Source organism: Agrobacterium sp. ST15.13.013, from assembly GCF_027956525.1.
Taxonomy (GTDB): Bacteria; Pseudomonadota; Alphaproteobacteria; order Rhizobiales; family Rhizobiaceae; genus Agrobacterium; species Agrobacterium salinitolerans.
The window spans coordinates 113,689-170,042 of sequence record NZ_JAQKGP010000011.1 but is presented as its reverse complement, the minus strand read 5'-3'; the positions used below and the strand labels follow the sequence as shown (position 1 = coordinate 170,042).

Here is a 56,354-nt window from a genome sequence, read left to right as displayed (position 1 = left end):
CAGCGATACCGAGATAGCCGATACCGGTCTTGACGGAATTGCGCACCCCGGCATCCACCTGGCCGCGCGCCATGACGTTGTTGTCCAGCCACCTCTGGAACCAGCGGGTAATGGTGTAACCGATGGCGAAGACGAGGATGCCGCCAAATATGCCGATCAGCGAAATAGAGGCATTGCCGACGGTGATGCCGGTCAACAGACGATAAGCCCAGCTTTCGATATCGCCCGGCTGGAAGCCCCAGGAAAACAGGATGAGCGGCACGCCGAAGGCCAGTGCCACGATATAGATGCCGAGCCCGGCGGCAAGGCCGGCCTGATCGAGCGCGACCACGCCCAGACCGAAACGCCGCGCGAGATAACGACCGGCAAGAGATTCTGCGAAAGCGCCCTGTCGCGAAATCGCCTTGCCCGAGAGAATGCCGATATACATTGTCGCCAGCACCGCGCCGGTGGCGACGATCTGCGTGGCAAGGAAGCGCGCAAGCCCGACATAACCGGTGAGGCAGGCGCCGATGAGAACGAGGCCGCCCACTCGCAGCAGGATGACGAGCCAGCGCGGCAGGCGCTGGTTGCCGGTCTCATAATCCTGCCCCTCGCCGATCACCGGCCGCAGGAACGACACGGTGAGCAGGATGAGGCCGATGATGATCGAGGCGACGAAGCTCTTGGCGACGGTCACGATCAGCGGCGAATAAAGCGTCTCGCTGATCGTGCCGAACAGGTAATCGAGACCATTGACGAGCGCCATCAGCAACACCGCCGAGGACAGCGTATGCGCGCCCTTGTTGGATACCTTCACAAGGCGCCATTCCGGCTGTGTCGGCGCAAAGATCGCATAGCTCAGTCGTGAGACGAAATAAACAAAACCGGTGATCGCCATCGCCCCGAACAGGATAGGCGCGATGTCCGACCGCAGCACGTTGAAATTATCGAGGAAGAAGGCCGAGGTGACGAGAAACAGGAACAGCGACAGCGACTGCACCATGGTTGACCAGAAGGCGACCGAAAGCCGTCTCAGATAGGAAGGCTCGCCCGTAAAGGCCCGCCGGTCCATACGGCTGCCGAAAAAGCGGTAACCCACCACCAGAAACAGCAGCCCCGCCATGATCGACAGCATCACCGCCCCGAACATCGGCAGGCGCTTGTAATTCCAGACGAAGCCTGCCCAGCTGCTGAAGGCGTTGTTGAGGTTGGTCAATTCGGTCAGAAAGGCGGAGGACGCGTCGCCCAGCGTCTGCGCCGAAACTTCCGTGCGCTTGAACAGCGTGGCGGCGAAAAGCGCGCGGCGAACGGCGGTGATGTTGTTGGCGATCTGTGCGGCATTGGTGGCCGTGCTCTCCACCTCGCCGGCAATCGCATTCACCTCTGCCCGTTCCGCCGTCAGCCGGTTTCGCTCCTCCGTCACCATGCTGGCTTCCGGCGGCTGGTCGTCCGCAGGCGCCGCACCCAGCGCATCCAGCCGGGTCTTGATCTGGTCGAGACGGGTGCGCAGCTTGGTGTTGGCGGCGGCGGCATCGGCGGCAATGGTGTCGGCGCGGCCCTTCAGGTCCACTAGCTGCGCATCGTCGCGGCCGCCGGCTTCCACCTGTTGGGCGATAGCAGCGACATCGCCCTTCCATTTCTCCAGCTCCGCCCTCGCCTGTTCGACGGTCGAAGCCTGGATAGCCACCGGCGCGGGCGATGTTGTTTCCCCTTGCGCTGCCGCCGGCATTGCCGACAAGAGACCGCCGGCAAGAAAAAGCACCACGGCCAGTATCGTCGCCATGGCACTCCTCTGCCGCCGATCCGGCGCCAAGCCGTCGAAAACCCTGCCGTCCATCAATCCGCCGAACATCAACCGCACATCCACGCCTTTCGTTTTTTTGCACCGCATCAGGCTTTTTAGCGCCTGCCGCGCGGAAAACCACCCGCGTTGAGGGAGGTTTTCAGGAGTTTGCCTTGCTTTTCACCACGAAAATCATCACCTTCGATGGTGCAGCAACATGGGAGGAAATCATGGAATCTGCTGGCATTGGCTGGATCGCAGCCATCATCATCGGTGGTGTCGCCGGGTGGCTCGCCGAACAATTCATGAAAAGCAATATGGGTGTTTTCATGAACATCCTTCTTGGAATCGTCGGCGCGATCGTCGCCAACGCCATTCTTTCGGTATTTGGAATCGTTCTGCAAGGTTGGCTCGGTTATCTCATCGCCGGCTTCATTGGCGCCTGCATCCTCATCCTTGTCGGCCGGGCTTTCAGACGCGGGTAAAGAAAAGAAAAAATCCGTAAAACCGCGGATTTCCAGGATTTTCCAGCGCGACTGAAATTTTTTCGTCACAAAAATCGAAGAAATTTCATTTCCGCGCTGGACAAGCCCAAACTTCCCCTTTATACGCCCCCTCACACCGCCACACGGTGCCGGTCGGGTGATTAGCTCAGTTGGTAGAGCAGCTGACTCTTAATCAGCGGGTCGTAGGTTCGAGCCCTACATCACCCACCAAATTCTCTTATTAAAGAACTGAATAATAAGAGAATTTTGCATGCCGTCACTATTTATGTCCGACAATTGTTTCTAATTTATATTCCGTTCTGTTCTCTTCTGTATATTAACAACAGCTGCCCGACGACAAAGCACCAGAATGGACCGCCTCAGTATTTTGTCTGGAACGTTTCAGCCTGCTGCATCGTGAGACGTTCCAAGTGTAACTAACGACTCGACAGTAAACCCAAGTCATGCGCAAATAAGACTATCCATACACACTCTCTTGGATGGGGCTGATGAGAAGGGTTACCTGTGCCGCGTTGTTTCTCTGTCTCGGGACCGTTCCAGTGTGGGCGGAAACATCGTCCCAAGAGACAATACTATGGAAAGATCTACCGGGATGGTCGGTGCGCATGGACCCTTCTATGGGTAATGCATGCTACGTCTCGAGTGTCTATCAAGACGGAACAGTTGTTCGCCTAGGGTTCAATTTCCTCAACGACGTTCGCCAGCTTTATTTTTCTTTGGGCAACGCCAAGTGGAAATCCCTTGAGGCCGGTAAAGAGTATCCTGTTCGAATTCAATTCGACAACAACACTCCTTGGGATGCAACGGCTTCGGCCATAAACATGAACTCCGTGAATCATCTCCACATCAACACGAAAGACGCTGACTTCGCTCAAGAGTTCAGCAAGAAACTTGGTTTGCGTGCATACTACGCGGGGAAACAAATCGTAGCACTCCGGCTCAAAGGAACCTCGAGGGCGATTGAGGAGATGCTGAACTGTCAGGACACCGTAACGAAGTATCTGAACTCGAAAAGCGCCCCGCCAAAGAACGCCGATCCGTTCGCAACCACTCCTTCCGTTAAAACTTCTGAAGATCCATTCGAGTTGTAAAACGCAAACATCAAACCCATCACCGGTTCCTATGCCTTCGCACGCCGCCCGCGTGTTGGCGGTTCGCACTGTCGCCCCGACGAAAAGCATGCCCCGGGATTTCAGTAGCTCTAAAAGCTGGAAACAGGCCCTCCACCGGCAACCTTTCCCCAAAGCTGTCTCAATCGTCCTTATGATCGGGATCATGAGATTGCTCATCAACATATTGCTTTTTATTCTCGGCGCGGTCGGGAGCGGGATATGTGCGTTTTTATTATCGGCAGCGCTCGCCGATTCTGGATTTCTCGGCTCCTGTTTTGAGGGAAATTGCGCTTATGCGGCGCTTTTCATGGTGCTGCCCGTCACATGGTTCGTGCTTTTTGCGCTGTATGTGATGGCGCTGCTGATCTGGCGGCGAAAGCCTTTCCGGAACGGAAGGCTCTGAAAACGGGACGGCGACGTCATCGCCGCCGCGCACGCGTTGACAGCGCTTACGACTTGCCGCTAACGTCCTGCCGCTGGGGGATTCGCTGCCAGTGATATGCGGGGCTCATGAGCAGACCCGATATCACCGGCCTCTGAATGTACATGTTCCGATTTGCGTCTCGCGTATGATGAGCATGACGGAAAACAGGGAGACCAAAAGATGCGGGCCTCGATCAATTCCCCGTCGCTTTCGATCGACACAATGGACTATCAGGCCGAGTGCCAGTTCGCGCTGGAGCCGTCCATTCAAAAGCTGATGGAAAAAGCCGAACATGCCGGCTGGAACCGCCAGCAGGCCGCCCTTGCCATCGTCGCGCTCGCCAGCGAGCATCTCACCGATCTATTGTCCGCCGGCGACATTCCCGCGCCGGATCAACGTCCCCTCTCCTGATCTGCCTGAAGCCGGGCGGATCAGCGCCGGCGTCATCGAAACATCATCGCAAAAATCAACACAGCAGGTCCGGAGTGTCCCTGTCGACACTGCCGGAACAAGGTTTGTGCTGTGAAGGTCGACGTTTGGGGCAAAAGCCGATGCCTCGCGCACCCGACACTGCCTGTCGCGCGCCTGTCCGCTCGTTATGCCAGGCGCCTAACCGCCTGCCGGCAACCCTGCCATAGTGTTGACACAAGCCACCAATAATGAGAACATAAAGTGAACATTATGGAGGTCAGCGATGAACACAGCAGACGCAGCCATAGAAAATGCCCTCTCCGTTGTCGCCCGCTCCCGCGATATGCGCGAACGCGCGCTCGAGCGGCGGCGTGAGCTGCAACGGCGAACGGAAGTCATCGTCACCCGGCCGCTTTACGTCCTCAAAAAGAACGAAGGGCCGAAACAGCTGTCGCTGAAACTCGACAGCTAGTCGCCGATGCAAATAACCGGCAGGCGCAATGCCGTGAAAGCGGCGACCCGTCTTCGTCCAAAAAGCAAAAATCCCGTGCGCATCACCTCATGCACGGGATTTTAAGAATGAAGAGGTTATTATTTTTGTCTATTGCATGCGCTGCATTGCGGCTTCCGGTTCGCCGGTCGTCGCAACCGTTACAGGAAGGCGGTCGGTCTTTTTCAGGATGACGACTGGCTTTTCCACCGGATCTGTCGGCGGAACGATGCTTGCGGTTTTGAATTCGCGATCTACGGCAGGAACGGAAGCGTTGATCTGTTGATGACCTGCACATTCCGCAAGCGCTGCACTGGCCGAAAAACCAAAGACAGCGGCGATAATGAGAACTGATTTCATGTCATTCTCCCTTCGCTCTTGTGGCAATCTCCAGTCTATGTGGAGACGGGCCCGATTGAAAATCACACTTTAGAGACATCTAAAGCTCATCATCATGTCGGCAGTCGTCATTTTCGGTGTGCGGGCAAGTCGAGGGGCGATTGCATCGTCCTATTTTTCCCGTACATCCAGTGGATTTTGGCAAAGCGGTCTGCGAAATATCATCGCCACGTAACTTCCCTTCAGGGAAATGAGACTGGGCGTATAAGTCGAAACCTTCTCCGCATTGGCGGCCTTGATGGTTCTTCCCTCAGAGGGTTTCTGCTGCATGGCGCGCCTCCTTCCATCAGCGATAACGAAAATACGCCGATCTTGTTCCGATCACGGTTCCGTTGGTATGTACGAGAATGAAAGCACCGCCCTGGATGCCGCAGCACCCGGCGCTTGAAAAATCCACCCAAAAGCTCTATATCGTCAGGCGCGGGGACGACCTCGGCCATATCGGCGACAGCATGCGGGACGGCCCGGTCATATACCGGAGAATGAAATGCGTTCCCTGCAAGATCGTATCCGCCACGCGCTCAGCTTTGAAATTATCGGCCTCATGCTCGTCATTCCCCTGGGCGCGCTGCTTTTCGGCATGCCCATGGAAGATATCGGCATCGTCGGCCTCGTCAGCGCCACGCTCGCCACGATCTGGAACTATGTCTATAATCTGGGCTTCGACCACGCCATGCAGCGCCTGAAGGGCACGACGCTGAAAACGCCGGCCATTCGGGTTGCCCACGCGGTGCTTTTCGAACTCGGCCTGCTGATCGTGCTGATGCCCTTCATCGCCTGGTATCTGAATATCAGCCTTGCCCACGCGCTGGTGATGGATATCTCCTTTGCGCTGTTTTACGTGGTCTATGCTTTTGTCTTCAACTGGAGCTACGACCGGGTTTTCCCACTGCCGGAATGGAAGTCGCAGCAGGACGCCGCCTGAGAGGCGGCGGCCACAGCCGACATAGGCGGTTCAGCGCAGTGACGCCTTGAAGAAGCTCACGAGATCAGCATTGAACCCGCGATGGAACTCCACCCGGTCGAAGCCTGCTGCGTCGCTGCAAATCTGGGGCGCGGCTTTTTCCATCTCCGCCGGGCAAGGTGCGATGAAGGAAAAATGCGCCGCCCCCTTCACCATCCGATAATCCGGTTTCACCGGCAGATCGTCACGCAGTCTCGCAACATCCTGTGGCGCGACACCATCCCCGCCGCGCTCCGAACTCCAGAGTTGGACGGGGATCGTGATATTCTTCAGCTCACTCGCGCCGGGAAAGGCATTCAAGGGGTCCGCGGCAACCACAGCCTTTATCCGCGCATTCTGACCGCCATGCTGCGGTAATGTCGTCTTCTGCCGCATCTGCGTGCAAATCGGCGCCTGCGGGTCGGGACAGGGCAGTCCGGCATTGGCAAAATCAGGCATGCCGCCGGCAAGCACCAGCGCGGTATAACCGCCGCGCGAAAATCCAAAAACGCCGATCCGGCCGGCATCGATGGAACCGGCTCCGCTAAAACCTTTCAGCAGATGATCGAGCAACCGGGCAATATCCGCCGGACGGTCCGTCAGCGCGGAAAGTTCGCCGGCCTTCTTCATGTCAAGCGCATTGTCTCCGGGGTGACTGATCGCCGCAACAATGAAGCCGGCATCCGCCAGCGCCGCCGCCGTATCCCGATGGCTGAAATAGGTACCGCCAAAGCCATGGGAGATGACGACGAGCGGATATTTGCCATCAGGAACAGGGCAATCGCGCACAGCGGACAAGATAAAGAGACCGATCCTGACCTCTTCCGGCGCAGTCGCGCAGGGCGACCACACTGCAGCCTTCATGGCAGCTTTGCCATTCGCCGATGGAACATCGATCAGCCGGAGACCGGCCGCCATGGCGGCACCCGTTCCAGACAGGGCGGAAAACACAAGGCAAAGCAGCAGCAGAAATCGCATCACCAACTCACGGATCGGGCTCACGGATCGGGACCATTATGCATAGGCCGATCAGGTGACCGGCGCTACGCGAACATAAAGCGGTTTCCTGTGGCAGCAATCACGCTGAACGCTTAAAGCGACCTCAGCGTCCAGGCCACGATCTCCCGCGTGGCGGCAGCGAAGGCCTGATCCAGCGCCTTCACGAAATTCGCATTGCCGGAACCGCTGACGCGGGCGCTGGAACGGAATACTTCCTGCGCCCTCACCGTACCGTTGCGATCATTGAGCAGCTTCACCGAAATTTCGATATTCGCCACGTTGCGAGCCGTATCGATTTCAAAGGCGCGAATATCGCTCACGACCTGATAGTCGATTGCCAGCCCCTGCCCCGGCCGGCCAACGCCGCCGAGTTTGCCGGTATCTTCGAAGGCTTCCACGAGCTTGGATTGCACCATGCGCGGCAGGCGGTCGCTCCATTGCGAATTGCCGAGATATTGCACCTCGGAACCGGAAAGCCGCACCACGATGTTCTCGCTATCGAGCGCCTTCAAGGCGGTCGGGTCGGCGATCAGCAATTGCCGGCTTTTCAGCGATGGTCCCTGCGTTACCGCCGCCGGCGATACGGAAAGGTCGAAAGTATCGTTTTTCGGCGCACCCGCACAGCCCGCCATCATCGCGGCAAGCAGCGGAGCGAGAAGAAGGGCGCGGCGCTTTTGGCCGTTCATCGATAGTCTCATTGGCCCATACCCCTCTTAGCGCCTTGTTCTGCCATCATATTGTTTCACGGTTTCGCCGCCGAAAATCAACCGCTGCGGATCGCGGTCGATATTGGTGATGGCATTGTTGAGATTGTCCACCGTCACCCGCGTGCTGCCGATCAACGCCTGGAAATCCTTCAGGCCCGAACTGGAGAAGCGCGTCAGATTGTCGGCAATCGGCCCGATGCGGGCATTGAGATTGTCCGCCACCGCCTTGAAGGAGGTAAGCGTCTCACGCGCCTTGGCAAACAGAGAATTGGCATCATCAGTGCCGAGCATGCCGTCCACCTTGGCGAGAATGCCATCGACGCGGCTGGAGGCGAGGTTCAGCTTGCGGCCCATCTCGGTGAAATCGGAAACCGCCTGGTCGATGTCGGCGCGACGTGCACCCACATCATCGGCGATCCGCTTGAAATTCGCCACGGCATCGCGCGCATCGGCGGTGGCTGCGGAAACATCGCCCACCACGGTGCTGACCTTGGCGGGATCGACCGATGCCAAAAGCTCATCCGCGCGCTTCACAACCGTCTGCACTTCCGTGCTCGCCGCCTCGAAATTGCGTGCCGTGCTCTGCACCGTCTCCATGATGCCCTGAATATCGCTGGAAGCGGATGCCACATCCTTCGTCACCTTGTCGACATTCGACAGGATGGAATCGATCTTGCCAGCGTCGACCGCCTTCACCAGATCCTCGACCGCGGTGAGCGTACCGTCGAGCCGCACCGAAACGGATTGCACCGTGGTGGACAGCGAACTGAGGCTCGAAATGAAATTCTTGATCCCGTCGGAATTGGCCGCCAGCGCATCGGAGAATTTCTCGGCATTGCGCACGGTCTGCGTCAACGGCCCGCGCGCATCCTGCACGAAACCCTGCAATTCGCCGATGGCGCCATCTGCGCGCTTCAGGATTTTATCGGCGGTGGCAAGCAGGTTGGTGACGCTGGAAAGGTCGGCCGTCAACTCGGCCGGAACACCGCTTTCAACGGCTTTCTGCAGAATACGCTCGCCATCCTTGTTGCCGCCGGAAAGCTCGATATAGGCGGCACCGGTCAAGCCCTGAATTTCAAGCACCGCGCGTGTCGACGGAAACACCGGCGCATCCGCCTGCACTTCGGTAAAGGCGATGGAGTAAGCCGGATCGTCGCGGTCAATCGCAAGCCCGCGCACCGTACCAACGGGAATACCGTTAAACCGCACCGGAGAGCCAACCGAAAGGCCGTTGGCGGAGCCGGGAATACGCACGATCAATTGCGCCGTCGGGCCGCCGCGGCCAAACTCGGCCATCCAGTAAACGAAGCCGAATGCGGCGGCGATCACGATCAGCGTGAAAATTCCGACTATGGTGTAGTTCGCCTTGGTTTCCATGCTTCTTGTTACTCCACCGGATTTTCGTGTCTGCCGTCCGGAAGAACGACAGAGCGCGCCCGTTTGCCGCGGAAATAGGACTGCACCCACGGGTCTTCGCAGGCGAACATGTCCTGCAATGTCCCTTCCACCAGCACTTTCTTCTGTCCCAGCACCGCAATGCGGTCGCAGACGGAGAAGAGGCTGTCGAGGTCGTGCGTCACCATATAGACGGTCAGGCCAAGCGAATCGCGCAAGCGCGCAATCAGCATATCAAATTCCGCCGCCCCGATGGGATCGAGGCCGGATGTCGGCTCATCGAGGAAGACGAGATCGGGATCGAGCGACAGCGCCCGGGCAAGGGCTGCGCGCTTGATCATGCCGCCTGATAGTTCGGATGGGTATTTGTCGCCGGCATCGGGCTTCAACCCCACCATCTCGATCTTGAGATAGGCCAGCTCGTCCATCAGCTTTTTCGGCAGGTCCAGATATTCCCGCATCGGCAGCTGGATGTTCTCCTTCACCGTCAGGCCGGAAAACAGTGCGCCCTGCTGGAACAGCACGCCAAGGCGCTGATCGAGCATCATGCGGTCGTCTTCGCTCGCCTTGTCGTAGTCGGTGCCGAGAATGCGGATGGCACCTGCCTGGCGGGGCAGAAGCCGCAGGATAGCGCGCATCAGGACGGATTTGCCCGCGCCGGATGGCCCGATGAAGCCGAGGATTTCGCCGCGATAGACATCGAGATTGAGATCTTCGAGCACGTTGCGGCCATTGAACCCGACAGTCACACCCTCGACGGAAAGCACCGCCTCGCGGCCGTCCTTTTCGGTTTTTGTCTCTTGCGGTTTCTGGTCCAGTGTTTCCAACGCGCCCTCCTTAAAAATCGATGGCTGCGTAGAAGATGGCGAAAAGACCATCCACCAGAATGACGACGAAGATCGATTTGACCACCGACGAGGTGACGTGCTTGCCAAGCGATTCCGCCGAACCGCCCACCTTCATGCCCTCCACCGCCGCGACGATGCCGATGATGAGCGCCATGAACGGCGCCTTGATCATGCCGGCCGCAATGGTCGACTCCTCGACCGCGCCATGCAGGCGAGACAGGAACACCTCAAACGTAATGCCCGAATAAGCAAAGGCCACGATGGCGGCGCCAAACAGGGCGGCGAAATTGGCAAGAATGGTCAAAAGCGGCAGCGCGATGGTGAGCGCCACCAGCCGCGGAAACACCAAAACGCCCACGGGGTTGAGGCCGATCACCTTCAGCGCGTCGATTTCCTCGCGCATCTTCATCGAGCCGATTTCCGCCGTGATCGCGCTGCCGGAACGGCCAGCGATCATGATCGCGGTCAGAAGCACACCGATTTCGCGCAATTGCAGAATGCCGACGAGATCGACAACGAAGACTTCCGCGCCGAAATAACGAAGCTGGAACGCGCCCTGCTGGGCGATGATCGCGCCGATCAGGAACGACATCAGCATGATGATCGGCACGGCGCGCACGCCCATATGGTCGATCTGGTTGACGATGGCCGCCGGCGAAACGCCGCGCCCGCGCCCGAGCTTCATCTGCGCGCCGCGCACGGCGGAGCCGAGAATATACATGCCCGCCAGAAAATCCGCGCCGTTCTGCACGACGGCCTTGCCGACAGGCGCAAAAATACGTTCGGCAAGCCCCGCTTTCGCAGCGGCCGCGCCCTCCATTTCCACTTTTTCGGGCAATTGGGAAATGACCTCTTCGATACGGTCATTGCCCGTCACGGTGACGGTGGCGCCATTTGCCTCCAGGTCCCTGCGCAGGCGCTGAATGATCCATGCGCCGGTCGTATCGATGGCCTCGACGGAAGAAAGATCGATTTCCACCGGGCCGGTGGATTTGCTCTTTTCGATCTTTTCAAGACTGGAGAAAACACCGGAGAGATTGCTGTTGCGCCAGGAACCGCTCAGGGCAAAACGCGAACCGCCGCCGGAGACGTTATCGTCTTCGGTGATTGCGGCCGGGTTCGCCTGTTGCCGTGTGTCCTGTTCTTGCATAATGCTCCGAGCGAGTGCAGTCGTCACGAGATTCTTAATGGTTTCATAACGGTTTGACCTTCGGCAAGCCACAGTGACGGCCGACAATTCGCGATAAATTTGGCGTCATGTGTCTTTTGACGCCTGTTAGGAAGTGAAAAAACATGCCCCGTTACCTTCAAGCCACAACAGAACGTTTCCCCGTGGCTGGCAGCTTCACCATTTCACGCGGCACCCGCACGCATGCGGATGTCGTAACGTGTACCATCCGCGATGGTTCCTTTACCGGCAGAGGTGAATGTGTGCCCTATCCGCGTTATGGCGAAAGCATCGAGGGCGTCATCGCCGATATCGAGGCGATGGCGGAACAGATCGCCGGCGGCGTGACACGACAGGAACTACAGCAGGCGATGCAACCCGGCGCCGCCCGCAATGCGGTCGATTGCGCGCTATGGGACCTCGAGGCCAAGATCAGCGGCAAAACTGTTGCCGCGCGCATCCTTGGACAGGCGGCAAAGCCGCTCGTCACCGCCTATACCATCTCGCTTGCCGACCCCGAGACCATGGCCGCGAAAACGGCGGAAAACGCAGGCCGCCCGCTGCTGAAGATCAAGACCGGCACGGCAGATGACGAGGCGCGTCTAAGGGCCGTGCGCGCCGCCGCACCCGAAGCGCGCATCATCATCGACGCCAATGAGGGCTGGAATGACTATAATATCGAATATTATCTGCGGCTTGCGGCAGAGCTGAAGATATCGCTTATCGAGCAGCCGCTACCCGCCGGCAAGGATGACATCCTCGCCCGCATCGACCATCCGGTGCTGATCTGCGCCGATGAAAGCGTGCATTCCACCAGGGACCTCGCCGGCCTTCGCGACCGTTACGATGCAATCAACATCAAGCTCGACAAGACCGGCGGCCTGACTGAAGCGCTTGTCATGAAAGCGGAAGCGGAACGGCTCGGCTTCACCATCATGGTGGGCTGCATGCTCGGCACCTCGCTCGGCATGGCGCCGGCCGTGCTGGCGGCGCAGGGTGCGGCCTTCGCCGATCTCGATGGGCCGCTATTGTTGGCGCACGATCGTGATCCCGGGTTGGTTTATGAGGGTTCGCTGGTTTATCCGGCGCGGCCGGAACTGTGGGGGTGAGCCCCTAAAATTAAAACCAGATGAGGTGCGACGCCACCGCGTATTTCTTCTCCCCGCCGGGGAGAAGGTGGCCCGAAGGGTCGGATGAGGGGAAACGTAGCCGAATTTCGGAGAGCTTGCCCCTCATCCCGCTGCCGCGACCTTCTCCCCGGCGGGGAGAAGAAACAAGCGGCATCCACTCGTCCCACACGAGCGCGCATTGATCGCAAGGAAACACCGAAGGCTAGGTATCCCTTTAGCTCGCAGGCCCAATCAGGCCGCATGCTTGCCAATCAGCCCGGGAATATCCACCGGCTCCATCTCGTCCGATGCCTGACCGGCGGTGGCGTCACTGGTCTGCATCCAGGTGATCAGCTCGAAGCTGCCATCGGCATTTTCGGCAATCGCCGTGCAGCTTTCCACCCAGTCGCCGGTGTTGATGTAGCGGATGCCGTCCATGTCTTCCATGACAGCATGGTGGATGTGGCCACAGATCACACCATCGACATTGTTGCGCCGCGCCTCTTCGGCGACCACGCGCTGGAATTCTCCGATGAAGTTGACGGCGTGTTTCACCTGCAGCTTGGCCCAGGCCGAAAACGACCAGTAAGGCAGGCCGATGCGGCGGCGCACGGCGGCAATCGCGATGTTGAGCGCAATTGCCGCGTCATAGGCCCAGTCGCCGAGATAAGCGAGCAGGCGGGCGTTGCGCACCACCACGTCGAACTCGTCGCCATGGATGACGAGGTATTTCTTGCCGTCGCCCGCCTCGTGGATCATGCGCTCGGCCACTTCGATGCCGCCGAAATGCATGCCCGGGAACTCCCGCAGGAATTCGTCGTGGTTGCCGGGAATATAGACGATGCGGGTGCCCTTGCGGGCCTTGCGCAGAAGCTTCTGCACCACGTCGTTGCAGCCCTGCGGCCAGTACCAGCTGCGGCGCAGGCGCCAGCCGTCGACGATGTCGCCGACGAGAATGATCGTTTCGGCTTCGTGGTATTTCAGGAAGTCGAGCAGATAATCCGTCTTGGCCGCCTTGGAGCCGAGATGAACATCCGAAATGAAAAGCGTTCTGAACTGTCTGGTTTCGATTTGACCGGCCACGGATTTCATCCCCCTGTTCGGTTGCGTCCCTGCGGCTTTCTTACCTCTCAGAACCAGACTCGTGTTTCAGCAACATGACAGCGGCGGTTTTTTGTATGGAATATGACGGATAGCTTCACGAAAACGCGAATAAGCCATGCCCGCATTTGCATAAGGAGGCGGTAAATAACGGCTGTACCACGGGGAAGTTTGTTGTATTCAGGGGGCCGGAATTGAACCAGACATGACGGTGGAAGAATGACCTCTCACGATAAGAACAACACGCCCGCCAACACGGCAAAGGCCGACATTGAGGAACAGGCGCTCTTTTTCCACCGCTACCCGCGCCCCGGCAAGCTGGAAATCCAGGCCACCAAGCCGCTCGGCAACCAGCGCGATCTGGCGCTCGCCTATTCGCCGGGTGTGGCCGCCCCGTGCCTCGCCATCCACGAGAACCCCGAAATGGCGGCGGACTATACGGCCCGCGCCAATCTCGTTGCCGTCATTTCCAACGGCACGGCGGTGCTCGGTCTTGGCAATATCGGCCCGCTCGCTTCCAAGCCTGTGATGGAAGGCAAGGCCGTTCTCTTCAAGAAATTCGCCGGCATCGACGTGTTCGATATCGAGATCGACGCACCCGGCATCAACGACATGGTCTCCACCATCGCAGCGCTGGAGCCCACCTTCGGCGGCATCAACCTTGAGGACATCAAGGCGCCGGAATGTTTCGAAGTGGAGCGCCAGCTGCGCGAGAAGATGAACATTCCGGTCTTCCACGACGATCAGCACGGCACTGCGATCATCGTCGCCGCCGCCGTCACCAACGCTCTGGAACTGGCCGGAAAATCTCTGTCCAGCGTCAAGATCGTTGCCTCGGGCGCCGGTGCGGCAGCACTTGCCTGCCTCAACCTGCTCGTCGCCATGGGCGCGAAGAAGGAAAACATCTGGGTCCACGACATTGAAGGCCTCGTTTATGACGGCCGCAATACGTTGATGGACGAGTGGAAGGAAGTTTACGCCCAGAAGACCGACAAGCGCGTGCTGGCCGAAACCATCGACGGCGCGGATGTCTTCCTCGGCCTTTCCGCCGCCGGCGTGCTGAAGCCGGAACTGCTCGAGCGCATGGCGGCAAACCCGCTGATCCTGGCGCTTGCCAACCCCAATCCGGAAATCATGCCGGAAGCGGCGCGTGCTGCCCGTCCGGATGCGATGATCTGCACCGGCCGTTCGGATTTCCCGAACCAGGTCAATAACGTTCTCTGCTTCCCCTATATCTTCCGCGGCGCGCTGGATTGCGGCGCAACCACGATCAATGAAGAAATGAAGATGGCCGCAGTGCAGGCCATCGCGGAACTCGCGCGTGAGGAAGTCTCCGAAGTGGCCGCCAAGGCCTATAGCGGCGAAACGCCGATCTTCGGCCCAACCTACCTCATCCCCTCGCCGTTCGATCCGCGCCTCATCCTGCGCATCGCCCCTGCGGTCGCCCGTGCCGCCGCCGCAAGCGGTGTCGCCGCCCGGCCGATCACCGATTTCGAAGCCTATCTCGACCAGCTGAACCGTTTCGTCTGGCGCTCCGGCTTCATCATGAAGCCGGTCTTCAATGCCGCGAAAGCCGCCGAAAAGAAGCGCATCATCTTTGCCGAAGGCGAAGACGAGCGCGTGCTGCGCGCCGCCCAGGTGCTCCTGGAAGAAGGCACCGGCGTCCCGATCCTCATCGGCCGTCCGCAGATCATCGAAACGCGCCTGAAGCGCTTCGGCCTGCGCATCCGCCCGCATACGGATTTCGCCGTGGTCAACCCGGAAGACGATCCGCGCTACCGTGAATACGTGGATGATTATTTCGCCCTCGTCGGCCGCGTCGGCATCAACCCGGAAGCGGCGCGCACCATCGTGCGCACCAACACGACCGTCATTGGTGCGCTTTCCGTCAAGCGCGGCGAAGCCGATGCGCTGATCTGCGGCCTCGAAGGCCGTTACGACCGCCATCTGCGCGACGTGAACCAGATCATCGGCAAGCAGGAAGGCGTGCGTTCCTTCGCGGGCTTGAGCTTGCTCATCACCCAGCAGGGTGCGCTCTTCCTCACCGATACTTTCGTGAACTATGACCCGACCTCCGAGGAAGTGGCGGAAATGGCCATTCTCGCGGCCAAGGAAATCCGCCGCTTCGGCATCACGCCGAAAATAGCACTCGCCAGCCACTCCAATTTCGGCTCGCGTGATTCCGAAAGCGCCCGCAAGATGCGCCGCGCCCTGAAGATCGTGCAGGAAGCCGCACCGGAACTGGAAGTGGACGGCGAAATGCAGGGCGGCTCGGCGCTGTCGGAAGCACTGCGCAAACGCGCCATGCCCAACAGCGTGCTGACGGGTGAAGCGAACCTTCTGGTCTTCCCGAACCTCGATGCCGCCAACATCACGCTCGGTGTCACCCGTACGCTGACGGAAGGCCTGCATGTCGGCCCGATCCTGCTTGGCACGGCCCTGCCCGCCCATATCCTGTCGCCCAGCGTCACCTCGCGCGGCGTCGTCAACATGGCGGCCTTCGCCGTGGTGCAGGCCTCGCACCCTTCGCTCTAACACCCCGCTAAATGATCCAGAAAGCCGCGCGCATTGACGTGCGGCTTTTTAGTTGAGAGTATATAAAATAATACAGGTATTTAGACTTAATATTTTACTTTATTATTTGCGAGCGAAGATATGCTTGATCACATTGAGATATATGTTTCGGATATCGAAAAATCTTTTCAGTTCTGGTCAAGCATTATGCAAAAGATTGGCTACGATGTAGCCTCCCGTTGGGAAAGCGGCTTCACCATTGCCAATGACAAGGATGCCTACCTGACCTTCGTAAAGGTGGAGGAAAAGCATCGGGAACGCGGTTATCATCGTTGCGGCGTTGGGCTCAATCATCTCGCGTTTCAGGTCGCATCTCGCGGCGTAGTAGACGAGCTCAAGATGCATTGCGCCCAAAATCATGTGTCGATTCTCTATGACGACCGATACCCCTATGCGAATGGCGATGAAAATTATTACGCGCTCTTCGTTGAAGACCCTGACCGGATCAAGGTCGAATTCGTTTCCGCCGAATAGCTGGAAAAGCGACGCTTGTCGGCATTAACGCATTTTTGAACAAGCTGTTGCCGCAATGCGGCAACAGCTTATGTTATCTTCCTGAAACACGGATTTCCTGAAGCATAACACCCCTGCCACCGGCCGGGGACACCAAACGGATCGCACAATTGACCCGGCGCAGCCGCATCATCGGCCTCCTGCTTCCCCTTGTTCTCATGGCTCCTGCCGCCGCTTCTGCGGATCAGGTCTGCGATACGCTTTATGGGCAGTTGCGCGAGCCGCCGCGCGTCATCGGCAATACGGCCGAGGTGCGGCGTTACGCCAATGCGCTTGCCCGCCAGAACATCGTCATCCGCAAGATCAGGAACGACCTGCGCGGCTATGGCTGCTCATCCGGCAGCGTCATTGTCTATGGCAATCCCAATGCCGGTCTCTGCGCCGAGATTGGCGATGCGCTGGCGGAAGCTGAAGCCGAGCGTGACGCGATCATCCGCGACCGCGACGACGCCATGGCGGCCGCGCGTGACAACGACGGCGACATCAGGCGTCAGCGCATCCTCGCCGCCCTCGATGCCAATGGCTGCAACACCGTACCGCAAACGGAAACGCAATTGCCGCCGCCTCGGGATGTGACGCGTTATCCCGACGCCTTCCGACACAATGGCGACGAGCCGGGACAAGCGGGGCTTTCGCCCTATCCCAACGCCGCCGCCGAGGGCGGACTTCGCACCCTCTGCGTGCGCACCTGCGACGGCTCGTTTTTCCCCATCGCCTCCAACGCCTCACCGCTCGATTTCCGCACCCAAGCGGAGCAGTGCGAGAAAATGTGTCCGGGGACGGAGACCGAACTCTATTTCCACTCCATGACGGATCAGGAAACATCAGACATGGTTTCCGCTGAAACCGGCAAACCCTACAAGGATTTGCCCACGGCCTTCGCCTACCGCAATTCGTCAGTGAAAGCACCCGGCTGCGCCTGCAATATGGCCGCCTATCACGAGGAGATGCAAAAACAGGAAGAGGCCGCCCGGCCGCAAGCCGAAAAGCCCTATTCCGGCATCACCACCATCCCATCATCCCAAAGTGACAAGTCGCAGAACTCCACCGAACGGCAACAGGCCGCAAAACCGCCTGAGCAGCCCGTTCCCGAACGCGACTACGATCCGAACGACACCAGGGTGCGCGTCATCGGCCCCAAATTCCTGCCGGACCAGACAGGCCGGATCGATCTGAAGAACCCGGCGCTGAAGGGCATTCAGCCGCAGCAGTGAAATCTCTTGCGCGCGCGTAATGGGGCGAGCGCGCGACCCTTGTTTCTTCTCCCCGCCGGGGAGAAGTCCGCGGCAGCGGGATGAGGGGGCGACGTCGGCGATATTCGGAGAGCTGGCCCCCTCATCCGACCCTTCGGGCCACCTTCTCCCCATCCGGGTAGAAGAAACGATAGGCGACGCTATGCGCATCTCATCCCTTACCGCCCACCCCAGCGATTGCGAAACACCAGCTCCTCCAGCGGCACGCGCTGCCGCCAACCCTTCACCGCCAGTTCCGGCTCGGTATAGAGCGTGTCGACCCGGCCGAGACACAGCCATGCGACGATTTCGATATGCTCGGGTATATCAAGAATGGCGCGAATATCGCTGTCATGGAAAATGCTGACCCAGCCGACACCGATGCCTTCGGCACGGGCGGCAAGCCAGAGGTTCTGGATGGCGCAGACAGTGGAATAAACGTCCGTGCGCGGATTGTGGGTGCGGCCCAGCACCACCTTGCCGCCGCGTGTCGGATCGCAGGTGACGCAGATGCTGAGCGGGGCCTTGCGGATGCCCTCAAGCTTCAGGCTGCGATAAAGCGCCTGCTTTTCGCCCGTAAACATCGCCGCCGCCTCATCATTGGCGCGGCTGAAGGCCACAAAGGCCGCCTGGCGCACGGCGCCATCGGTGACGAGGGTGAAATTCCATGGCTGCATGAAACCGACCGAAGGTGCGGAATGCGCCGCCTTCAAAAGGCGCTCAACGAGATCATCCGGCAGCGGGTCCGGCAGGAACTGGTCGCGCACATCACGGCGCGTCTCGATGGCGCGGTAGATCGCCTCGCGCTCCTCCCGGGAAAACGGGCGGGCGGGCGAAAGCGCGTGATCGAATGGATTGACGTCGGGCGACGTGGTGACAGGCGGTTCGGTCGGCATCGTTTATCCCCAACAATGCGGGCGCGCCGATGCAGAAACCATACCGGTTCCGCCGCGACGACGCGCTTTTTCAGCAACCTGCCGCCGTCCGCGCGGTTCGGTCTATCGTGTCAGGCCGGTCTTCTGACTAGGCTTCATCCGCCCCTTTCGCCTTCCCGAATAACTTCAGTGGCATGAGAAAAAGAGCATCCGCCTCACAGCGTTGGGCACGTTCCGGTCTTTCACCGGATTCCCGATTCTCCCGCCGCAAGGGCGGGCACCTGACGGGGTAGCTCATGGCCCAAAGAAGTTGCGAAAGCAAGCAACTTGAAAACAGGACGACGGCCGAGGCCCGTCGATCAAAGATGTTCAACGAGTAAGCGGGTTGCTCTCCATAGTTTTCCAGCGCAACTCGATATCGGGCTACGATGGCATTCTACCCGGGAAAGTTAGCCAGATTCCGCACCCTAAGCATCAATTACAAGACCGTTGCAAGCAAAGGCAGGAGGGCGGCGCCGATCGCGCCTGGCGCTTCCGTGACACCCGCAACCGTCAGCTTGGGCGTCCGTCGTGCCACGCCATGCCTTGGTGTGGCGTTGAAAACCGTTCGTTCGATCAGCATGCGGCCAAGAATCTGAGGCAGTTCGCCTCCCAGCACGATCAACTCCGGATCGAAAACCGAGGACAGGGCATTGATGGCGCGATTATGCGCGGGCGTAACCCTCTCGATCCAGTCGAGAACGCCCGGCCAGTCCGCGGATACGTTGCGGATCAATTCCGTCAAGGTCAAATCTGGCCGCCCTAGCCCCCGCAAATGCTCAAGAAGGAGATGCAGCGCCGGGCGCGAACGGCTTTCCTCAACAGTGTATAATCCCGAAAGTTCGCCCGCATTGCCGCAACTTCCATGAAACGGGGATCCGCCAACAACCAGCGCGCCGCCATAGCCATAATTGTGGGCGATATAGGCGAAGTCCTGCACAGTACGGCCTGCGCCGAAAACCGCTTCGGCAAGCGCGGCGGTTTTAGAACTATTCTCAGCCCAGACAGGTAGATTGAGCCGTGTTCCGAGGGCCGTGGCAACATCAATCATGGACCACCGCAACAGCGGCTGCGGTGTATTGAAGGTGCTGTCGGACGACATACGATAGCCAGCAACTCCAAGCCCTACCCCCATCACTGCATCGGTGGCCAAACCATGCCTGGCCAGCATTTCACGCAGACCAACCGAAATCAGTTCCATATCTTCGGCAAGCGCTGTTCCCTGCTCTGGCAACTCCTGCAGATCCAGTATCTCCCCAAAACCCATGAGGCACAGCCCGATCGAACCGACATTGACGGCGACGCCAACCGTCAGGCACCAGTCGCGATTGGGCGAAAGGCGTGGGCTGCGCGGACCGGATGCAAGGCTGTCGGATTCGGAAAAAACGATCATGCCCCGATCGCGAAGCTTTTCGACCAATCGATGTAATGACTGCTGAGTCAGCTCCAGCGGAGTCGTCAGCGCCGAACGGGCAATTCCCGGATTTTTCCAGATCAGCCGCAGAAGGTCACGCTCGTTTCGCGAAGCAACCTCCCGCAGACGGCCCTCCCGCAGAAAACGGGCGGAGATGTGATTGATTGGATCATAGGACATGCGAGGCGTCACAAAAGCTTAACACACAAACTGTACACACAAAGAGTAATTCATTCTGCGATCGTATCATGAACGCGCTATCACTTTAAACAGAGAGGACATTGCAATGAAAGCCCTTCTCGCTGCAGCATTTGTTTTTGGAACGCTGGCGTCTCCAGCTGCTGCCGCCAATATTGAATTTTGGTACGGTAATACCGGAACCGGCGAAACGGCAATCCAGAAGGCGTGCGAAGCCTTCAATAGCAGCCAATCCGACCATACCATCAAATGTATCGGCCAAGGCTCCTACGAAGCTGGAATGCAGAAGGCAATTGCCGCCGTGCGCGCCAAGCAGCATCCCGTCCTGATCCAATTCTTCGATGCCGGCACGCTAGACCTGATGCTCTCTGGCACAGTTGAGCCAATCGCAAAACTTCTGCCAAATGTCGACTGGAACGGCTATATCAAGGGTGCGCGCTCCTATTACGAAACCTCGAAAGGGGAACTGTACGCACAACCTTACAATGCCTCGACGCTAGTCCTGTATGGCAACAAGGAATTGATGGCCAAGGCAGGCATTCGAACGCTGCCGGAAACATATGAGGCATTGCTGGAGGCCGCCCGCAAATTGAAGGCCGCCGGCGTTGAGTGCCCTTATGCCACTGACGGCCATCCCTGGCGTGTTCTTGAACAGTTCTCCGCCCGCCATGGAATTCCCATCGCCAGCAAAGGAAATGGATATGGCGGCCTTGATGCTGAATACGTGTTCAACAAAGGTCTCACGGCAACCCATCTTTCCAATCTCGCAGACTGGCGCAAGCAAGGTCTGTTGAAGCTCGACGTCGATACAAAGGCGGGTAAGTTTGCTGATGCCTTCAATGCCGGCGAATGCGCCATGGTGGAAAATTCCACGGGGGGATACGGCTCTGCTTTCAAGGCACTTGGTGATAAGCTTGTCGTCGAGATGACACCGATGTATGCGGGTCATAAACGCTATAATACGCTTGTCGGCGGAGCGTCGCTCTACGTCATGAATGGCCGCGATCCGCAGGAGGTCGAGGCGGCCAAGGCGTTCCTTAACTTTGTGCGCAAGCCGGAGCAGCAGATAGAACTGACCCGCATCACCGGCTATGTTCCCGTCACAAAGGATGTGGTGCAGGTAATGAAAGAAAAGGGCCTGCTGACGGATTCAGCTTTTGGCTCCGCCGAACTGGGCGTCAACTCGATGGACCAGCCTTCAAGCGAAAACAGCCGTGGTATCCGTCTGGGCTTCTACGTTCAATTCCGCGATGTCTTCAAGGAAGAAATGCAGAAGGTTTTCGCGGGCCAGCAGACCGTTCAGGTCGCGCTCGACAACGCCAAGACCCGCGGTGATCAGCTGCTGCGCCGCTTCGAGCAGACCTATAAGGGCGTTAAGCTGCCCTGATCGGTCCGGCATTGCGGGGGGCTGCCCCAACGGCGGCGGCCCTTTCTGTTTCCCAAAAACTTGCGCGAGGCGAAGCATGCCCCCTTCATTCGCCAGCCGATGGATGCCTTTTTGGTTGTCACTGCCAATGCTGCTGATCGTCGTGCTGTTTTTCTACATCCCGATTTATCTCTCCTTCTGGTGGTCCTTCACGCTGGAGCGCCCCTTCGGCGGCGGTTCTGAATTCGTCGGCTGGCAGAATTATGCCCGCGTTCTGAGCGACCCGATTTTCTGGGATGCAAGCTGGCGGACGCTGGTGTTCATGGTCTTCGGTTCCAGCCTAGCGATTATCGTGCCGCTCGTTCTGGCGCTGGCCGCCGACCGCAATGTGCGGCTATCGACTGCGGCCCGCAACGTGCTGATCTGGCCGAAGGGCGTGGCCGGCGCGTCGATCGGCGTCGTCTTCGCTTTTCTCTTCAATCCCATCGTCGGGCTGATGTGGCCGCTCAACGCCTTGATCCCCGGTCTCTGGCAGCCCGGCATTTCCGGCACGGACGCCTTCATCGCGCTGCTGATCGCCCATGTGTGGGGCGGTATTCCTTTCAACTTCCTCATCCTGCTGGCAGGATTGCAGGCCGTTCCGCGCTCCATGCACCAGGCCGCAGCAATCGACGGCGCCGGTCCCTGGCGGCGCATCATTGATGTGCAATTGCCGATGCTGGCACCCCAGCTTTTTTTGACCTTCGTGCTGGAATTCACCGAATCCGTCGTTTCGGCCTTCGGCCTGATCGACACCATGACCGAAGGCGGCCCAGGAGGAGCCACCCGCCTGCTGGTCTACAAAATCTATCAGGACGGGTTCAAGGGCTACGACCTGTCCGGCGCTGCGACGCAATCGGCCATTTTAATGGTTTTCGTCCTGTCGCTGGCGGCGTTCCAGTTCCTCTATCTCGAAAAGAAGGTGCGTTATGAACGGTGATATCATTGAGGCGACGCGCGGTATCGACCGCGCCGCCAATATCGTGCTGGCGGCGGGACTGATATTCATTCTCGCTCCGCTCGTCTTTACCCTCATCACCGCCAGCCAGAGCTATGAAAGCTTCCTGCGCAACGGTATTTCCCCGGTGCCCGGCACCCATCTTTTGGAAAACATCCAAAAGCTGTTCGCAACGACCCGCATCCCCGGCCAATTGGCCAACAACTTCATCGTGGCGCTGGCGGTGGCGAGCCTGAAATGCCTGCTGGCCTTTCTGGCGGCGTTCGGGCTGGTGTTTTTCAAGGTGCGCTACGCCCCGGTCATTTTCGCGGCCGTCCTGTCCACGCTCATGCTGCCGCTCGACCTGCGGATCGTCACGACCTATCAGATCGTTTCGAACATCGCGATGCCGGTCAACGCCCTCATCGATATCACCGGCCTGAACGGGGCGATTACCGCCGTCTTCGGCCGGCCTGTGGAATTGAAGCTCAATCTGCTCGACACCTATGCGGGCATGATCTTGCCTTCGCTGGCGACCGGCACCGGCGTGTTCATGATGCGCCAGTTCTTCCGCACGCTGCCCGGCGATCTCGTCAAGGCGGCGCAGATGGATGGTGCCGGCTGGTTTCGTTTCATGATCGATATCGCCCTGCCCCTGTCGCGCACCACCCTGATCGCCCTGTTCATCCTGATGTTTCTCGGCGGATGGACCATGTATCTGTGGCCGCTGCTCGCCTCCTCGACGCCCGACATGCAGACTGCCGTCGTCGGTCTCGCCAAGCTGACGCCCGATGCCGGCGGCGAGGTGCCGGACTATCCGCTCCTCATGGCCGGCGCGCTCGTCGTATCCATCCTGCCCCTTTTGATGATCGCGTTCCTGCAGCGTTTCATCGTGCGCGGCTTTACCCTTACGGAGAAGTAACATGGCTTCCGAATTGAAACTGAACGCCACCGATATCCAGTTGCAGGCACTGCGGAAATCCTACGGGGACAATCTGGTTATCCCGCACATCGACGCGATGTTTGGCGCCAGGGAATTCACAGTGATCCTTGGCCCTTCCGGCTGCGGAAAATCGACCCTGCTCAACCTTCTTGCAGGGTTGGAGCGCGCGACTTCAGGCCGCATCCTGATGGATGGACGCGCGGTGCAGGATCTGGCACCCAAAGATCGCGGCATTGCGATGGTGTTCCAGAACTACGCGCTTTATCCGCACATGACAGTCGCCGAAAATATCGGCTATGCACTCAAGGTTGCTGGCGTCTCGAAGCCGGAACGTGCTTTGCGCGTTGCCGAGGCCGCGCGGGTCGTAGCGCTTGGCGACTTTCTCGAACGCCGCCCGGGCCAGCTTTCCGGCGGACAACGCCAGCGTGTCGCGATAGCAAGAGCTATCGTGCGTGAGCCTGCTGTGCTGCTCTTCGATGAACCCCTATCCAATCTGGACGCACAATTGCGCCACGGCACCCGCATGGAGTTGGCCCAGCTCCACAAGCGCATCGGCGCAACCAGCATATTCGTCACTCACGACCAGATCGAGGCGATGACCCTGGCGGATCGCATTATGATCCTCAACGAAGGCAAGATCGAACAGTATGATACGCCGAATGCTATCTATCGGCGTCCGGAAACCGCCTTCGTAGCGGGCTTCATCGGCGCGCCCCCTATGAACCTCCTTAATGCGACGATAGAGAACGGCGAATTGCTGCTTGACCGCGTCGGCCCCATCGCCCGCGTCGACGGCCGCGGCCCTGTCATGCTTGGCATCCGGCCCGAAGCCGTCCGCATCGCTGATTGCGGCATTGCCGTTGCCGTCGAATATGCCGAAGATCTCGGCGGCAATTACGTTCTGGTGACCAAATTGCCCGATGGCCAACGGTTACAAATTTCGGCCCCGCTGGATTACCGCCCGGTGGATGGTGAAACCCTGCATGTCACGCTCCCGGAAACAGCGCTCCACCTGTTCGATACCGCTTCCAGAAAACGCATCACGGTTTCCATCGCCTCGCTTCAACTGACGACGGCATGATTACCCTAACAAAATTACGGCGCAAATACGCTGCTGCACCCGGTCATCGTTTGCAATGCGACGTATTGCGACAGCCTTGCGCGTCACTCCATCCGGTTTGGCGCTGTTTTCGACGTCAAGTCTCCTCACCACTCAAGCATTTCGGCTTTCCTCCAAATCGCGGCAAGGCTCCGTCCTCAGTTCTGCGCATTTCCGCAGGGAAAACCGCTTCATGCTTTTTCTCTAGATACTCAACCACCATCGGAGAACTCCCATGCCTGGTGTTGCCCGCCGTTGCCTTTTGTCCTCCTTCGCAAAGACTGTGACCATGGCTGTCGCCAGCCACACCGTCTTCACGCTGGCCGCTCAGGCCTCTGTCAAGGCAAATGGCGGCGGGGGAAAATTCTTCGCGGACGGACGGGTGCGCCCTTTTCCCGGGAATACTATCATCTGCCATCTGCCGCAGCAGGGCCAGGAGAATGGCGCATTCAAAGCTTTGCTCGACATCTATCGGTCTGCACCTGGATTGGGCTTTCTGCGCAACACAACTCTCCTCCCGCCTTCGAGCTATCATATGACGGTTTTCGAAGGCGCGACCGAAAACAGCCGCAACAAACCGGGCAAATGGCCGGCGGATCTGTCTCCTGCGGCAAGTATGGCCGAGTGCGGACAATATCTCGCAAACCAGTTGAACGGCTTTAGGCTCGGCTTCGACCTTCCAATCCGAATGAGGGTCGATATGGACGCCCCGATCCCGAATGGCGGTGCCCTCACCATTCCCCTCAAGTCGATCGACGACGAGGAGGAGCAGAAGGTTCGCTATTTGCGGGCGAGACTGTCCGCGGCGACGGGCATTCTGATACCATCGCCCGACACCTATAAATTCCATATATCCTTGGCCTACTGGATCACACATCCCTCGATGGACGAAGAGGCCGATTATTCCGCGACCCACCTGAAGTGGCGCGAGGCAATTCAAAAAACGGTCCCAGTCATCAATCTCGGCGCACCGGAATATTGCCTGTTCGAGGACATGTTCGCCTTCGACCGGCAATTCTATATCGGTGATTAAAAGTATCTGCTTGCGGTTGATAGCCCTTTTTCGGGGTGCTTCAGAGCGGCGCCGCAGCAAAGCCGCCGTATTGACCTATAACAGCGCGAGTGCATTCGATCTCCTGGCAGGCTACACGCTTCAGAAAAACTCGCGCCCGCCGATTTTCTGCCCCCCCATCTTAACGCCGAGTTTCGTTACGCAATGGGCGTAGAAATCAATGTCGCCACTGAGTATTTCTGTGACTTTCGGCACGACATCATCCGGATAGACCTCCTTGAAGGCGCGAATGACATCGCTGTTGAGTTGGGTCAGATCAAAGGCGATCAGCTGAAAGTACTTCTCGCCAACTCCGTCGATTGTAACCTCGAAGACGTCACCGATTTTCGTCACTACGCGTGCCATTATCTAATCCCGACTTGGCGTGGCCGCGAGACAATCCAGCTCCAGCGGGCGCGGATGTCTTCGCCCGACGATCTACAGCAATTTTCGCGCTACGCGCCCCTCTATGAGTGAGTTTAGAGACTCGATATCTGACACCACACTCTCATCTCCAATGAATTCGGAATATTCAATATGCCCATCTTCGAAGACGGATATTTCTGTTCTTATGCCCACAATTGTCACGTTGACATCGATCACATCGGAACGATTACGAGCAAGCGTATAATGAACTTTCTTACGATCAAGATAAGCGAGGAGCGCGTATATCGAGTGGCATCTATTAGATTTCTGGAACCTCTTGTCGAAATTAAACGCTCCACTATCAGCACCAAGATTCAATTATCAGTATTTCGTTGTCCCGCCAGTATTTCATCAATTCCGACGTTTTCTAGCCTTGCTCGTGCTTCTATACAATCTATCCTTACTTCAGGATTCTCCTCTATCGCGCGTCCATACCAGTATTTTGCCTCGTGGAGCCTTCCCAACAACTCATAACACTGGCCTAACTTTTTCCCTAAGTAACCTCCATCTAACGATTGATCTCCATCAGACATAAATATGTATATTTTTATCGCGTCATCTATATTACCCGATTTCATGAGATTATTAGCAACATCTTCCAGAATATTGAAGTCATAGTTCACTTGTAGACACTCCATACCAAAAATATTTCAGCGAAGATTTATGTGTTTATTGCCCCAGGAGCCTTCCAGGTTAATGTGTGGCTGCTGGCCCTTCAGATACTGTCCAGGATATAAATCAAATCTCAAAATCATACCATTTGGAAATATGAACTGCGTAGCACCTTTTGGGGTTTGGACCAAGCGCGGAGCACCTCCTCCTAGAGAGGATAGATCGTCAGCCATTCCAGCAACTTGAATCTCTTTGCTTTGGACCGCACTTACGCGCAGCCCGCTGCTAAGCGACTTTACTTGATTGACAGCGTCCTTCAACCGGTTCGCGGCCGCCTCAAACTCCTGCGGTTTGACGGCTGGGGAAACGGAATATTCAATCTTGGCGAAGGGGTCTATTCTAGTTGCGCGGGGATGCTCATCTTGTGGAGACTCCGGTTATCGCGGACGGCTGGCGATCACCGAACTGATGACAATGGGGAAGGAAGCACGAGCGGCCGTTCTGGCCCGCGCGCCAGAAATCGAGCTGGAGCGGATCGCCAGACAATCCGGAATGAACACCCTTTATGAAAGCGGACTCATCAGGGTGTGGTCCGGATTGACCACCCTTGACGATGTATTCAGCACGACAAGGGGCGCGACATGACAGCGACGGCGCCGCATTATCGTTATCGCGCTTTCACCAGCAGCGGAAACATTGTTGAGGGCGAAATATCAGCCAGAACACCCGAGGAAGCCGAGGAAATCCTGTGGTCCAGAGGGCTGGCGCCCCTATCGACGAAGCTCGTCAGCTTCGAAGACAATACCCCATGGTGGCGGCGGGAAATTTCCTTGTCCAGAACTCCATCCCGAGAGGCTGTGGCCGCCTTCACACGGGAACTCGCCATTCTAAGCGAGGCGGGTTTACCAATCGATACGACCCTTAAGCTGATCGAAAGCGAAACCGCCTCACGACAGATGAAGGCAATCATTCGCCATAGCGGGGCAGCAGTCATTGGCGGGACGGCATTGTCTGAAGCACTTCGCCAATACCCTTCTGCATTCGGATCCGATTATCTAAGTATTCTCCGTGCCGGAGAACGCAGCGGCAATATCACCCACGCGCTGAACGACATCGCAAATCTTCTTGACCGACGCATCGCCATTCGCAACGATGTGCGATCGGCACTGGCATATCCCAGCGTTCTCATCGTCATGGCCCTGGCCTCCATCGCCGTCATCATGGCTGTTTTAGTCCCTGCCGTTGCACCAATCTTGAGCCAGAATGGTAAAGAGCCACCCGCTTTCATCGCCGCATTCACCTGGGCGCAGCGACACTGCGCGGTACTTCTTGCAATGATCGCCGGCGTGTCGGGCTGCATCGGCCTTCTTGTGTTTTTCGCGTGGAAGAATAATGACATCCGACTTGGAATAGACGGCGCAGTTCTCGGCGCGCCGCTGCTGGGACCTCTTGTCCTCATGCACAATACGGAGCGGTTTGCGCGTACTCTTGGATCCCTCCTTACCGCGGGCGTACCCATTTTTCAGGCACTCTCAAGTGCGAACGCGTGAGTAAATATTCTTCCATCGCCGCTTCACAGGGCGGTTTTACCCTGCTGGAAGTGCTCGTGGCTCTGAGCATTGCCGCGATGATAGCGGTATTTGCGATTGGCGGACTAAAATTGATCCTATGGGCAAGTACGGTTTCCCACGTCACTGACGGATCTACCGAAAATGAAGCAAATGTCGTCCAATTGCGGTCTTTAATATCAAAAACCTGGGCCGCTACTTCCATCTCATCTGACTCGGGCTTAGCCGCGCTCCACTTTAACGGACGAGAGCAAGGAATTGATTTTGTGACGCTAAGCGAGGGATATGCGATGGAAGGAGGGCTTATCCGGTCCAAGCTTTCGCTCGATTGCAAAAATAAAAAGGCTGAAGACCGGTGCTCGCTGAAGCTGGCGACGTCCATATTCCGGTCGAACCCGGCAAAAACTCTGGCGGAAAACGAGGTGGAGGTCTTGCCTCATGTCAAGCAGCTAAAAATAAGATATCTCGATATTGATCATTACACCACGCCGCCGATGCTGAAATGGACATCCGAATGGCGAGGACGAAGCAGGCTACCTGCCGAGATCGAAATTCTTGTCACACAGGAATATGCGGGCAAAGAACGGGTCATTTTGATGACGGCGCCGCTTCGCAACGCCGGCTTTTAACCCAATGCAGGAGACTTCGTCCGTGTCAACACTGGCAACCCTGTCGTCCCTTGCGGTCCTTCTACTTCTCACTTTGCCGATCGCAATCATAGACTGGCAAAAAATGATCATACCGGACCGGCTGAATCTATTGCTCGCCATAAGCGGGTGGCTATTTTCCTGCCTCCTGCCCGTCCCCGGAATAACAGATTCAATCTCGGGTCTTCTGGCGGGGGGCGCACTCTCGTGGAGCTTGCGACATATTTTTTTCCAAATCCGTAAAATTGAAGGTCTTGGGTTAGGTGATGTAAAATTTATGGCAGCGGCGGGCGGTTGGACGGGCAGCTTTAGTCTTCCGCCCATGCTTTTACTGGCATCGTGCACCGCCCTGCTTTATTACGCGTTCACATTATGGAGACAGGCTCCAGATTTACATCATCGGCGTCTTCCGTTCGCGCCATTTCTGTGTATCGCCCTGGTGCTCGTCGCAGGCGCTCAGATAATCTCGGGCAATGACATTTACGCCATAGCCATACTGAGCGCGTTTCGTCCCAATCTTTAACTGGAGGGCGAAATGCGGGAGAAAAAAAGTTGACGGTTAGACCCGCGCCGTCATCATGCCACCGGGAAATACCTGACATACGCAAACTCATCGCCATCAGGCGACCAGTTGGGCGAGTTCATCGTGCCCTGCCCGCCGAACAGCTCAAACAGCGTTTCGGCATTGCCGCCATCCATATCCATCAGCCGCACCCGCACATCGAGATCGCGCGGATGATCGAAGACGTCGGCGTCATAAGAAACGAACACCACCTTGTCACCGCAAGGAGACGGGTGCGGGAACCAGTCGCCATAAGCGCTGTCGGTGATGCGCTCGACGGCGGAGCCGTCCACACGCACCCGCCAGATCTGCATGAGCCCGGTACGGCTGGAATTGAAATAAATCCATTCGCCGTCGGGCGAATAATCCGGCCCGTCATTGCGGCCCTCACCATGGGTGAGACGTGTTTCGACACCGCTGTCTATGTCCATGGAATAGATATCGAAAACCTGATCGCGAATGCCGCAATAGGCAAAACCTTTCCCATCCGGCGACCAGCCGTGCCAGTAGGAAGGCAGGTTCTTCGTCATCAGCCGCGGCGCGCCGCCCGCCGAAGGCAGCAGATAGATGGCGCTCTTGCCGAATTCTACCTTGTCGGAAATGGCGTAAAGCGAGCCGTCAGGGGAAATGCCGTGGTCGTTGTTGCAGAGCGTGGCAAAGCCGGTATCGACCTTTTCCGGCGGCGCATCACCGGCAAGAGACAGGCGATAAAGCAGCCCTTCGCTGTTCAGCAGCAGATAGTGTCCATCCGGCGACCAGTTCGGCGCTTCGAAGAGATCAGGCGTCTGCCACACCACCCGCATCTGCCGGGTGCGGATGTTGAAGATTTCGATGGAGCTGCGCATTCTGCCTCCCGGGCGTGTCCGTGTTCTCATTCAAAACGCTTGGTGACGCAGACATTCCGTTTGCATCCACCATGGCCTTGATTATGATCCTAGGGCGGCAGGCACCGTCCTGCAAATTCAAACCGGAAAAAACGCCAGCGCCCCGGCACCGTCCGTGGCCCTCCCCGTTTCTCCCAGATCCGAGGTTCCGCGATGAATTCCATCGCCGATCACGGCATCCGCTTCGGCCGGATCGCCGCAATGCTCCCTGTCAAAAACATCGAAAAGGCCCATGATTTTTATGTCGGCGTGCTCGGTTTCGAAAAGACCTTCGAAAACGGCAACCCTGTCGGCTTCATGATCCTCAAACAGGGCAATGCCGAGCTGCACCTGACATTGCAGCCCACCCACAAAGCGGCACCCTTCAATGTTGCGCATATGATGGTGAGCGATGTGGACGCGCTGCATACGCTCTGCAAGAGCCAGGGCTTGCGCATTATCAAGGGCCTGCAGGACAAGGATTATGGGCTCCGGGCCTTTGTCTTTGAAGATCCTGACGGCAACCGCATCGATGTGGGGCAGGTTATATGAAGTGATCGGGCGGCGCGGGGTTTTCCTCGCGCCGTCTGTTCAAATACGTAGGCTTATTCTGGACCGAGCGCATGCCACTTGTTTCTTCTCCCTGCCGGGGAGAAGTCCGCGGCAGCGGGATGAGGGGGCAAGGGCGGTGAGGCACGGCAACGTTCCCCCCTCATCCGACCCTTCGGGCCACCTTCACAAGCGGCACCGCCGAACCTACCCGCATCGCCCCTTCGACTACCGATCCCGAAACCGGTTGGTAATCGGATAACGCCGGTCACGCCCAAAATTCTTCTTGGTAATCTTCACACCCGGGGCCGATTGCCGGCGCTTGTATTCGGCGAGGTAAAGCAGATGCTCCACCCGGTGCACGGTCGCAATATCATGCCCGCGCGCCAGGATTTCCTCGACCGACATTTCCTTCTCCACAAGGCATTCCAGAATGTCATCCAGCACCGGATAGGGCGGCAGCGAATCCTGGTCGGTCTGGTTGGGGCGCAATTCGGCCGAGGGTGCCTTGGAAAGGATATTGGCGGGGATCACCTCGCCGGAAGGGCCGAGAGCGCCCGGCGGCACATGGGCATTGCGCCAGCTGGAAATGGCGTAGACCTGCATCTTGTAGAGGTCCTTGATGGGGTTGAAACCGCCATTCATGTCGCCGTAAAGCGTGGCGTAACCCACCGACATCTCAGACTTGTTGCCCGTCGTCACCACCATCGAGCCGAACTTGTTCGAAACGGCCATCAAAATGGTGCCGCGTGTGCGGCTCTGCAGGTTTTCTTCGGTAATGCCCTCTTCCGTACCCTCAAAGAGTTCGGAAAGCGCCGACAGGAAACCCTCGACCGGCTCGACGATCGGCACGATATCATAACGGCAGCCGAGCGCTTTCGCACAATCGGCGGCGTCCTTCAGCGATTCTTCCGAGGTATAACGGTAAGGCAGCATGATGCAGCGCACCCGCTCCTCGCCCAGCGCATCGACGGCAAGGGCGGCGCAGATCGCCGAATCGATGCCGCCGGAAAGGCCGAGAACCACGCTCTTGAAGCCGTTCTTGTTGACGTAGTCACGGAAACCCAGCATGCAGGCGCGGTAATCCGCCTCCTCGCCTTCAGGGATTTTCGAGAATGGACCGCTCTCGCAGCGCCAGCCGTCAGCAGTACGCTTCCAGTCGGTGACCGCAAGCGTGGCCTCGAACTGGCTCATCTGGAAGGCAAGCGTCTTGTCGGCATTAAAGGCGAAACTCGCACCGTCGAACACCAGCTCGTCCTGCCCGCCCAACTGGTTGGCGAAGACGAGAGGCAGACCGCTTTCGATAACCTGCCGCAGCGCCACCTGATGGCGCACATCCAGTTTGCCGCGATAATAGGGCGAACCGTTCGGCACCAGCAGGATTTCCGCCCCGCTTTCGGCGAGTGTTTCACAGACACCCATATCGTTCCAGATTTCCTCGCAGATCGGAATGCCGATCCGCACGCCACGGAAATTATAAGGCCCGGAAATCGACCCTTCAGAGAAAACCCGCTTCTCGTCGAACTCGCCGTAATTCGGCAGGTCGATCTTGTCGCGCAGCGCAACGATTTTGCCGCCATCCAGCAGCGCCACGGAATTGTGCCGGCCCGTCTCACCCTGTCGCGGAAAGCCGATGACCACGCCCGGCCCGCCATCGGCGGTCTCCGCCGCCAGCTCTTCCACCGCTTTCAGGCATGCTTTCAGGAAAGCCGGCTTCAGCACCAAGTCTTCCGGCGGATAGCCGGAAATGAACAGCTCCGTCAGGAGCAGAAGATCGGCGCCCTGCGTCGCCGCATCGGCCCTTGCCTCGCGCGCCTTGGCGAGATTGCCCGCCACGTCGCCAACGGTGGGATTGAACTGCCCGACGGCAATCCGGAGATGGTTCTCTATATCGTGTCTGTCGCTCATGGCTTTTCAATACCGCGCCCGTGGCCGCTCCGCAACGCGGCAATTGCATGGCGGCGCCCGTTACGCTTCGGCCGCGCGCCTTCACGCTAAGGTTATCGCCGCACCGGCCAGACTCTTCAAAGTTCATGTCGCGTTCATCGCGCTTATGTGACAGTTACATGACACTTTTGCGACACCCGATTCACCTCCCCGGATCGGTCGTGCCGCCTGCAATACCGGAGTATGGGTTTGAAACATTCGGCGCCAAAAACGACGGCTTCCGAAAAGGCTGGTTTCGTCTTTTCGCCTGCATGGACAAGGAGCCTTTCCAAGCTTTCGGGCACGGCCTATACGCTTGCTAATCTGACGGTCGCGTCCGTCGTGCTGGTCGTGGCGCTGGAGTGGATCGCGCGGGGCTCGCTCACCGATGTCGGCGCTTTCCTCACCTCCTCCGCCCGCCCCGGAATGACCACCATTGCCGCCGTGCTCGCCCTCCTCGTGGCACTGGATGCACTTCTTGGCAGGCGTTACCTGTCGCTGATCGCGCTTGCGCCGCTCTGCGCGCTGACGGGGCTGATTTCGGCGCAGAAGCAGACCTATCTCTCCGATCCTCTTTATCCATCCGACCTCTTATTCGGCCGCCAGATCCTCGAGCTTCTGCCGACCATGCTGAGGGCTCAGCCGATGACGGCAGCCCTCGTCGCCCTCGGCATCTTTGCCATGATTGCGGCACTTACGGGCCTCTGGCTGCTGGCGCGCCGCCACTCACCGGGCCTGAGCTGGCGCGAACGCGCCGCTGGTCTCGCGCTGGCGCTGCCGCTTCTCGCCGGTCTTGCCTCGCTTATGGACTATTCGCATTATTCCTGGGTGCGCGATCGCCTCAACATCATTCCCATGATGTGGGATCAGCAGGAAAATTACCGCCATAACGGCTTCCTGATGGCCTTCGCCTTCAATATTCCGATGGCCAATGTCGCAGCGCCGCAGGGGTACGGCGAAAATGCCATCGCCGACCTGACATCCAAGCCCGCCGCCTTCGCCGCCAACAAGGGCGATTACCCCGATGTCATCATGCTGATGAGCGAATCGCTGTGGGATCCGAAGCGGCTGGAAAATGTGAAGCTCTCCGACGATCCCATGCCGACGATCCGCGCCAAACGGTCCGGCAATGTCTTTTCCCCGGAGTTCGGCGGCATGACGGCGAATGTGGAATTCGAGGCGCTGACCGGCTTCTCCAACGCCTTCCTGCCCTATGGCAGCATTCCCTATCAGCAATATATCCGCCGCCCGGTGCCCTCGCTCGCCAGCTTCTTCCGTGGCGAAGGTTATTCCGCCATCGCCATGCATCCCTTCCAGGAATGGTTCTGGAACCGCAAGCAGGTCTATGCGAATTTCGGCTTCGAGGAATTCCGCTCCGAAGAGACGCTGCCGGCCATGGAAAAACGCGGCAACTTTGCCTCCGACGATGCGCTGATGGACGAGATCATGGCGACGGCCGAAAAGGCGCAGAACCCGCTCTTCCTCTTCGCCGTCACCCTTCAGGGACATGGTCCCTATGAGGCGACCCGTTACGCAAAAAACACGATTGGCGTCGAAGGCGACCTCTCCGCCTCGGCCTCGCAGGCGCTCGCCACCTATTCTCAAGGGGTGGCGGAAGCTGATGAAGCGCTGCTGAAACTGATGCGCTGGGCGAAGAAGCGCGACCGGGAAACCATTATCGTCCTCTTCGGCGATCACCTGCCGCCGCTCGGCCAGACCTTTGTCGAAAGCGGTTACATGCCGGGCATGGTGGCAAGCCGCCGCGCGCCGCTGGAGGTGATGAAAAAGGAACACGAGACACCGCTCGTCGTCTGGTCCTCAAAGAAGGGCGTGCGCAAGAATATCGGCACCATCAGCCCGGCGCTTTTGCCCTATCATGTGCTGAAGACGGCGGGCTTCTCCGATCCCTTCTATACCGGCATGCTCGGCGAGGTTCAGCAGGCCTTTTCCGTCGTCGACCGGCACATGCTGGTGACGGCCGACGGCAAGGCCCAGCCCGACTGGTCGATTGCCGCGAACGCCGTTCCCGAGGTGTTGCGCGATTACAGGATGCTGCAATTCGACATGATGTTCGGCCAGCAATATGGCCGCGAACGCTTCTTCCCCGGTTTCAACTGGCTGCACGAGGGGGCGCCATCGGTCTGATGGTTTTCGGCGAGGGACGCCTGAACCGCATGGCGGTGGAAATCGTTTGAATTCCACCGCCATGCGGGTTTATCTCGCAAAACGTTCAGGCCTCATCAGAACCGGAGACACACCGTGTCAGATATCTCCGACTATATCATTTCGCATTTCAAGCGCTCCTCCCGTGAAATCGGCGAGGTGGAACGGCGCATCCTGGAACTGTCGCACCAGAAGAAGCTGGTTTCGAGCGACACCAATGCGGAATTTTCCGCCGGGGCCAGTGTCGGTGACAGGCTGGCGGACAATATCGCCAAGGTCGGCGGCTCCTGGGGTTTCATTCTCAGCTTCTGTTTTTTCCTGATCTTCTGGGCCATCATCAACACCATCGTGCTGACCACCCGCGCTTTCGATCCCTACCCCTTCATCTTCCTCAATCTGCTTCTCTCCATGCTGGCAGCCATTCAGGCACCGATCATCATGATGTCGCAGAACCGCCAGGCCGCCCGCGACCGTTTCGAGGCCGCCAAGGACTACGAGGTGAACCTGAAGGCCGAGCTTGAGGTTCTGTCCCTGCATGAAAAGATCGACGTGAAGGTGCTGGCCGAACTGGCCGCACTCCGGCAGGACCTTGCAGCGCTTCACCGCCATGTCGCTCGCAAGGAAGACTGACGCCGAAAAAATTCATCCCCGCTTTTCCCCGCCCCGCGACCCGCTGTTAAAGTGAACGCAGTCCTGCCGGGTGGACGCCAGACGTGGCGAAAACCGAGGGACGGTTCTGAAAGGGACGGTGGCGCGTTCGTGACGACAGGACCATTTCGCAAAGCGCGGTGCACGGCCCTTTGCGAAATACGGCATGGTGAAAGACCCGGCTGCGCAACGCATCCGACCCACACCAACCTCAACCGAAGCGCAGCCGGGCAATCGCCCGACGCACGCTGCCCCATCCCCGACCGGCAGCGCCGGGCGGGATGAAGCTGTTGGGAGGTTTAGAGTATTTTCTGGAAAAGTCGACCGAAGTGCGTGGGGCTTACCCCCCTCTGCCCTGCCGGGCATCTCCCCCTCAAGGGGGGAGATCGGCAGGAGGTGCGAACATCACTTCATTCGCAAATATCGAGATGGGCGAAACCTGCCCGCAGATCGATCTCCCCCCTTGAGGGGGAGATGCCCGGCAGGGCAGAGGGGGGTAAGCCCCACGCTCCTCCGTCCACCATGAATCGCACAACCTCCCGAAACTTCACACCCAGTTACGAATCCGTCAGATTCTTACGCTACAGATTGACGCAGGCGTTTGTTGCATTGCACTCTTGCGGGCAAGGCTGACCGGGGAATCACTCCCCATCGTCAAAATGGCATCACGACCATTTCGCGGCGACGCCACGCCGGATGCGACATCCGGTCATCGCAATATTCTGTTCCGGGGTTTTTCATGCACCAGTTCGATCTGATTGTTGTCGGCAGCGGTCCGGCGGGTAGACGGGCCGCCATTCAGGCCGCCAAGCTCGAAAAGAGGGTTCTGGTCATTGAGAAGGGCAGCCGCGTTGGCGGCGTTTCGGTGCACACCGGCACCATTCCTTCCAAAACCCTGCGCGAAACCGCGCTCAACCTCACCGGCTGGCGCGAGCGCGGATTTTACGGCCGTGCCTATCGCGTCAAGCAGGAGATCGATGCGGAAGATCTGCGCCGTCGCCTCCTCATCACGCTGGATCACGAGGTGGAAGTGCTGGAACACCAGTTCGCCCGCAACCGCGTGCAGCACATTCGCGGCACGGCAAGCTTCATCGACGCCAACACCATGAAGGTGGTGAAGAGCGACGGCGAGATCATGACTGTCACCGCCACCTCCATCCTGCTGACCATCGGCACCCGCCCCTACAGGCCGCCGCATATTCCCTTCGATGGCGAAGCGGTGCTCGATTCGGACGAGATTCTGGAAATCAAGGAACTGCCGCGCTCCATGATCGTCGTTGGCGCCGGCGTCATCGGCATCGAATATGCCACCATCTTCAGCGCGCTCGACACGCAGGTAACTGTGGTGGAACCGCGCGAGACCATGCTGGAATTCATCGACAAGGAAATCGTCGAGGATTTCACCTATCAGCTGCGCGACCGCAACATGAAACTGATCTTCGGCCAGAAGGCGGAAAAGGTGGAACGCGACGAGAGCGGCAAATGCCTCGTCTCGCTCGGCAACGGTCGCGTGCTGAAGGCCGAGACCGTCCTCTTCGCCGCCGGTCGCGTCGGCGCCACCGATACGCTCAACCTTTCCGCCTGCGGGCTGGAGGCCGATAGCCGTGGCCGCCTGAAAGTCGATCCCGAGACCTTCCAGACGTCTGTGCCGAACATCTATGCCGCCGGCGATATCATCGGTTTCCCGAGCCTTGCCTCCACCTCCATGGAACAGGGCCGCATCGCCGCCCGCCACGCCGTTGGCGCCCCTGCCGGCGAACCGCCGCAATTCTTCCCCTATGGCATCTATGCCGTGCCTGAGATCTCCACCTGCGGCCTGACGGAAGAAGAAGTCATCGAACGCAACATTCCCTATGAATGCGGCATCGCCCATTTCCGCGAAACCTCGCGCGGCCACATCATGGGCCTCGACAGCGGGCTCTTGAAGATGATCTTCTCGCTGAAAACCCGCCGCCTGCTCGGCGTCCACATCGTCGGCGAAGGTGCGACCGAACTGGTGCATATCGGCCAGGCGGTGCTGAACCTGAAGGGCACGGTGGAATATTTCGTCGAGAATACCTTCAACTATCCCACACTTGCGGAAGCCTACAAGATTGCCGGGCTGGATGCTTGGAACCGGATGGGTGAGATCAAGAAGGATTGAGGCTTTGTCGCGGGTAAGGAGATAATCTGCAATGTTCGAAAACATCTCCTGCCGTCATGCCCGGGCCTGTCCCGAGCATCTGCAACGTCTCGGTTTATGAGACGTGATTAGATCCTTGGGACAAGCCCAAGGATGACGCCGCGTATCGAGCTAGAATGCCGGTCGTACGCATTGCTTAGACGACAGGTCACGCATACCCTCACCACCGGATACTATACCGCGCACTCACGCCGGGCCGGAAATGATCCGCATAGCCCTGATCAAGCGTGCCGCGCACAGTCAGGTGATCGCCAATCTTCTGCTCCACCGCCACGCCGCTGCTGAACTCATTGAAACTGTTTCGGCTCGCCCCCGTCAGCACAAAAGCCGTGCCGGTTTCCGAACGGGACAGGCGCAGCGACTGCGACACATCCAGCCCGTTCCATTGCTGCGCCGTGCCGTCATAACGGACGGTGAAATTGCGGTTCGCCTCGATATCCAGCTCCGGCGTGACGACACGTTTCTGCCGCGAGGTCATGGAGATACTGCTCGAACCCGTCAGCGCATTGAAAATGACGCCGACATCACGGGCCAGGGAAACGCCGGGCAACTGTTCGGCGAGCAGCGTGACATTGCCCCATAGCCGCACCGGCGTATCGACCAGCTGCCCACCCTTAGACGCGCTCATGCCCATTTCGAGGCCCGCCCGGATCGGCGTATCGACCGGCAGCTTCGCGCCGATGCGCGCCGTATAGGAACGGTCTGAATTCTTGACCGGCTTCCAGATCAGCCCGGCCTCATCAGCATAGGCCGCGGTGCCAGTGGCGGTGAAAAGAGACAACAGGAGGGTAAAACCCATTCTTGGCGACATATCTTGTCCCCTGGCAAATTAAGGGCGCGCCGGGAGAACCCGGCAGGCACGGTAAAAGCGTAAGGCCAACGGTTGGCAGTGACGAGGCCGCATCGAGCGGCGCTTCATGCCCGAACGGCCGCTGAATACGACCTGGGCAAATCATGCGGCGCAAAGTGCCAGATGAACGGGAGATGAACAAGAGCAGATGCAGCAAAAAATCATGCTGCACTGCATTGTGATCGGAACGAGGACGCGGGTAGCTCGGCCGCTACTCTTTTTCGACCGTAGGCGTGCACCGGGCGAGAATATCATCCACCACCACGGTCAAAGGTCTGGATGAATCGAGGACCGTTGCGTCAACGGGGATGTCTTCCTTCGTTGCATGGAGTTGCAGGACAAATTCGCGCTCCTGCGGGTTTCCGCCGAACTCGTCCGCGGGTCTCTCGATCAGCCGTTTTCGCAAGGTCTCGCTATCGAGATCGAGAACGAAGACCTCATCGAACACATCCATGAAACGCTGAAAATTTCTCGAGCCACCGCAAAAGAATGTGAGTGCGTGGCTGCGGTCGGCGGCGATCCGCCGAACCTTTTCGACATCCCAGATATGATGCCGATGCCGGAAAGGCATATCGGTCGCATCGCCCCGCAACAACGCGGGATCGAGCGGTTCGCCGGTTTCAGGGTCGCCCTTGTAGGCAAGCTCCCGGTCGCCGTGGATCACATGATGGCCACGCCGCTGAAGTTCTGTCGCAACCGAAGTCTTGCCGACCCCGGAGACACCCTCGACCAAGTAATTTCTCACACCCATGGCACTGCCGTTCGACATTCTTCGACTATGGTCCTTGAAGCCTGGCCCAGCATTATGGGTTTCGACTATAGTAACCAGGAATGACGCAACGATGTCGAAGGATTGAGAAACGGGCGATTGCGTAGCTGAACAAGCGGGGCGCCCAAACAAAAAGGCCGCAGCTTTCGCCGCGGCCCTTCCATTCAATCAGCTTTCGCCAACCAAGATTATTCAGCGTCGCCTTCAGCGGCCTTCTTCTTGGCAGGAGCCTTCTTCTTCGGAGCGGCTTCTTCGCCTTCAGCGGCGTCGTCAGCCTTGGCAGCAGCCTTTTTCTTGGCAGGCGCCTTCTTCTTGGTTTCCGTGGCTTCTTCGCCGTCGTCAGCCAGCAGCTCTTCCTTGGAAACGGTCTTGTCCGTTACCGAGATTTCGGTGAGCAGCTTGTCGATGACCTTTTCTTCGAAGATCGGAGCGCGCAGCGAAGCGGAAGCGCCTGGCGTGTTGCGGAAGAAATCGAGGATTTCCTTCTGCTGACCCGGGAACTGCTGCAGCTGCTGGAACAGCGCGCGCTGCATTTCTTCTTCGGTCACTTCGACGCCGGCCTTTTCGCCGATTTCGGAGAGAACGAGGCCGAGACGGACGCGGCGTTCAGCGAGCTTGCGATATTCTTCGCGGGCTTCTTCTTCGGTCGTGTCTTCGTCAGCAAAGGTCTTGCCCGACTGGGCGAGATCGGTGTTGATCTGGCGCCAGATGTTGTCGAACTCGGCATCGACGAGGCCAGCCGGCGTGTCGAACTTGTACATTTCGTCGAGCTGGTCGAGAATCTGACGCTTGACCTTCTGGCGGGTGACGTTGCCATACTGGCTCTCGATCTGACCCTTGACGATTTCCTTCAGCTTTTCAGCCGATTCGAGACCGAGCTTGGTCGCCAGTTCGTCGTTGATTTCAACGGCGGCAGCGGCAGCGACTTCCTTGACGGTGATGTCGAAGTTGGCTTCCTTGCCGGCAAGGTTCGCAGCCGGGTAATCGGCCGGGAACGTCACGGTGATGGTCTTTTCGTCGCCGGCCTTGACGCCAACGAGCTGGTCTTCGAAGCCGGGGATGAAGCGGCCCGAACCGAGAACCAGTTCAGCGTCTTCAGCAGCGCCGCCATCGAAGGCTTCGCCGTCAACCTTGCCGAGATAGTTCATCGTGACGCGGTCGCCTTCAGCGGCCTTGCCCTTCTTGGCTTCAAAAGTGCGGGCGCTTTCAGCGATCTTGAGGATCTGCTCGTTGATTTCGTCTTCGGAGACTTCAACAACTTCGCGGGTAACCTTGATGCCGTCATTGGCCTTCAGTTCGATGGCCGGAATGATTTCGTAGGCAACGGTGAATTCGAAATCGGATTCGGCCGACAGGATCTTTTCGGCTTCCTGCTCGTCTTCGGTCATCGAGATGGCCGGCTGCGTTGCGGACTTTTCGCCACGGCTGGAGAGGATTTCGGTCGGCTTTTCACGAACCAGCTCGTTGACGAGATCGGCCATGATGGACTTGCCGTACATCTTCTTCAGGTGGCCAACCGGCACCTTGCCGGGACGGAAACCGTTGATGCGAACCTTGTCCTTGGCGTCAACCAGGCGCTCGTCCAGACGGGCCTTCATGTCGGCGGCCGGAATAACGACCTTGAGTTCGCGCTTCAGCCCTTCAGCGAGCGTTTCGATAACCTGCATTTTCTCAAACCTTCACATCATGGCGGCGGTGCTCAGACAGCCGTTGGTTTACTTTCGAGCACTGCACTGGAACAATGTCCCGGCCGTGGCTTCTGTTATTTCGTTGCACAAGCGCCTGCCGGACACCTTCGCGCCCGCGCCTGAGACAGCTTGAGGGACACCCCAAAAGCCCTCGCATCTTATAAAGATGCACTCTGGCGCAAGCGTGGCGCAGCCATGCCTTGCTTGTGGTGCGGGTAGAGAGACTCGAACTCCCACGCCGAAGCGTTGGTACCTAAAACCAATGCGTCTACCAATTCCGCCATACCCGCACGTTGGGCGGCGGTATGTCACAATGTTCTGAAAGGGTCAAGCGCGCCTTATCGCCGCCTTTCGTTTCCTCCGGACTTTTCTCACCCGCAGCACCGTCGGCGGGCGCCGCTTATTCGCCACCCTGACGGGCGACAGCGCGCGACAGCCGGGCAGAGGCAATCTTTGGGCGGAAAACGGCAAGCCGCACCCCATCCTCCCCCGCCTTCCCGACCCGGGCCGCCCGGCGCATCGCATGCCGGCAGGCGGAAAAAAGCAGACAATATTTATGCAGCTGCATTGACATTATATATAGCGCCCGCCGCAGCCGGATTGCAGGCCCTTGCTCCAAATCAGCGATGGAGGGTTTCTGCCCCCTTGCCCCGGCATTATCCGGTCATACCGCACGCTCTCGCACGACCACCCACCAGACGATCACCCAAAGCTCATAAAATGGTCACAAATTATGCACGAATCGTCGCAATCGGCCTGATTTACCGGCTTGCATTGCAATGAGCGCATAGGTGACATCTTGCTTTGTCTGTTTTTGTTTTGATTAAACCGATTATATTCATGGCCATACAGAGATCGAGTTCAGCCCCGGACCAAAGCCTCCCAAGACTGGCCGTTGAGACTGAACAGCACGAAGAGGAAGATGAAAATGAACATTGCACGCTCGCTCACCAACTGGCGCAAGTATCGTCAGACCGTAACCGAACTCGGCCGCATGACCGACCGCGAACTGAGCGACCTCGGCATCGGCCGTCAGGACATCCGCCGCGTCGCCAAGACCGCCGTCGGCTTCTGATTATACGCCCGCCGCTCCTTGCGGCGGATGCGAGACGACCTACTCAAAAGGCCTGAGGCTCCCGCCTCCGGCCTTTTTTCGTTTTGGGCGGCTCTCCGGGGCGAACCGGCATTGCCACAGCCGCCCGCAGGGTCGGCGGATGAAAAATGCATCGATGGCCGACCCCATTTACGCAACGGCCGGATAGCGCGCGCCCTTCCCGATGCGTCTTTTTACACCGGCAAGCCCCTTTTGCGCCGCCAAAGGCTGCCAAACCCGTCAAAACCGCCTGAAACACAGGCATTTCCGCTCATATTTTGCTCAGATGATATTCAAAGCCGCAAATTTAGCCGACATAGTGCACAAATGCATGGCAGTAGCCTAAAATCTGCACTGCACAACATGGCTCAATGTCTATATATAAACCTCAACAGCCGAGAGCACAGAGAAACGCTGAGCCGGCCGACGAAATCAACAGAGATAGATTGAGGAAACGACCATGAACCCTATCCGCATCGCAAAGAACTGGATCTCCTACCGCCGCACGATCAACGAACTCGGCAGCCTGTCCAACCAGGCCCTGAGCGACATCGGCCTGACCCGTTACGACATCCGTAACGTTGCTTCCCGTTCGTTCCGCTAAGGCGTAAACGATCGTCCCGCTGCCCGACCTCCAGGGCGCGACGATTGAGCGACAGGTTTTAAGAAAACGGCGCCTCGGGCGCCGTTTTTGATTCTGGGTGTTCGGCTTGAGTTCGGCCTTCAACATCGCCCAGCATTGAGAATCACGAGGAAGGCCGGGCATCGCGGCACACTTCTTCTCCCCGCCGGGGAGAAGGTGGCCCGAAGGGTCGGATGAGGGGGCAACGTTGCCGTATCCCTCTACCCTCGCCCCCTCATCCCGCTGCCGCGGACTTCTCCCCGACGGGGAGAAGAAACAAGTGGCGCGCGCTCACTCCCCAAAAAACACTTGCCTGCTTTTTAGCCCTGCAGCGAAATTGGTAGCCTGACCATCTTCATATCCCTTCCCCGCAAAAACATTTGGCTGCCCAGGCCATGCATGCTAGTGCATCCCGCAACAATGCCGCGTCCCCAAGGGACCCGCGCGGAACCATCACTCGAATGACAGCCGCCGGACGGGAGCTTTGCCCCGCGCGCGGTTCATGGACGCCAGCATGCAAGACAAGACCCATTCTCCCATTCACGTCGTGGGCGGCGGACTGGCCGGCTCGGAAGCCGCATGGCAGATTGCTGAGAGCGGCGTGCCTGTCATCCTGCACGAAATGCGCGGCGTGCGCGGCACAGATGCGCATAAGGGCGATACGCTGGCGGAACTGGTCTGTTCCAACTCCTTCCGCTCCGACGACGCGACGGCCAATGCGGTCGGTGTCATCCATGCGGAAATGCGGCTTGCCGGCTCTCTCATCATGGCCTGCGCCGATAAACATCAGGTGCCGGCCGGCGGCGCGCTCGCCGTCGACCGCGACGGGTTTTCGCAGGCCGTGACGGATATGCTTGAAAATCACCCGCTGGTGACAATTGTCCGCGAAGAAGTAACAGGCCTGCCGCCAAAGGAATGGGGCAGCACCATCATCGCCACCGGCCCGCTCACCTCGCCGGATCTGGCGGCAGCAGTTCAGGCCGAGACGGGCGAAGATGCGCTGGCATTCTTTGATGCCATCGCGCCCATCGTGCACCGCGACAGCATCAACATGGATATCTGCTGGTACCAGTCACGTTACGACAAGGTCGGCCCCGGCGGCACGGGCAAGGATTACATCAACTGCCCGATGGACGAAGAGCAATATAACGCCTTTATCGATGCGCTCATTGCCGGTGATACGGTCGGTTTCAAGGAATGGGAGGGCACCCCCTATTTCGACGGCTGCCTGCCGATCGAGATCATGGCGGAGCGCGGCCGCCAGACGCTGCGCCACGGCCCGATGAAGCCGATGGGCCTGACCAATGCCCATAACCCGACCGTCAAGGCCTATGCCGTCGTCCAGCTGCGGCAGGACAATGCGCTCGGCACGCTCTATAATATGGTCGGTTTCCAGACGAAGCTGAAATATGGCGTGCAGGCGGATGTGTTCCGCATGATTCCCGGTCTCGAAAATGCGGAATTCGCCCGCCTCGGCGGCCTGCACCGCAACACCTATATCGATTCCCCCATCCTGCTGGACCGCTCGCTAAGGCTGAAATCGCGGCCGGACCTGCGTTTCGCCGGCCAGATCACCGGCTGCGAAGGGTATGTGGAAAGCGCCTCCGTCGGGCTTCTCGCCGGTCGCTTCGCAGCGGCCGAACAAAAGGGCGAAACCCCGAGCCTGCCGCCGGCCACCACGGCGCTTGGCTCGCTGCTCAACCACATCACCGGCGGCCACCTCTCTTCCGATGATGAGCCGGGCAAGCGTTCCTACCAGCCGATGAACATCAATTTCGGCCTGTTCCCGGAACTGGAGCCGGGCTCCATCGTCAAGCCTGATGGCGTGAAACGTTTTCGCGGCAAGGACAAGACCATCATGAAGCGCCAGCTCATCGCAGCGCGGGCGCTGAAGCATTGTGCCGCTTGGCTTGGTGTGGAACACGTCGCAACGGAACAAGAGAGCGACGCAACGCCATAGGCCTGCCCCGCATCTATCGGCCAGAATAAAGGGGCATGTGTCCGCACACGCCCCTTTTCCATTCCGGGTCACCGGATTTTGCCTTGCCCGGCCAGTCGCGCTCGGGCAAAACCTTTTTATTTCGACATTAAAAGACTGAGGAGATCGAATATGGACGTTCGCGCCGCCGTTGCCATTCAGGCAGGAAAACCGCTCGAGGTCATGACCGTTCAGCTTGAAGGTCCCCGCGCCGGCGAAGTGCTGATCGAGGTGAAGGCCACCGGCATCTGCCACACCGACGATTTCACCCTCTCCGGCGCCGATCCGGAAGGCCTGTTTCCGGCGATCCTCGGCCATGAAGGCGCCGGTATCGTCGTTGATGTCGGCCCCGGCGTTACTTCGGTCAAGAAGGGCGATCACGTCATTCCGCTCTACACGCCGGAATGCCGCGAGTGCTATTCCTGCACATCGCGCAAGACCAATCTCTGCACCTCCATCCGCGCCACGCAGGGCCAGGGCGTGATGCCTGACGGCACCTCGCGCTTCTCCATCGGCAAGGACAAGATCCATCACTATATGGGCTGCTCGACTTTCTCGAACTATACGGTTCTGCCCGAGATCGCGCTGGCCAAGATCAATCCCGACGCGCCCTTCGATAAGGTCTGCTACATCGGCTGCGGCGTGACGACCGGCATCGGCGCCGTCATCAACACCGCTAAGGTCGAGATCGGCTCCACCGCAATCGTCTTCGGTCTCGGCGGCATCGGCCTCAACGTGCTTCAGGGCCTGCGCCTTGCCGGCGCGGATATGATCATCGGTGTCGATATCAACAACGATCGTAAGGCCTGGGGCGAGAAGTTCGGCATGACCCACTTCGTCAACCCGAAGGAAGTCGGCGACGACATCGTGCCCTATCTGGTCAACATGACGAAGCGTAATGGCGACCTGATCGGCGGCGCGGACTATACGTTCGACTGCACGGGCAATACCAAGGTCATGCGCCAGGCGCTGGAAGCCTCACATCGCGGCTGGGGCAAATCCGTCATCATCGGCGTTGCGGGTGCGGGCCAGGAAATATCCACGCGTCCGTTCCAGCTCGTCACCGGCCGCAACTGGATGGGCACCGCCTTTGGCGGCGCGCGCGGCCGCACGGATGTGCCGAAGATCGTCGACTGGTACATGGAAGGCAAGATCCAGATCGACCCGATGATCACCCACACCATGCCGCTCGAAGACATCAACAAGGGCTTTGAGCTGATGCACAAGGGTGAATCGATCCGCGGCGTCGTGGTTTATTGATTCCAGGCGAAGGCGGGCGCGCTTGACGGTGCGCCCGCCATTCGTGCAAATGTGATTGCCAAGAGCCTGCTGCAGCCATGGCGATTAACGGCACGGTAAATCTATCGTCGTAAGCCGATACTGCGCGGTGGAGTTGAAAACCTCTCCCCGGCCAGAGCAAGGCCAGACAGCGGAGAGCGACCCGTGAAAATCGTACCGATCGACAACGGAAACCGCGCCGCCGCCGTTGGCCTTCTGGCGAAAGGTTTTCCGGAAAAAAGCGAGGCCTTCTGGGCTCGAGGCCTGTCGCTTATCGGTGAACATCACGAGCGGCGTCATCTCGGCCCCATCGGCCAATTGCTGATGAAGGGCGGCGATGCCGCAGGCGTGCTGCTGACAATCAGAAGCCGTCTGCCCGACACCAACAGAGTTATCGTCAATCTCTCAAGCTGGTATGTCGAGCCGTCCTGCCGCTGGTTCGCGCCGCGCATGTTACAGATGGCGTCGTCGGACGAAAACGAACTCTTCACCGATCTCACCCCCTCGCCCGAAGCCCGCGAGCTGAACGAGCGGCTGGGGTTTCACACGGTGACAAATTGCACATTGTTTTATCCGCTGCCGCTCACGACTTTTCGCCCGACAGGCGGACGGCTTCATCCGTTCACACAGACAACGGCGAAAACTCTCTCTTCAGAAACACGCGACATGCTGGAAGACCACGCCCGTCTGGGCTGCATCGTGGCCATTCTGGAAGCGGAAGGCCGTCCCTATCCTCTGGTTTTCCTGAAAACCATAACCAAAAAACTCCCCTCCGCCCGCCTGATCTATTGCGAGGACCGGCACATCGCGCAAAGCCACCTGCCCGCCATTGCCCGCCACCTGGTGGGTAAAGGCCGGCTCGCGCTCACCATGGCGGCTTGCGAGGAGGACCGAAAGGCGGCCGGCTTTGCCGCACATAAAATTGCACCAATACAAGTAAAAGGAGCATGGAACCCACAGTTTATTAACGAAACATACTCAGAGTTGGTGTTATTGCCACCTTAGGTATTCTAGTGAAACCTTCGTGACCTGATGGAATCCTGGCCTTTACAGGCAAAGCGTCGTTCCGGGGCGGGTCCATGGTTTCAAACGGGAAATTGGAGAACAAGCATGCTCGCGGCGAAAGAAAATGAAATCGACGTTGCCGACACGATTTATTCCTACCTGGCTGACCGTTTTCCCGCCTATGCCCCCTTTTCCGCCGATACGCTGCTTCTCGAAGGCGGCGCGATCGATTCGCTCGGCTTTCTCGAGTTGATGGTCTTCCTCGGCGAGAGTTTCGGCATCATTCTCGATGACGAGCATTTCCAGCCCGAAAATCTCGGCACGCCGGCCGATCTCGTCGCCTTCGTCCTCAGGGAACGGAGGAGATGACACCCCATTTCCTGCTGCACCACCTGCTTACCGCCCGCGCGGCAAGCGACGACCAGGCCCTCGTCCACAAGGACCGATCGCTGAATTATCGCGACTTTGCCACAACGGCGGCCCGTTGCGCAGCGGCATTGCAGGAAGCCGGCGCGCAACGCGGTGACCGCGTCGTTATCTATCTGCCGCGCGGCATCGCGGAATGCTGGTCGATCTTCGGTGTGAGCATGGCGTCAGGCGTCTTCGTGCCGGTGAACGCATTGCTGAAAGCGCAGCAGATTCGCCATATCGTCAAGGATTGCGGCGCAAAAATCGTCATCAGCGACGCCGCGATGATGGAAGAGCTGAAAGCGGCACTGGAAGACCTTCCCGAGGTCACGGTCCTGCTGGCGGAAGAGATTGAGGCACGCGCCGAAACACTCGCCCGCCCCTCAGCGGCAATCGGCGAAGACCTGGCCGCCATTCTTTATACATCCGGCTCCACCGGCTCGCCCAAGGGCGTGATGCTGTCTCACCGCAATCTTCTGGCCGGCGCGCGCATCGTGCGCACCTATCTGGCAATCACCGGCAAGGACCGCATTCTCTCCCTCCTGCCCTTCAGCTTCGATTATGGCCTGAACCAGTTGCTGACGGCGGTGGAACAGGGTGCGGCCACGATCATCTCCACCTTCCGGCTGGGCGACGAGATTATCCGCGATCTGCGCGACCATGCCATCACGGGTCTCGCCGGCGTGCCGACGATCTGGGCGATCCTGACGAAAGCCGCCCCGTCGCTGACAAAGACGCCTCTGCCGCATCTGCGCTACATCACCAATTCCGGCGGACGCGTGCCGCAGGAAACCGTCAAGGCCTTGCGCGAGAAGTTGCCGGATACGAAAATCTACCTGATGTATGGCCTCACGGAAGCCTTCCGCTCCACCTTCCTGCCGCCCGATGAAATCGACCGCCGCCCAACTTCCATCGGCAAGGCCATTCCCGAATGTGAAATCTTCATCGTCACCGATAAGGGACAGAGGGCGAAGCCGGGTGAACCCGGCATTCTCGTGCATCGCGGCCCAACCGTCTCGCTGGGTTACTGGAACCGGCCGGAGGATACGGCAAAGGTGCTGCGCCCTCACCCCTTCATTCCGGCGGCGCTGGGCGGCGAGACCGTATGTTATTCCGGCGATCTGGCGGTGGAGGACGAGGACGGTTTCTTCAGCTTCGTCGCCCGCAACGATGCGATGATCAAATCGTCGGGCTATCGCATCAGCCCGACCGAGGTGGAGGAAAGCCTGATGTCGACGGGGCTTTTCCGTGAGGTCGCCGTCATCGGCCTGCCGGACCCCTTCGCGGGCGAAAAGGTCCATGCCGTGGCGACTGCCGCCAACCAGAATATCGACGTTTCGGCAGCGCTGAAGAAGGCCGCCGAAATGCTCGCCCCCTTCATGATCCCGCGCGCCATCGAACTGGTGGAACGACTGCCGGTCACGGCCAATGGCAAGGTGGATTACCGCGCGCTGGTGCGCGAACGGACGGACAATGGCGCCAACGGATAAACCCCAGACCCACGGCCCGACCTTTGCAGCCGCGTCATTCGACATAAGCGAGAACGATCTGATGATCGGCGGACTTTCCGTGCGCGATATTGTCGCCGGGACCGGAACGCCGTGCTTCCTTTATGACGCCGCCGGCATGCGCCGCGCCTATCGCGATCTCGAAACCGCGCTGGGCGGTTTTGCCGATATCTATTATTCGGTGAAGGCCAATCCCCTGCCCGCCATCGTCTCGCTTTTCCGGCAGGAAGGTGCGGGTGCGGAAATCGCTTCCGTCGGCGAATATCGCGCCGCCATTAAGGCTGGTGTCGCAGCGGAAAACATCATCTTCGCCGGCCCCGGCAAAGGCATGGCCGAACTGCGCGAAGTGATCGAGAGCGGTATCGGCGAAATCCACATCGAAAGCGCCGAGGAAATCGGCCGCATCGAGGCGATTGGCAAGCCGGTCAAAGCCTCGATCCGCATCAATCCGGTGCCGGATGCACAGGCCGGCGCGATGCGTATGGGCGGCAAGGCCACCGCCTTCGGTTTTGACGAAGAAGAACTCGAGAACGTCCTGCCGCTCTTCAAGGACGCCCGATATATCGATCTCGTCGGCGTCCATATTTACGGCGGCACGCAGATTCTCGATGCCGACATGCTTGTCTCCCAGTGGCGACACGGCATTTCCGTTGCCGCGCGCATGGCCGAGATGCTCGGCAAGCCGCTCGAAACCATCGATCTCGGCGGCGGTCTCGGCATCCCCTATTTCGCCGGGGAGACACCGCTTGATCTCGCGAAGGTGGCCGCTGCCATTCCCGATCTCAAAGCGCTTCTTAACGAGCACCCGCTGATCGCCGAAGCCCATATCATCATCGAACCCGGCCGCTTCCTCGCCGGTCCCGGCGGCCTCTATGTGGCGGAAGTCAATTCCGTAAAGACCTCGCGCGGTACCACCTTCGTGGTGGTGGATGGCGGCATGCACCACCACCTCGCCGCCTCCGGCAATCTCGGCCAGATCGTCAAGCGCAACTATCCCATTGTCGCACCTGCCATGATGCAGGCGGAGCATGAGGAAACGGCAACCATCGTCGGCCCGCTCTGCACGCCGCTCGATACGCTTGCCCGCAATGCGGCCCTGCCGAAGCTGAAAGCCGGCGACCTCATCGCCATCCTGCACTCGGGCGCTTATGGCGCCAGCGCCAGCCCCGTGGGCTTTCTCAGCCACCCGGCGGCGAAGGAAGTGCTGGTTGAGGATGGGACGTTTGAGGTGATCGGGCGATAATCACCCCCGCAGCAACCTGTCACCCACCGCGAATTTCGATTTCAGCAGACACTCGTCATACTCTGCCTCACCTACGGAATCGAACACGATGCCGCCGCCGACATTGAAGACCGCACGGCCGTCGTCAAACAGGCTGAGCGTGCGGATCGCCACGGAGAATCGCATCTCACCATCTGGAGACATGAAGCCAATTGCGCCGCAATAGGCGTCGCGCGGGGTCGCCTCCAGCTCGCGCAGGATTTTCATCGCCCACATTTTCGGTGCGCCGGTAACGGAGCCGCAGGGAAACAGGGCGGCGAAGATATCTTCCACCGTCACGTCGGGCAGAAGTTTCGCCCTGACATGGCTGACCATCTGGTGCACGGTCGGATAGGTCTCGATATCGAACAGCCGCGGCACATCAAGGCTGCCGACTTCGGTAATGCGGGAAATATCGTTGCGCAGCAGATCGACGATCATGCGGTTTTCGGCGAGCGTCTTTTCGTCGCCAAGCATTGCGGCGATGATCGCCCGGTCTTCTTCCGCATCGGCCCCGCGCGGCGTCGTTCCCTTCATCGGATGGGTTTCGATGAAACCTTCCGCATCGACCGAGAAGAACAGTTCCGGAGACCGCGACAGGATGACCGGGCCGCCGAGATCGACCAGCGCGCCATATTTCACCGGCTGCCGTTCGATCAACGACCAGAAGGCCGTCAGCGGATCGCCGCTCCAGCGGGCGTGAACGGGCATGGTCAGATTGCCCTGGTAACAATCACCGCGGCGCAGATGCTCATGCAGCTTCTCGAAACGCTGCCGATATTCGGGAAGCGTCCAGGCCGCTACCGGTTCGGTCAGAAAGGCGTCCGCATCTGGCACCGCGTCGGGTCGCGCAAAGCGGCCTTCATCCGGCTGCGAGCCGGAGAAGACGCCGAAGTTCAGAAACGGCACGTTGCGGGGCTCGGCGGCAAAAGACGCAAGCTTCGGCTCGAACAGGAAACCAGCCTCGTAGGACATATAGCCGGCAAGGTATTTCCCTGCGCGCCGCAACGCCTCCATGCGCTCCAGCGCGGCAAAAAACGCCGCCGGTTCATCCGCGACGATGATCTCTTCCGGCTCGGTGAAGGCTGTCACCGTGCCGGACGTATCATCCCGGAAAAGAACGTAAGGCGCGTGTGCCAAGGAAAAATCCGTAGAATGAAGGTTTGGGGCGTTCAAAGCGGTGGATGGAAACCTCTCCTCCGTCATCCTCGGTCCCCGGATCAAGCCCGAGGATGACGTCGAGTGTCGGGGAGGCTCTGCAACCTAAACCGGGTCTATATCGCCCCGCGCCCACATTTCGATGGTTTCCGCATAAAAATCGGCGAAACGGCCTTCCTCGATAGACTTGCGGATACCCTGCATCAGCTCCTGATAATAGGCAAGATTGTGCCAGGAGAGCAGCATGCCGCCCAGCGCCTCGTTGGCGCGGGTGAGATGGTGCAGATAGGCGCGGGAATAATCGCGCGAGGCCGGGCAGTTGGACTGTTCGTCCAGCGGGCGCATATCTTCGGCGTGGCGGGCATTGCGGATATTGACGCGGCCACGGCGGGTAAAGGCCAGTCCATGACGGCCGGAGCGGGTCGGCATCACGCAGTCGAACATGTCGATGCCGCGCGCGACGGACTTGAGAATATCGTCAGGCGTGCCGACACCCATCAGGTAACGCGGCTTTTCGGTGGGCAGCACCGGCAGGGTGATATCGAGCATGCCGAGCATCACATCCTGCGGCTCGCCGACGGCAAGGCCACCGACGGCGTAACCCTTGAGATCGAGCTCTTTCAGCCCTTCGGCGGAACGAATGCGCAGGTCCGGCTGATCGCCCCCCTGCACGATGCCGAACATGGCCTTGCCGGGCTGCTCGCCAAAGGCGACGCGGCAGCGTTCCGCCCAACGCAGCGACATTTCCATGGCGCGCTCGATTTCCTTGCGTTCGGCGGGCAGCGCGATGCATTCGTCAAGCTGCATCTGAATGTCGGAATCGAGCATGCCCTGAATTTCGATGGAGCGTTCCGGCGACATGTGGTGCAGCGAACCGTCAACATGGCTCTTGAAGGTCACCCCCTGCTCATCAAGCTTGCGAAGGCCGGAAAGCGACATCACCTGAAAACCGCCGCTATCGGTGAGGATCGGATGCGGCCAGCGGATCAGCTCATGCAGGCCACCGAGGCGCGCAACACGCTCCGGGCCCGGCCGCAGCATCAGGTGATAGGTATTGCCGAGAATGATATCGGCCCCCAGCTCGCGCACCTGATCGAGATACATGGCCTTGACGGTGCCGACGGTGCCGACCGGCATGAAGGCGGGCGTGCGGATGACGCCGCGCGGCATGGCGACTTCGCCGAGGCGCGCGCCGCCGCTCGTGGCTTTCAGGGTGAAAGTGAATTTGTCGTGCATCAGTTTTTCCGGAACAACAGGCTGGAATCGCCATAGGAATAGAAGCGGTATCCGGTTTCGATGGCGTGCTTATATGCGTCACGCATCGTTTCGAGACCGCAGAAAGCCGAAACGAGCATGAACAGCGTCGATTTCGGCAGGTGGAAATTGGTCATGAGCATATCGACCGCGCGGAAGCGGTATCCGGGCGTGATGAAGATGCCGGTGGCGTCGGACCATGGGTGGATGGCGCCATCTTCCGTCGCCGCGCTTTCGATCAGCCTCAGCGACGTCGTGCCGACGCAGACGATACGTCCGCCGCGCGCCTTCACCGCATTCAGCCGGTCAGCGGTTTCCTGCGAGACGTGGCCGATCTCGAAATGCATCTTGTGGTCATCGGTATCGTCGGCCTTGACCGGCAGGAAGGTGCCTGCCCCCACGTGAAGCGTCACGAAATGCCGCTCGATACCGGCCTTGTCGAGCGCCGCAAACAGCTCGGGCGTGAAATGCAGGCCGGCGGTGGGGGCGGCAACGGCGCCTTTCTCGCGGGCGTAGATGGTCTGGTAGTCCGTCTGGTCCTGCGCATCTTCCGGTCGCTTGGCGGCGATGTAAGGCGGCAGCGGAATATGGCCGACGGAGGCTATCGCCTCGTCCAGCACCGGGCCGGAGACGTCGAACAGCAGCGTGATTTCGCCGTCCTCGCCCTTTTCCTCGACGGTGGCTTCCAGATGGTCAAGGCCGCACGCATTGTCGCGTTCGTAACCGAAGCGGATGCGATCTCCCTGCCTGATGCGCTTGCCGGGACGGGCAAAGGCCTTCCAGCGGGATTGATCGGCGCGCATGTGCAGCGTGGCCGAAACCGCCGTCTCCGGCGCGCCTTCGCGCAGGCGCACGCCTTCCAGCTGGGCAGGAATGACGCGGGTGTCGTTGAAGACAAGCGCATCGCCGGGTCGCAGGAAGGACGGAAGGTCGAAGACGCGATGGTCTTCCATGCGATTTTCATTCGGATCGACCACCAGCAGGCGCGCACTGTCGCGCGGGTTTGCCGGGCGAAGGGCGATATTCTCCTCGGGCAGATCGAAATCGAACAGGTCTACGCGCATTGCAAGGGCTCTCGAAAATATCAAAACCCGCCTCGCAGCAGACTGCCGGCGGGTCGTTGTTGGTAAAGAGGCTCCCTCCCCTCGACGTCATCTTCGGGCTTGACCCGAAGATCCATGACACTTGCGGGAATGGATCCTCGGGTCAAGCCCGAGGATGACGCGGAGTGCGAGGCACGCCGTCAGCATAGATCCGCCCGCCCTGCCCTTGGCAAGGCGGGCGAAATTTATCCTCAAGCCGCAGAAGCGAGCTTCATCGAAACGATCGAATCGGGATCCTTCACCGGCTCGCCGCGCTTGACCTTGTCGATGGCTTCCATGCCTTCGATGACCTGGCCCCAGACGGTGTACTGCTTGTTGAGCCACGGGGAATCGGTAAAGCAGATGAAGAACTGCGAGTTGGCGGAGTTCGGGCTCTGCGAACGGGCCATGGAGCAGGTGCCGCGCACATGCGGAATGGCGGAGAATTCTGCCTTCAGGTCTTCCTTGTCGGAACCGCCCATGCCGGCGCGGGCCGGGTTGAAGCTTTCGGAACCCTTCTTGCCGAACTTCACGTCACCCGTCTGGGCCATGAAGTCTTCGATGACGCGGTGGAAAACGACGCCGTCATAGGCGCCTTCCGATACCAGTTCCTTGATGCGGGCGACGTGGCCCGGCGCAACTTCAGGCAGCAGCTGGATCACGACCTTGCCGGTCGTGGTTTCCATGATGATGGTGTTTTCCGGATCCTTGATCTCGGCCATGTTATTCTCCTCTATTCGGGCTCTATTGCCCTACCTTACTTCTTGCCGACGGTGACCTTGATCATCCGGTCGGGGTTGGAAACTTCGCCGTTGCCGCCCTGCCCGCGCTTGATCTTGTCCACGGCTTCCATGCCGGACACGACCTTGCCGACCACGGTATATTGACCGTTCAGGAACGGGCCGTCGGCAAACATGATGAAGAACTGCGAATTGGCGGAGTTCGGATCCTGCGAGCGGGCCATGCCGACCACGCCGCGCGTGAACGGAACCTTGGAGAATTCGGCCGGAATATCCGGCAGGTCGGAACCGCCCGTACCCGCGCGCTGGGCGCTGAAGCCCTTTTCCATGTTGCCGTATTGCACGTCGCCGGTCTGCGCCATGAAGCCGTCGATGACGCGGTGGAAGGCGACATTGTCATAAGCGCCCTTCTTGGCCAGCGCCTCGATCTGCGCAACGTGCTTGGGCGCAACTTCCGGCATCAGCTCGATGACGACAGGACCGTCCTTCAGCTGCACGGTCAAGAGTTCGGCTGCAGAAGCAAGGGTGCTGGCGGCAAGTGCGCCTGCAAACATGGCGCCGGCAAAGGCAAATCGAACGAGTTTCATCGGATTGGCTCCAGAATGTAAGGCTGAAGTCAGCGCTTCAGCTTGGCGTTGAGGGCTTCAAGCACGGCTTTCGGCACGAAAGCCTCGACATTGCCGCCCATGGCGGCGATTTGCCGGACCAATGTGGCTGTAATGGGTCGCGACGATGTGCCGGCGGGCAGGAATACGGTCTGGATATCCGGCGCCATCTGGCGGTTCATGCCGGCCATCTGCATTTCATAATCGAGATCGGTGCCGTCGCGCAGGCCGCGCAGCAGAAGGCGTGCGCCGTGCTTTCGGGCGGCATCGACGACCAGATTATCGAAGGAGACGACTTCCATGCGCGCCGCTTCACCCGGCAGATGTTCGGCAAGCGCCTGCTTTATCAGCCCTGCCCGTTCCTCGAAGCTGAACAGCGGCGCCTTTCCGGGATGAATGCCGACGGCCACGATGACTTTCGACGCCACGTTCAGCGCCTGGAGAAGCACATCCAGATGTCCGTTGGTCATCGGATCGAAGGATCCTGGATAAAAGGCAATCGTCATATCGCTCTCAGGTGGTGGGCGCGTCTCGACGCTTCGACATATGTGCCGCCTTTTGTCATGGAGAGGCACGCCGCGCAAGACTTTATAACCATCCCTCACACGCACGGCTGTGGCGTGAACCCCGGATGAATGGGCCGTTCAGTGCTGTTTCACAGCTATTTTGTTTAAATGCACAGCATCGGGAAACCGAAACGCCCCTCACCCGTTAATCACCCGGAGAATTGAAAATGCTGGCCTTCATGATCGTCCTTTCGGTCATCGCATCATTCGCAGCCGAGTATGTTTTTCTCGAATGACGCCCTTCGCCAGATTCCTGAACGCCAGATGAACGAGCCATTCAAGGAAGTTTCACCGGGGCGATGCTAATCGATTTTTACGGTTAACGCGGAACATGTTGAAACATGGTGCGTTAAGACAGAACCAAAGGAACGGACAGATGTTTGTAAGAGAAAAACAGTCTACTTCGGCGAAAATCAGCGTCATCAGCACCGCCTGGACAGTACTGGTTATCGCAATGGTAGCAACGACGTTTAGCCTTTATGAGCAGAAGCCTGAAGCCCAGGGACCGGACTACCCGCAGCTGACCGCCCGTTATCAGTATATGAATTATTACTGAGTAACGGAGAGAATTTTCTCAAATCTCCCGGAGACGATATCATGTTTACATTTCTGACGATGCTTCTGGCCCTGATCAGCGTAATGTTCGTGACGTCGATGATCTCCGTGGTCGCCGAGATGCGACGCGA

At 58.9% G+C, this 56,354-nt stretch carries 57 protein-coding genes, 2 tRNA genes and 1 riboswitch (2 of these 60 only partly in view); of the genes, 34 read left to right on the top strand and 25 right to left on the bottom strand.

Annotated features, from left to right (window positions below; genetic code table 11):
* On the bottom strand, positions 1–1,873 hold the 5' portion of the coding sequence (locus tag PL597_RS13575) for a mechanosensitive ion channel family protein (RefSeq protein ID WP_170985509.1). 758 nt of this gene lie to the left of the window's left edge; only the first 1,873 of its 2,631 coding nucleotides appear in the window; the start codon lies at positions 1,871–1,873; the stop codon falls past the left edge of the window.
* Between the two features lie 122 nt (positions 1,874–1,995).
* Between PL597_RS13575 and PL597_RS13570 the strand changes: the two genes are divergently transcribed.
* The 6 genes from PL597_RS13570 to PL597_RS13545 all read left to right on the top strand — a co-directional run bounded on the left by PL597_RS13570 (position 1,996) and on the right by PL597_RS13545 (position 4,690).
* Positions 1,996–2,250, top strand: a complete 255-nt coding sequence (locus PL597_RS13570; protein ID WP_077982907.1) for a GlsB/YeaQ/YmgE family stress response membrane protein — start codon at positions 1,996–1,998, stop codon at positions 2,248–2,250.
* A gap of 155 nt (positions 2,251–2,405) precedes the next feature.
* A tRNA-Lys gene (locus tag PL597_RS13565) sits at positions 2,406–2,481 on the top strand.
* 395 nt (positions 2,482–2,876) lie between these two features.
* Positions 2,877–3,362 carry a hypothetical protein gene (locus PL597_RS13560; RefSeq protein WP_080816927.1) on the top strand — a complete coding sequence of 162 codons (486 nt, stop codon included), beginning with the start codon at positions 2,877–2,879 and terminating at the stop codon, positions 3,360–3,362.
* A 172-nt stretch (positions 3,363–3,534) separates the two neighbouring features.
* Positions 3,535–3,786: a hypothetical protein gene (locus tag PL597_RS13555; protein WP_137410446.1), complete on the top strand. Its 252-nt coding sequence runs from the start codon at positions 3,535–3,537 to the stop codon at positions 3,784–3,786.
* A gap of 201 nt (positions 3,787–3,987) precedes the next feature.
* Positions 3,988–4,218: a hypothetical protein gene (locus tag PL597_RS13550; protein ID WP_077982205.1), complete on the top strand. Its 231-nt coding sequence runs from the start codon at positions 3,988–3,990 to the stop codon at positions 4,216–4,218.
* A 283-nt stretch (positions 4,219–4,501) separates the two neighbouring features.
* A complete protein-coding gene (locus tag PL597_RS13545) occupies positions 4,502–4,690 on the top strand; it encodes a hypothetical protein (RefSeq protein ID WP_077982204.1) in 189 nt (62 codons plus the stop codon).
* Between the two features lie 129 nt (positions 4,691–4,819).
* Here the strand turns inward: PL597_RS13545 and PL597_RS13540 are convergent, their stop codons facing one another.
* Positions 4,820–5,068, bottom strand: a complete 249-nt coding sequence (locus PL597_RS13540) for a hypothetical protein (protein ID WP_269834562.1) — start codon at positions 5,066–5,068, stop codon at positions 4,820–4,822.
* Positions 5,069–5,218: 150 nt separating this feature from the next.
* Positions 5,219–5,377 (bottom strand): hypothetical protein, encoded by a 159-nt coding sequence (locus PL597_RS13535; protein WP_162854283.1) that lies wholly within the window; start codon positions 5,375–5,377, stop codon positions 5,219–5,221.
* 217 nt (positions 5,378–5,594) lie between these two features.
* On the opposite strand from PL597_RS13535, the gene PL597_RS13530 reads away from it, so the two are divergent.
* A complete protein-coding gene (locus tag PL597_RS13530; protein ID WP_137410448.1) occupies positions 5,595–6,032 on the top strand; it encodes a PACE efflux transporter in 438 nt (145 codons plus the stop codon).
* Positions 6,033–6,062: 30 nt separating this feature from the next.
* Here the strand turns inward: PL597_RS13530 and PL597_RS13525 are convergent, their stop codons facing one another.
* From PL597_RS13525 to PL597_RS13505, 5 genes are all read right to left on the bottom strand, one after another.
* Positions 6,063–7,028, bottom strand: a complete 966-nt coding sequence (locus PL597_RS13525; RefSeq protein ID WP_271365370.1) for an alpha/beta hydrolase family protein — start codon at positions 7,026–7,028, stop codon at positions 6,063–6,065.
* Between the two features lie 113 nt (positions 7,029–7,141).
* A complete protein-coding gene (locus tag PL597_RS13520) occupies positions 7,142–7,747 on the bottom strand; it encodes an ABC-type transport auxiliary lipoprotein family protein (protein WP_142912277.1) in 606 nt (201 codons plus the stop codon).
* A gap of 15 nt (positions 7,748–7,762) precedes the next feature.
* Complete coding sequence (locus PL597_RS13515; protein WP_271365368.1) at positions 7,763–9,133, bottom strand: MlaD family protein; 1,371 nt, start codon at positions 9,131–9,133, stop codon at positions 7,763–7,765.
* 8 nt (positions 9,134–9,141) lie between these two features.
* A complete protein-coding gene (locus PL597_RS13510; protein ID WP_271365367.1) occupies positions 9,142–9,978 on the bottom strand; it encodes an ABC transporter ATP-binding protein in 837 nt (278 codons plus the stop codon).
* Positions 9,979–9,988: 10 nt separating this feature from the next.
* Positions 9,989–11,149, bottom strand: coding sequence for an ABC transporter permease (locus PL597_RS13505; protein ID WP_271365366.1), 1,161 nt, complete (start codon positions 11,147–11,149; stop codon positions 9,989–9,991).
* A gap of 143 nt (positions 11,150–11,292) precedes the next feature.
* On the opposite strand from PL597_RS13505, the gene dgcA reads away from it, so the two are divergent.
* Positions 11,293–12,276: an N-acetyl-D-Glu racemase DgcA gene (gene dgcA / locus PL597_RS13500; RefSeq protein ID WP_077982197.1), complete on the top strand. Its 984-nt coding sequence runs from the start codon at positions 11,293–11,295 to the stop codon at positions 12,274–12,276.
* A gap of 252 nt (positions 12,277–12,528) precedes the next feature.
* On the opposite strand, the gene PL597_RS13495 is transcribed toward dgcA, so the two are convergent.
* On the bottom strand, positions 12,529–13,368 hold the full coding sequence (locus PL597_RS13495; RefSeq protein WP_271365365.1) for a UDP-2,3-diacylglucosamine diphosphatase: 840 nt from the start codon (positions 13,366–13,368) through the stop codon (positions 12,529–12,531).
* Between the two features lie 228 nt (positions 13,369–13,596).
* Between PL597_RS13495 and PL597_RS13490 the strand changes: the two genes are divergently transcribed.
* From PL597_RS13490 to PL597_RS13480, 3 genes are all read left to right on the top strand, one after another.
* Positions 13,597–15,912 (top strand): NADP-dependent malic enzyme, encoded by a 2,316-nt coding sequence (locus PL597_RS13490; RefSeq protein WP_271365364.1) that lies wholly within the window; start codon positions 13,597–13,599, stop codon positions 15,910–15,912.
* A 120-nt stretch (positions 15,913–16,032) separates the two neighbouring features.
* A complete protein-coding gene (locus PL597_RS13485) occupies positions 16,033–16,425 on the top strand; it encodes a VOC family protein (protein WP_271365363.1) in 393 nt (130 codons plus the stop codon).
* A gap of 149 nt (positions 16,426–16,574) precedes the next feature.
* On the top strand, positions 16,575–17,678 hold the full coding sequence (locus PL597_RS13480; RefSeq protein ID WP_271365361.1) for a DUF2865 domain-containing protein: 1,104 nt from the start codon (positions 16,575–16,577) through the stop codon (positions 17,676–17,678).
* Positions 17,679–17,875: 197 nt separating this feature from the next.
* On the opposite strand, the gene bluB is transcribed toward PL597_RS13480, so the two are convergent.
* On the bottom strand, positions 17,876–18,592 hold the full coding sequence (gene bluB / locus PL597_RS13475; protein ID WP_271365359.1) for a 5,6-dimethylbenzimidazole synthase: 717 nt from the start codon (positions 18,590–18,592) through the stop codon (positions 17,876–17,878).
* Positions 18,593–18,688: 96 nt separating this feature from the next.
* Positions 18,689–18,871, bottom strand: a riboswitch (cobalamin riboswitch).
* 178 nt (positions 18,872–19,049) lie between these two features.
* Positions 19,050–20,204, bottom strand: coding sequence for an ROK family transcriptional regulator (locus PL597_RS13470; protein WP_269824659.1), 1,155 nt, complete (start codon positions 20,202–20,204; stop codon positions 19,050–19,052).
* 106 nt (positions 20,205–20,310) lie between these two features.
* On the opposite strand from PL597_RS13470, the gene PL597_RS13465 reads away from it, so the two are divergent.
* The 5 genes from PL597_RS13465 to PL597_RS13445 all read left to right on the top strand — a co-directional run bounded on the left by PL597_RS13465 (position 20,311) and on the right by PL597_RS13445 (position 25,639).
* A complete protein-coding gene (locus tag PL597_RS13465; protein WP_271365358.1) occupies positions 20,311–21,609 on the top strand; it encodes an extracellular solute-binding protein in 1,299 nt (432 codons plus the stop codon).
* Positions 21,610–21,685: 76 nt separating this feature from the next.
* Entirely contained in the window at positions 21,686–22,567 is an 882-nt protein-coding gene (locus tag PL597_RS13460; RefSeq protein ID WP_269824661.1) for a carbohydrate ABC transporter permease, read from the top strand.
* Complete coding sequence (locus PL597_RS13455) at positions 22,557–23,486, top strand: carbohydrate ABC transporter permease (protein WP_271365357.1); 930 nt, start codon at positions 22,557–22,559, stop codon at positions 23,484–23,486. Before PL597_RS13460 ends, PL597_RS13455 begins: the two co-directional genes overlap by 11 nt.
* A 1-nt stretch (position 23,487) precedes the next feature.
* On the top strand, positions 23,488–24,588 hold the full coding sequence (locus tag PL597_RS13450; RefSeq protein ID WP_269824663.1) for an ABC transporter ATP-binding protein: 1,101 nt from the start codon (positions 23,488–23,490) through the stop codon (positions 24,586–24,588).
* Positions 24,589–24,841: 253 nt separating this feature from the next.
* Complete coding sequence (locus PL597_RS13445; protein ID WP_271365356.1) at positions 24,842–25,639, top strand: DUF1868 domain-containing protein; 798 nt, start codon at positions 24,842–24,844, stop codon at positions 25,637–25,639.
* Positions 25,640–25,759: 120 nt separating this feature from the next.
* Here the strand turns inward: PL597_RS13445 and PL597_RS13440 are convergent, their stop codons facing one another.
* Both PL597_RS13440 and PL597_RS13435 read right to left on the bottom strand, forming a co-directional pair.
* Positions 25,760–26,023, bottom strand: a complete 264-nt coding sequence (locus tag PL597_RS13440; RefSeq protein WP_271365355.1) for a hypothetical protein — start codon at positions 26,021–26,023, stop codon at positions 25,760–25,762.
* Between the two features lie 374 nt (positions 26,024–26,397).
* Entirely contained in the window at positions 26,398–26,706 is a 309-nt protein-coding gene (locus tag PL597_RS13435) for a tetratricopeptide repeat protein (protein ID WP_269824666.1), read from the bottom strand.
* 292 nt (positions 26,707–26,998) lie between these two features.
* Here PL597_RS13435 and PL597_RS26325 point away from each other — a divergent pair, with 292 nt between their 5' ends.
* From PL597_RS26325 to PL597_RS13420, 4 genes are read left to right on the top strand one after another with little or no spacing between them, the layout of a single operon-like run.
* A complete protein-coding gene (locus tag PL597_RS26325; protein WP_442866798.1) occupies positions 26,999–27,340 on the top strand; it encodes an ATPase, T2SS/T4P/T4SS family in 342 nt (113 codons plus the stop codon).
* Positions 27,337–28,245, top strand: coding sequence for a type II secretion system F family protein (locus PL597_RS13430; protein ID WP_271365352.1), 909 nt, complete (start codon positions 27,337–27,339; stop codon positions 28,243–28,245). The genes PL597_RS26325 and PL597_RS13430 overlap by 4 nt, the downstream gene beginning before the upstream one ends.
* Positions 28,242–28,892, top strand: coding sequence for a prepilin-type N-terminal cleavage/methylation domain-containing protein (locus PL597_RS13425; RefSeq protein ID WP_271365350.1), 651 nt, complete (start codon positions 28,242–28,244; stop codon positions 28,890–28,892). Before PL597_RS13430 ends, PL597_RS13425 begins: the two co-directional genes overlap by 4 nt.
* Before the next feature lie 22 nt (positions 28,893–28,914).
* Positions 28,915–29,433, top strand: a complete 519-nt coding sequence (locus tag PL597_RS13420) for a prepilin peptidase (protein ID WP_271365349.1) — start codon at positions 28,915–28,917, stop codon at positions 29,431–29,433.
* Between the two features lie 53 nt (positions 29,434–29,486).
* On the opposite strand, the gene PL597_RS13415 is transcribed toward PL597_RS13420, so the two are convergent.
* Positions 29,487–30,317: a TolB family protein gene (locus PL597_RS13415; RefSeq protein ID WP_271365348.1), complete on the bottom strand. Its 831-nt coding sequence runs from the start codon at positions 30,315–30,317 to the stop codon at positions 29,487–29,489.
* A gap of 192 nt (positions 30,318–30,509) precedes the next feature.
* On the opposite strand from PL597_RS13415, the gene PL597_RS13410 reads away from it, so the two are divergent.
* Positions 30,510–30,887 carry a glyoxalase superfamily protein gene (locus PL597_RS13410; RefSeq protein WP_269824673.1) on the top strand — a complete coding sequence of 126 codons (378 nt, stop codon included), beginning with the start codon at positions 30,510–30,512 and terminating at the stop codon, positions 30,885–30,887.
* 225 nt (positions 30,888–31,112) lie between these two features.
* Here the strand turns inward: PL597_RS13410 and PL597_RS13405 are convergent, their stop codons facing one another.
* Positions 31,113–32,792, bottom strand: coding sequence for an NAD+ synthase (locus PL597_RS13405; protein WP_077982191.1), 1,680 nt, complete (start codon positions 32,790–32,792; stop codon positions 31,113–31,115).
* 222 nt (positions 32,793–33,014) lie between these two features.
* Between PL597_RS13405 and PL597_RS13400 the strand changes: the two genes are divergently transcribed.
* The 3 genes from PL597_RS13400 to sthA all read left to right on the top strand — a co-directional run bounded on the left by PL597_RS13400 (position 33,015) and on the right by sthA (position 37,764).
* Positions 33,015–34,955 (top strand): LTA synthase family protein, encoded by a 1,941-nt coding sequence (locus PL597_RS13400; protein ID WP_271365347.1) that lies wholly within the window; start codon positions 33,015–33,017, stop codon positions 34,953–34,955.
* A 114-nt stretch (positions 34,956–35,069) separates the two neighbouring features.
* Positions 35,070–35,603, top strand: a complete 534-nt coding sequence (locus tag PL597_RS13395) for a DUF1003 domain-containing protein (RefSeq protein WP_077982190.1) — start codon at positions 35,070–35,072, stop codon at positions 35,601–35,603.
* 757 nt (positions 35,604–36,360) lie between these two features.
* Positions 36,361–37,764, top strand: coding sequence for a Si-specific NAD(P)(+) transhydrogenase (gene sthA / locus PL597_RS13390; RefSeq protein WP_137410458.1), 1,404 nt, complete (start codon positions 36,361–36,363; stop codon positions 37,762–37,764).
* A gap of 199 nt (positions 37,765–37,963) precedes the next feature.
* Here sthA and PL597_RS13385 read toward each other — a convergent pair whose 3' ends face one another.
* The 4 genes from PL597_RS13385 to PL597_RS13370 form a co-directional block, all read right to left on the bottom strand.
* A complete protein-coding gene (locus PL597_RS13385; RefSeq protein ID WP_271365346.1) occupies positions 37,964–38,614 on the bottom strand; it encodes a hypothetical protein in 651 nt (216 codons plus the stop codon).
* 250 nt (positions 38,615–38,864) lie between these two features.
* Positions 38,865–39,404: an AAA family ATPase gene (locus PL597_RS13380; RefSeq protein ID WP_271365377.1), complete on the bottom strand. Its 540-nt coding sequence runs from the start codon at positions 39,402–39,404 to the stop codon at positions 38,865–38,867.
* Positions 39,405–39,610: 206 nt separating this feature from the next.
* Positions 39,611–41,089: a trigger factor gene (gene tig / locus PL597_RS13375; protein ID WP_217004797.1), complete on the bottom strand. Its 1,479-nt coding sequence runs from the start codon at positions 41,087–41,089 to the stop codon at positions 39,611–39,613.
* Between the two features lie 228 nt (positions 41,090–41,317).
* A tRNA-Leu gene (locus PL597_RS13370) sits at positions 41,318–41,400 on the bottom strand.
* Between the two features lie 638 nt (positions 41,401–42,038).
* Here PL597_RS13370 and PL597_RS13365 point away from each other — a divergent pair.
* The 8 genes from PL597_RS13365 (at position 42,039) to PL597_RS13330 (ending at position 50,245) form a co-directional block, all read left to right on the top strand.
* Positions 42,039–42,185, top strand: a complete 147-nt coding sequence (locus tag PL597_RS13365; protein WP_004433052.1) for a DUF1127 domain-containing protein — start codon at positions 42,039–42,041, stop codon at positions 42,183–42,185.
* 478 nt (positions 42,186–42,663) lie between these two features.
* On the top strand, positions 42,664–42,807 hold the full coding sequence (locus PL597_RS13360) for a DUF1127 domain-containing protein (protein ID WP_003515516.1): 144 nt from the start codon (positions 42,664–42,666) through the stop codon (positions 42,805–42,807).
* 520 nt (positions 42,808–43,327) lie between these two features.
* Positions 43,328–44,785, top strand: a complete 1,458-nt coding sequence (gene trmFO, locus PL597_RS13355; protein ID WP_271365345.1) for a methylenetetrahydrofolate--tRNA-(uracil(54)-C(5))-methyltransferase (FADH(2)-oxidizing) TrmFO — start codon at positions 43,328–43,330, stop codon at positions 44,783–44,785.
* Positions 44,786–44,935: 150 nt separating this feature from the next.
* On the top strand, positions 44,936–46,063 hold the full coding sequence (locus PL597_RS13350) for an S-(hydroxymethyl)glutathione dehydrogenase/class III alcohol dehydrogenase (protein WP_077982185.1): 1,128 nt from the start codon (positions 44,936–44,938) through the stop codon (positions 46,061–46,063).
* Between the two features lie 282 nt (positions 46,064–46,345).
* Positions 46,346–47,086: a hypothetical protein gene (locus PL597_RS13345; protein ID WP_333781943.1), complete on the top strand. Its 741-nt coding sequence runs from the start codon at positions 46,346–46,348 to the stop codon at positions 47,084–47,086.
* Between the two features lie 105 nt (positions 47,087–47,191).
* The gene (locus PL597_RS13340) at positions 47,192–47,455 is read left to right on the top strand and encodes an acyl carrier protein (protein ID WP_077982183.1); all 264 of its coding nucleotides are present in this window, start codon (positions 47,192–47,194) and stop codon (positions 47,453–47,455) included.
* Positions 47,452–48,984: an AMP-binding protein gene (locus PL597_RS13335; protein ID WP_271365342.1), complete on the top strand. Its 1,533-nt coding sequence runs from the start codon at positions 47,452–47,454 to the stop codon at positions 48,982–48,984. The genes PL597_RS13340 and PL597_RS13335 overlap by 4 nt, the downstream gene beginning before the upstream one ends.
* Entirely contained in the window at positions 48,968–50,245 is a 1,278-nt protein-coding gene (locus tag PL597_RS13330) for a type III PLP-dependent enzyme (RefSeq protein WP_271365341.1), read from the top strand. The genes PL597_RS13335 and PL597_RS13330 overlap by 17 nt, the downstream gene beginning before the upstream one ends.
* Here the strand turns inward: PL597_RS13330 and PL597_RS13325 are convergent, their stop codons facing one another.
* From PL597_RS13325 to coaD, 6 genes are all read right to left on the bottom strand, one after another.
* Entirely contained in the window at positions 50,246–51,403 is a 1,158-nt protein-coding gene (locus PL597_RS13325) for an aminodeoxychorismate synthase component I (RefSeq protein WP_271365340.1), read from the bottom strand.
* Positions 51,404–51,526: 123 nt separating this feature from the next.
* Positions 51,527–52,657 (bottom strand): tRNA guanosine(34) transglycosylase Tgt, encoded by a 1,131-nt coding sequence (gene tgt, locus PL597_RS13320; RefSeq protein ID WP_173989210.1) that lies wholly within the window; start codon positions 52,655–52,657, stop codon positions 51,527–51,529.
* Positions 52,657–53,739 carry a tRNA preQ1(34) S-adenosylmethionine ribosyltransferase-isomerase QueA gene (gene queA / locus PL597_RS13315; RefSeq protein WP_271365339.1) on the bottom strand — a complete coding sequence of 361 codons (1,083 nt, stop codon included), beginning with the start codon at positions 53,737–53,739 and terminating at the stop codon, positions 52,657–52,659. Before queA ends, tgt begins: the two co-directional genes overlap by 1 nt.
* Before the next feature lie 230 nt (positions 53,740–53,969).
* Positions 53,970–54,479: a peptidylprolyl isomerase gene (locus tag PL597_RS13310; RefSeq protein ID WP_077982178.1), complete on the bottom strand. Its 510-nt coding sequence runs from the start codon at positions 54,477–54,479 to the stop codon at positions 53,970–53,972.
* Between the two features lie 35 nt (positions 54,480–54,514).
* On the bottom strand, positions 54,515–55,084 hold the full coding sequence (locus tag PL597_RS13305; protein WP_077982177.1) for a peptidylprolyl isomerase: 570 nt from the start codon (positions 55,082–55,084) through the stop codon (positions 54,515–54,517).
* A 29-nt stretch (positions 55,085–55,113) separates the two neighbouring features.
* Complete coding sequence (gene coaD, locus PL597_RS13300) at positions 55,114–55,608, bottom strand: pantetheine-phosphate adenylyltransferase (RefSeq protein WP_077982176.1); 495 nt, start codon at positions 55,606–55,608, stop codon at positions 55,114–55,116.
* A gap of 436 nt (positions 55,609–56,044) precedes the next feature.
* On the opposite strand from coaD, the gene PL597_RS13295 reads away from it, so the two are divergent.
* Entirely contained in the window at positions 56,045–56,224 is a 180-nt protein-coding gene (locus PL597_RS13295) for a hypothetical protein (RefSeq protein ID WP_046798466.1), read from the top strand.
* Positions 56,225–56,265: 41 nt separating this feature from the next.
* Positions 56,266–56,354 carry the 5' portion of a hypothetical protein gene (locus tag PL597_RS13290; protein WP_006314429.1) on the top strand. The gene runs 46 nt beyond the window's last position, so 89 of the gene's 135 nt are visible here — the first part of the coding sequence; its start codon is at positions 56,266–56,268; its stop codon lies beyond the right edge, outside the window.

Excerpts from the sequence above, each read along its gene's own strand:
- bluB (WP_271365359.1), bottom strand. The coding sequence starts at position 18,592 with ATGCCGACCGAACCGCCTGTCACCACGTCGCCCGACGTCAATCCATTC.
- PL597_RS13335 (WP_271365342.1), top strand. The coding sequence starts at position 47,452 with ATGACACCCCATTTCCTGCTGCACCACCTGCTTACCGCCCGCGCGGCA.
- PL597_RS13430 (WP_271365352.1), top strand. The coding sequence starts at position 27,337 with ATGACAGCGACGGCGCCGCATTATCGTTATCGCGCTTTCACCAGCAGC.
- PL597_RS13400 (WP_271365347.1), top strand. The coding sequence starts at position 33,015 with ATGGGTTTGAAACATTCGGCGCCAAAAACGACGGCTTCCGAAAAGGCT.
- PL597_RS13350 (WP_077982185.1), top strand. The coding sequence starts at position 44,936 with ATGGACGTTCGCGCCGCCGTTGCCATTCAGGCAGGAAAACCGCTCGAG.
- PL597_RS13505 (WP_271365366.1), bottom strand. The coding sequence starts at position 11,149 with ATGCAAGAACAGGACACACGGCAACAGGCGAACCCGGCCGCAATCACC.
- PL597_RS13545 (WP_077982204.1), top strand. The coding sequence starts at position 4,502 with ATGAACACAGCAGACGCAGCCATAGAAAATGCCCTCTCCGTTGTCGCC.
- PL597_RS13470 (WP_269824659.1), bottom strand. The coding sequence starts at position 20,204 with ATGTCCTATGATCCAATCAATCACATCTCCGCCCGTTTTCTGCGGGAG.
- tig (WP_217004797.1), bottom strand. The coding sequence starts at position 41,089 with ATGCAGGTTATCGAAACGCTCGCTGAAGGGCTGAAGCGCGAACTCAAG.
- PL597_RS13535 (WP_162854283.1), bottom strand. The coding sequence starts at position 5,377 with ATGCAGCAGAAACCCTCTGAGGGAAGAACCATCAAGGCCGCCAATGCG.
- PL597_RS13520 (WP_142912277.1), bottom strand. The coding sequence starts at position 7,747 with ATGAGACTATCGATGAACGGCCAAAAGCGCCGCGCCCTTCTTCTCGCT.
- PL597_RS13405 (WP_077982191.1), bottom strand. The coding sequence starts at position 32,792 with ATGAGCGACAGACACGATATAGAGAACCATCTCCGGATTGCCGTCGGG.
- PL597_RS13530 (WP_137410448.1), top strand. The coding sequence starts at position 5,595 with ATGCGTTCCCTGCAAGATCGTATCCGCCACGCGCTCAGCTTTGAAATT.
- queA (WP_271365339.1), bottom strand. The coding sequence starts at position 53,739 with ATGCGCGTAGACCTGTTCGATTTCGATCTGCCCGAGGAGAATATCGCC.
- PL597_RS13360 (WP_003515516.1), top strand. The coding sequence starts at position 42,664 with ATGAACCCTATCCGCATCGCAAAGAACTGGATCTCCTACCGCCGCACG.
- PL597_RS13415 (WP_271365348.1), bottom strand. The coding sequence starts at position 30,317 with ATGCGCAGCTCCATCGAAATCTTCAACATCCGCACCCGGCAGATGCGG.
- PL597_RS13540 (WP_269834562.1), bottom strand. The coding sequence starts at position 5,068 with ATGAAATCAGTTCTCATTATCGCCGCTGTCTTTGGTTTTTCGGCCAGT.
- PL597_RS13490 (WP_271365364.1), top strand. The coding sequence starts at position 13,597 with ATGACCTCTCACGATAAGAACAACACGCCCGCCAACACGGCAAAGGCC.
- PL597_RS13295 (WP_046798466.1), top strand. The coding sequence starts at position 56,045 with ATGTTTGTAAGAGAAAAACAGTCTACTTCGGCGAAAATCAGCGTCATC.
- PL597_RS13495 (WP_271365365.1), bottom strand. The coding sequence starts at position 13,368 with ATGAAATCCGTGGCCGGTCAAATCGAAACCAGACAGTTCAGAACGCTT.
- PL597_RS13485 (WP_271365363.1), top strand. The coding sequence starts at position 16,033 with ATGCTTGATCACATTGAGATATATGTTTCGGATATCGAAAAATCTTTT.
- PL597_RS13455 (WP_271365357.1), top strand. The coding sequence starts at position 22,557 with ATGAACGGTGATATCATTGAGGCGACGCGCGGTATCGACCGCGCCGCC.
- coaD (WP_077982176.1), bottom strand. The coding sequence starts at position 55,608 with ATGACGATTGCCTTTTATCCAGGATCCTTCGATCCGATGACCAACGGA.
- PL597_RS13440 (WP_271365355.1), bottom strand. The coding sequence starts at position 26,023 with ATGGCACGCGTAGTGACGAAAATCGGTGACGTCTTCGAGGTTACAATC.
- PL597_RS13465 (WP_271365358.1), top strand. The coding sequence starts at position 20,311 with ATGAAAGCCCTTCTCGCTGCAGCATTTGTTTTTGGAACGCTGGCGTCT.
- PL597_RS13570 (WP_077982907.1), top strand. The coding sequence starts at position 1,996 with ATGGAATCTGCTGGCATTGGCTGGATCGCAGCCATCATCATCGGTGGT.
- tgt (WP_173989210.1), bottom strand. The coding sequence starts at position 52,657 with ATGCACGACAAATTCACTTTCACCCTGAAAGCCACGAGCGGCGGCGCG.
- PL597_RS13460 (WP_269824661.1), top strand. The coding sequence starts at position 21,686 with ATGCCCCCTTCATTCGCCAGCCGATGGATGCCTTTTTGGTTGTCACTG.
- PL597_RS13330 (WP_271365341.1), top strand. The coding sequence starts at position 48,968 with ATGGCGCCAACGGATAAACCCCAGACCCACGGCCCGACCTTTGCAGCC.
- PL597_RS13305 (WP_077982177.1), bottom strand. The coding sequence starts at position 55,084 with ATGAAACTCGTTCGATTTGCCTTTGCCGGCGCCATGTTTGCAGGCGCA.
- PL597_RS13385 (WP_271365346.1), bottom strand. The coding sequence starts at position 38,614 with ATGTCGCCAAGAATGGGTTTTACCCTCCTGTTGTCTCTTTTCACCGCC.
- sthA (WP_137410458.1), top strand. The coding sequence starts at position 36,361 with ATGCACCAGTTCGATCTGATTGTTGTCGGCAGCGGTCCGGCGGGTAGA.
- PL597_RS13365 (WP_004433052.1), top strand. The coding sequence starts at position 42,039 with ATGAACATTGCACGCTCGCTCACCAACTGGCGCAAGTATCGTCAGACC.
- PL597_RS13525 (WP_271365370.1), bottom strand. The coding sequence starts at position 7,028 with ATGCGATTTCTGCTGCTGCTTTGCCTTGTGTTTTCCGCCCTGTCTGGA.
- PL597_RS13310 (WP_077982178.1), bottom strand. The coding sequence starts at position 54,479 with ATGGCCGAGATCAAGGATCCGGAAAACACCATCATCATGGAAACCACG.
- PL597_RS13550 (WP_077982205.1), top strand. The coding sequence starts at position 3,988 with ATGCGGGCCTCGATCAATTCCCCGTCGCTTTCGATCGACACAATGGAC.
- PL597_RS13555 (WP_137410446.1), top strand. The coding sequence starts at position 3,535 with ATGATCGGGATCATGAGATTGCTCATCAACATATTGCTTTTTATTCTC.
- PL597_RS13410 (WP_269824673.1), top strand. The coding sequence starts at position 30,510 with ATGAATTCCATCGCCGATCACGGCATCCGCTTCGGCCGGATCGCCGCA.
- PL597_RS13380 (WP_271365377.1), bottom strand. The coding sequence starts at position 39,404 with ATGGGTGTGAGAAATTACTTGGTCGAGGGTGTCTCCGGGGTCGGCAAG.
- PL597_RS13450 (WP_269824663.1), top strand. The coding sequence starts at position 23,488 with ATGGCTTCCGAATTGAAACTGAACGCCACCGATATCCAGTTGCAGGCA.
- trmFO (WP_271365345.1), top strand. The coding sequence starts at position 43,328 with ATGGACGCCAGCATGCAAGACAAGACCCATTCTCCCATTCACGTCGTG.
- PL597_RS13560 (WP_080816927.1), top strand. The coding sequence starts at position 2,877 with ATGGACCCTTCTATGGGTAATGCATGCTACGTCTCGAGTGTCTATCAA.
- dgcA (WP_077982197.1), top strand. The coding sequence starts at position 11,293 with ATGCCCCGTTACCTTCAAGCCACAACAGAACGTTTCCCCGTGGCTGGC.
- PL597_RS13340 (WP_077982183.1), top strand. The coding sequence starts at position 47,192 with ATGCTCGCGGCGAAAGAAAATGAAATCGACGTTGCCGACACGATTTAT.
- PL597_RS13515 (WP_271365368.1), bottom strand. The coding sequence starts at position 9,133 with ATGGAAACCAAGGCGAACTACACCATAGTCGGAATTTTCACGCTGATC.
- PL597_RS13445 (WP_271365356.1), top strand. The coding sequence starts at position 24,842 with ATGCCTGGTGTTGCCCGCCGTTGCCTTTTGTCCTCCTTCGCAAAGACT.